This window comes from Gilvimarinus xylanilyticus, from assembly GCF_024195295.1.
In the GTDB taxonomy this organism is placed as follows: Bacteria; Pseudomonadota; Gammaproteobacteria; order Pseudomonadales; family Cellvibrionaceae; genus Gilvimarinus; species Gilvimarinus xylanilyticus.
On the sequence record NZ_JAMFTH010000004.1, the window covers coordinates 230,687 to 288,357 of the forward strand.

Annotated in this window: 43 protein-coding genes, 1 other RNA gene and 2 pseudogenes (2 of these 46 running past the window's edge); 12 read left to right on the forward strand and 34 right to left on the reverse strand. The window is 54.0% G+C overall.

The window, feature by feature from the left end; translation table 11 throughout:
• The 13 genes from murC to rsmI form a co-directional block, all read right to left on the reverse strand.
• Positions 1 to 1,284 carry the 5' portion of a UDP-N-acetylmuramate--L-alanine ligase gene (murC, locus tag M6D89_RS13120; RefSeq protein WP_253968535.1) on the reverse strand. 141 nt of this gene lie to the left of the window's left edge, so the window shows 1,284 of its 1,425 coding nt (coding positions 1-1,284); its start codon is at positions 1,282 to 1,284; its stop codon lies off the left edge, out of view.
• The gene (gene murG, locus M6D89_RS13125) at positions 1,277 to 2,347 is read right to left on the reverse strand and encodes an undecaprenyldiphospho-muramoylpentapeptide beta-N-acetylglucosaminyltransferase (protein WP_253968536.1); all 1,071 of its coding nucleotides are present in this window, start codon (positions 2,345 to 2,347) and stop codon (positions 1,277 to 1,279) included. Before murG ends, murC begins: the two co-directional genes overlap by 8 nt.
• The gene (gene ftsW / locus M6D89_RS13130) at positions 2,344 to 3,555 is read right to left on the reverse strand and encodes a putative lipid II flippase FtsW (protein WP_253968537.1); all 1,212 of its coding nucleotides are present in this window, start codon (positions 3,553 to 3,555) and stop codon (positions 2,344 to 2,346) included. The genes murG and ftsW overlap by 4 nt, the downstream gene beginning before the upstream one ends.
• Entirely contained in the window at positions 3,548 to 4,897 is a 1,350-nt protein-coding gene (gene murD, locus M6D89_RS13135) for a UDP-N-acetylmuramoyl-L-alanine--D-glutamate ligase (RefSeq protein WP_253968538.1), read from the reverse strand. The genes ftsW and murD overlap by 8 nt, the downstream gene beginning before the upstream one ends.
• 9 nt (positions 4,898 to 4,906) lie before the next feature.
• A complete protein-coding gene (gene mraY / locus M6D89_RS13140; RefSeq protein ID WP_253968539.1) occupies positions 4,907 to 5,989 on the reverse strand; it encodes a phospho-N-acetylmuramoyl-pentapeptide-transferase in 1,083 nt (360 codons plus the stop codon).
• Positions 5,989 to 7,368, reverse strand: coding sequence for a UDP-N-acetylmuramoyl-tripeptide--D-alanyl-D-alanine ligase (locus M6D89_RS13145; RefSeq protein ID WP_253968540.1), 1,380 nt, complete (start codon positions 7,366 to 7,368; stop codon positions 5,989 to 5,991). Before M6D89_RS13145 ends, mraY begins: the two co-directional genes overlap by 1 nt.
• Entirely contained in the window at positions 7,365 to 8,870 is a 1,506-nt protein-coding gene (locus M6D89_RS13150; RefSeq protein ID WP_253968541.1) for a UDP-N-acetylmuramoyl-L-alanyl-D-glutamate--2,6-diaminopimelate ligase, read from the reverse strand. The genes M6D89_RS13145 and M6D89_RS13150 overlap by 4 nt, the downstream gene beginning before the upstream one ends.
• The gene (locus tag M6D89_RS13155; protein ID WP_253968542.1) at positions 8,867 to 10,558 is read right to left on the reverse strand and encodes a peptidoglycan D,D-transpeptidase FtsI family protein; all 1,692 of its coding nucleotides are present in this window, start codon (positions 10,556 to 10,558) and stop codon (positions 8,867 to 8,869) included. The genes M6D89_RS13150 and M6D89_RS13155 overlap by 4 nt, the downstream gene beginning before the upstream one ends.
• A 67-nt stretch (positions 10,559 to 10,625) precedes the next feature.
• Positions 10,626 to 10,907, reverse strand: a complete 282-nt coding sequence (ftsL, locus tag M6D89_RS13160; protein WP_253968543.1) for a cell division protein FtsL — start codon at positions 10,905 to 10,907, stop codon at positions 10,626 to 10,628.
• A gap of 9 nt (positions 10,908 to 10,916) precedes the next feature.
• The gene (gene rsmH, locus M6D89_RS13165; RefSeq protein WP_253968544.1) at positions 10,917 to 11,852 is read right to left on the reverse strand and encodes a 16S rRNA (cytosine(1402)-N(4))-methyltransferase RsmH; all 936 of its coding nucleotides are present in this window, start codon (positions 11,850 to 11,852) and stop codon (positions 10,917 to 10,919) included.
• Between the two features lie 2 nt (positions 11,853 to 11,854).
• Entirely contained in the window at positions 11,855 to 12,295 is a 441-nt protein-coding gene (mraZ, locus tag M6D89_RS13170; protein ID WP_253968545.1) for a division/cell wall cluster transcriptional repressor MraZ, read from the reverse strand.
• A gap of 337 nt (positions 12,296 to 12,632) precedes the next feature.
• Positions 12,633 to 12,979: RNase P RNA component class A (gene rnpB / locus M6D89_RS13175), an RNA gene on the reverse strand.
• Between the two features lie 322 nt (positions 12,980 to 13,301).
• Positions 13,302 to 14,141 carry a 16S rRNA (cytidine(1402)-2'-O)-methyltransferase gene (rsmI, locus tag M6D89_RS13180; RefSeq protein ID WP_253968546.1) on the reverse strand — a complete coding sequence of 280 codons (840 nt, stop codon included), beginning with the start codon at positions 14,139 to 14,141 and terminating at the stop codon, positions 13,302 to 13,304.
• 66 nt (positions 14,142 to 14,207) lie between these two features.
• Between rsmI and M6D89_RS13185 the strand changes: the two genes are divergently transcribed.
• The 7 genes from M6D89_RS13185 (at position 14,208) to M6D89_RS13215 (ending at position 21,749) form a co-directional block, all read left to right on the forward strand.
• Positions 14,208 to 16,139 carry a penicillin-binding protein activator gene (locus M6D89_RS13185; RefSeq protein WP_253968547.1) on the forward strand — a complete coding sequence of 644 codons (1,932 nt, stop codon included), beginning with the start codon at positions 14,208 to 14,210 and terminating at the stop codon, positions 16,137 to 16,139.
• Positions 16,136 to 16,519: a YraN family protein gene (locus M6D89_RS13190; RefSeq protein ID WP_253968548.1), complete on the forward strand. Its 384-nt coding sequence runs from the start codon at positions 16,136 to 16,138 to the stop codon at positions 16,517 to 16,519. The genes M6D89_RS13185 and M6D89_RS13190 overlap by 4 nt, the downstream gene beginning before the upstream one ends.
• A gap of 13 nt (positions 16,520 to 16,532) precedes the next feature.
• A complete protein-coding gene (locus M6D89_RS13195; RefSeq protein ID WP_253968549.1) occupies positions 16,533 to 17,120 on the forward strand; it encodes an SIS domain-containing protein in 588 nt (195 codons plus the stop codon).
• Positions 17,120 to 17,698 carry a BON domain-containing protein gene (locus tag M6D89_RS13200; protein ID WP_253968550.1) on the forward strand — a complete coding sequence of 193 codons (579 nt, stop codon included), beginning with the start codon at positions 17,120 to 17,122 and terminating at the stop codon, positions 17,696 to 17,698. Before M6D89_RS13195 ends, M6D89_RS13200 begins: the two co-directional genes overlap by 1 nt.
• A gap of 22 nt (positions 17,699 to 17,720) precedes the next feature.
• Complete coding sequence (locus M6D89_RS13205; protein WP_253968551.1) at positions 17,721 to 18,317, forward strand: LemA family protein; 597 nt, start codon at positions 17,721 to 17,723, stop codon at positions 18,315 to 18,317.
• 14 nt (positions 18,318 to 18,331) lie between these two features.
• Entirely contained in the window at positions 18,332 to 20,263 is a 1,932-nt protein-coding gene (locus M6D89_RS13210) for a M48 family metallopeptidase (protein ID WP_253968552.1), read from the forward strand.
• Between the two features lie 208 nt (positions 20,264 to 20,471).
• Positions 20,472 to 21,749, forward strand: coding sequence for an aspartate aminotransferase type Ic (locus M6D89_RS13215; RefSeq protein WP_253968553.1), 1,278 nt, complete (start codon positions 20,472 to 20,474; stop codon positions 21,747 to 21,749).
• Positions 21,750 to 21,870: 121 nt separating this feature from the next.
• Here M6D89_RS13215 and M6D89_RS13220 read toward each other — a convergent pair whose 3' ends face one another.
• Both M6D89_RS13220 and dinB read right to left on the reverse strand, forming a co-directional pair.
• Positions 21,871 to 22,296, reverse strand: coding sequence for an ExbD/TolR family protein (locus M6D89_RS13220; protein ID WP_253968554.1), 426 nt, complete (start codon positions 22,294 to 22,296; stop codon positions 21,871 to 21,873).
• Positions 22,297 to 22,512: 216 nt separating this feature from the next.
• A complete protein-coding gene (dinB, locus tag M6D89_RS13225; protein WP_253968555.1) occupies positions 22,513 to 23,577 on the reverse strand; it encodes a DNA polymerase IV in 1,065 nt (354 codons plus the stop codon).
• Positions 23,578 to 23,959: 382 nt separating this feature from the next.
• Here dinB and M6D89_RS13230 point away from each other — a divergent pair, with 382 nt between their 5' ends.
• Positions 23,960 to 24,733 (forward strand): hypothetical protein, encoded by a 774-nt coding sequence (locus tag M6D89_RS13230; RefSeq protein ID WP_253968556.1) that lies wholly within the window; start codon positions 23,960 to 23,962, stop codon positions 24,731 to 24,733.
• Positions 24,734 to 25,080: 347 nt separating this feature from the next.
• On the opposite strand, the gene M6D89_RS13235 is transcribed toward M6D89_RS13230, so the two are convergent.
• The 3 genes from M6D89_RS13235 to M6D89_RS13245 form a co-directional block, all read right to left on the reverse strand.
• Positions 25,081 to 25,872 (reverse strand): hypothetical protein, encoded by a 792-nt coding sequence (locus M6D89_RS13235; RefSeq protein WP_253968557.1) that lies wholly within the window; start codon positions 25,870 to 25,872, stop codon positions 25,081 to 25,083.
• Between the two features lies 1 nt (position 25,873).
• Positions 25,874 to 26,551: a flagellar brake protein gene (locus M6D89_RS13240; protein WP_253968558.1), complete on the reverse strand. Its 678-nt coding sequence runs from the start codon at positions 26,549 to 26,551 to the stop codon at positions 25,874 to 25,876.
• 135 nt (positions 26,552 to 26,686) lie between these two features.
• A complete protein-coding gene (locus M6D89_RS13245; protein WP_253968559.1) occupies positions 26,687 to 27,367 on the reverse strand; it encodes a cyclic nucleotide-binding domain-containing protein in 681 nt (226 codons plus the stop codon).
• A 337-nt stretch (positions 27,368 to 27,704) separates the two neighbouring features.
• On the opposite strand from M6D89_RS13245, the gene M6D89_RS13250 reads away from it, so the two are divergent.
• Positions 27,705 to 28,844 carry a TonB family protein gene (locus M6D89_RS13250; protein WP_254722370.1) on the forward strand — a complete coding sequence of 380 codons (1,140 nt, stop codon included), beginning with the start codon at positions 27,705 to 27,707 and terminating at the stop codon, positions 28,842 to 28,844.
• A 79-nt stretch (positions 28,845 to 28,923) separates the two neighbouring features.
• Here the strand turns inward: M6D89_RS13250 and prfC are convergent, their stop codons facing one another.
• Positions 28,924 to 30,510 carry a peptide chain release factor 3 gene (gene prfC, locus M6D89_RS13255; RefSeq protein WP_253968561.1) on the reverse strand — a complete coding sequence of 529 codons (1,587 nt, stop codon included), beginning with the start codon at positions 30,508 to 30,510 and terminating at the stop codon, positions 28,924 to 28,926.
• Positions 30,511 to 30,724: 214 nt separating this feature from the next.
• On the opposite strand from prfC, the gene M6D89_RS13260 reads away from it, so the two are divergent.
• On the forward strand, positions 30,725 to 31,759 hold the full coding sequence (locus tag M6D89_RS13260; RefSeq protein WP_253968562.1) for a glycosyltransferase family 2 protein: 1,035 nt from the start codon (positions 30,725 to 30,727) through the stop codon (positions 31,757 to 31,759).
• A gap of 9 nt (positions 31,760 to 31,768) precedes the next feature.
• Positions 31,769 to 32,710 (forward strand): glycosyltransferase family 2 protein, encoded by a 942-nt coding sequence (locus M6D89_RS13265; RefSeq protein WP_253968563.1) that lies wholly within the window; start codon positions 31,769 to 31,771, stop codon positions 32,708 to 32,710.
• Positions 32,711 to 33,002: 292 nt separating this feature from the next.
• On the opposite strand, the gene M6D89_RS17410 is transcribed toward M6D89_RS13265, so the two are convergent.
• The 12 genes from M6D89_RS17410 to M6D89_RS13325 all read right to left on the reverse strand — a co-directional run bounded on the left by M6D89_RS17410 (position 33,003) and on the right by M6D89_RS13325 (position 55,071).
• On the reverse strand, positions 33,003 to 34,415 hold the full coding sequence (locus tag M6D89_RS17410; protein WP_253968564.1) for a glycosyltransferase family 4 protein: 1,413 nt from the start codon (positions 34,413 to 34,415) through the stop codon (positions 33,003 to 33,005).
• The gene (locus M6D89_RS17415; RefSeq protein ID WP_253968565.1) at positions 34,405 to 36,357 is read right to left on the reverse strand and encodes a glycosyltransferase family 2 protein; all 1,953 of its coding nucleotides are present in this window, start codon (positions 36,355 to 36,357) and stop codon (positions 34,405 to 34,407) included. The genes M6D89_RS17410 and M6D89_RS17415 overlap by 11 nt, the downstream gene beginning before the upstream one ends.
• 33 nt (positions 36,358 to 36,390) lie before the next feature.
• On the reverse strand, positions 36,391 to 37,350 hold the full coding sequence (locus M6D89_RS13280) for a sulfotransferase family protein (protein ID WP_253968566.1): 960 nt from the start codon (positions 37,348 to 37,350) through the stop codon (positions 36,391 to 36,393).
• Positions 37,350 to 37,952, reverse strand: coding sequence for a hypothetical protein (locus tag M6D89_RS13285; protein ID WP_253968567.1), 603 nt, complete (start codon positions 37,950 to 37,952; stop codon positions 37,350 to 37,352). The genes M6D89_RS13280 and M6D89_RS13285 overlap by 1 nt, the downstream gene beginning before the upstream one ends.
• Positions 37,953 to 38,383: 431 nt before the next feature.
• Positions 38,384 to 39,838 (reverse strand): asparagine synthetase B family protein, encoded by a 1,455-nt coding sequence (locus M6D89_RS13290; RefSeq protein WP_253968568.1) that lies wholly within the window; start codon positions 39,836 to 39,838, stop codon positions 38,384 to 38,386.
• Positions 39,822 to 42,209, reverse strand: a complete 2,388-nt coding sequence (locus M6D89_RS13295; RefSeq protein WP_253968569.1) for a glycosyltransferase — start codon at positions 42,207 to 42,209, stop codon at positions 39,822 to 39,824. Before M6D89_RS13295 ends, M6D89_RS13290 begins: the two co-directional genes overlap by 17 nt.
• Before the next feature lie 527 nt (positions 42,210 to 42,736).
• Complete coding sequence (locus tag M6D89_RS13300; RefSeq protein ID WP_253968570.1) at positions 42,737 to 44,209, reverse strand: hypothetical protein; 1,473 nt, start codon at positions 44,207 to 44,209, stop codon at positions 42,737 to 42,739.
• Between the two features lie 596 nt (positions 44,210 to 44,805).
• The gene (locus M6D89_RS13305) at positions 44,806 to 48,087 is read right to left on the reverse strand and encodes a glycosyltransferase (RefSeq protein ID WP_253968571.1); all 3,282 of its coding nucleotides are present in this window, start codon (positions 48,085 to 48,087) and stop codon (positions 44,806 to 44,808) included.
• Complete coding sequence (locus M6D89_RS13310; protein WP_253968572.1) at positions 48,080 to 49,426, reverse strand: tetratricopeptide repeat protein; 1,347 nt, start codon at positions 49,424 to 49,426, stop codon at positions 48,080 to 48,082. The genes M6D89_RS13305 and M6D89_RS13310 overlap by 8 nt, the downstream gene beginning before the upstream one ends.
• A gap of 106 nt (positions 49,427 to 49,532) precedes the next feature.
• Positions 49,533 to 51,266: a hypothetical protein gene (locus M6D89_RS13315; RefSeq protein WP_253968573.1), complete on the reverse strand. Its 1,734-nt coding sequence runs from the start codon at positions 51,264 to 51,266 to the stop codon at positions 49,533 to 49,535.
• A gap of 1,367 nt (positions 51,267 to 52,633) precedes the next feature.
• Entirely contained in the window at positions 52,634 to 53,641 is a 1,008-nt protein-coding gene (locus M6D89_RS13320) for an NAD-dependent epimerase (protein WP_253968574.1), read from the reverse strand.
• A 342-nt stretch (positions 53,642 to 53,983) separates the two neighbouring features.
• Positions 53,984 to 55,071 (reverse strand): IS3 family transposase gene (locus M6D89_RS13325; RefSeq protein WP_253968575.1). Its coding sequence is split into 2 segments (ribosomal slippage): positions 53,984 to 54,819 and positions 54,819 to 55,071, totalling 1,089 coding nucleotides; the frame shifts between segments, so codons are not numbered across the junction.
• 71 nt (positions 55,072 to 55,142) lie between these two features.
• Between M6D89_RS13325 and M6D89_RS13330 the strand changes: the two are divergent.
• Positions 55,143 to 55,727: pseudogene (locus tag M6D89_RS13330) on the forward strand (IS30 family transposase); the annotation flags it as partial.
• A 39-nt stretch (positions 55,728 to 55,766) separates the two neighbouring features.
• On the opposite strand, the pseudogene M6D89_RS13335 reads toward M6D89_RS13330, so the two are convergent.
• From M6D89_RS13335 to M6D89_RS13345, 3 genes and pseudogenes are all read right to left on the reverse strand, one after another.
• A pseudogene (locus M6D89_RS13335) lies at positions 55,767 to 56,012 on the reverse strand (transposase); the annotation flags it as partial.
• Between the two features lie 288 nt (positions 56,013 to 56,300).
• Positions 56,301 to 57,068 (reverse strand): sulfotransferase domain-containing protein, encoded by a 768-nt coding sequence (locus M6D89_RS13340; RefSeq protein WP_253968576.1) that lies wholly within the window; start codon positions 57,066 to 57,068, stop codon positions 56,301 to 56,303.
• 22 nt (positions 57,069 to 57,090) lie between these two features.
• Positions 57,091 to 57,671, reverse strand: the 3' end of a protein-coding gene (locus tag M6D89_RS13345; protein WP_253968577.1) for a glycosyltransferase. The gene runs 988 nt beyond the window's last position; the window shows 581 of its 1,569 coding nt (coding positions 989-1,569); its start codon lies off the right edge, out of view — the gene reads right to left on this strand; it ends in the stop codon at positions 57,091 to 57,093.

Below are 57,671 nucleotides of genomic sequence, written 5' to 3' on the forward strand. Positions count from 1 at the left end.
ATCAACCTGGCCACGGGTGCGAATGGTGCGGCACAAGTGGCGACCATCGGCGCCGGGAATGGGGTCTTCTCCGGCGCTGTACACTTCTAGCAATACCAAGGCATCCACCGCCGACAAAACGTCCACAAAGTCTTCGTATAAATCCCGGGTACGGGTATAGCGATGCGGCTGGTACACCATCACCAAACGGCGCTCGGGCCAGCCGTCGCGAATCGCTTTAATGGTGGCCGCCACTTCGCGAGGGTGATGGCCGTAGTCATCCACCAGCATGGCTTCCCCACTACCCACCGGATAGTTGCCGTACACCTGAAAGCGGCGCCCAACTCCGGCAAAATTAGCCAGACCACTCACGATGGCATCATCACTAATGCCTTCATCGCGCGCCACGGCTATCACCGCCAAGGCGTTTAAAATGTTGTGCTTGCCGGGAATATTCAAACGCACCGTGAGCGGCTCGGCATCGCCCTGTAAAACATCAAACTGCGAGAACATTTTGTCTTGCTGAATATTGACGGCGCGTACATCGCTGTCTTCAGAAAAACCGTAGGTGGTTACCGCGCGCGACAGTTCGGGGATAATTTCCTGCACGATAGGGTCATCGCCACACACCACCGCCAAACCGTAAAACGGCAAATTGTGCATAAACTCGACAAAGGTTTGCTTAAGACGGGAAAAGTCGCCGCCGTAGGTATCCATATGGTCGGCATCAATGTTGGTAACAATCGCGACCATGGGTTGCAAATGCAAAAACGAGGCATCACTCTCGTCGGCCTCGGCCACCAAATAGCGACTTTGTCCCAGCTGGGCATTGCTGCCTGCACTGTTGACCAAGCCGCCGATAATAAACGTAGGATCGCGATCGGCTGCCGCCAGTACCGATGCCATTAAGCTGGTGGTGGTGGTCTTACCGTGAGTACCGGCCACCGCAATGCCATGGCGATAGCGCATTAACTCGGCCAGCATTTCCGCACGGCGCACCACCGGCACACGATTGTCCCGCGCGGCGATCATTTCGGGGTTGCTCTCGCCCACAGCGCTGGAGTTAACCACCACATCCACACCGGCAATATTTTCAGCGCTATGGCCAATACAAATACGCGCCCCTAACTCTTTCAAGCGCATAGTGACACTCGACTCTTTTAAGTCAGAGCCCGAAATTTCATAGCCCTGATTTAACAGCACTTCGGCAATACCACTCATTCCCGCGCCGCCAATACCGATAAAGTGAATACGGCGAATGCGGCGCATTTCGGGGACTTCGTAATAGCTAATTGATTTATCCATTCAGTAACTCCCCTGCGACATCGGCGACTTTGGCGGCGGCATCACCTCGGTGAACCCGCCTGGCCTGTTGCGCCAACGCCAATAATTGCTCGCGCTGCGAAAACTTTTGTTGCAGCAGCTGGGCCAGATGCTCTGGCGTTAAATCTCGTTGCGGCACACTAATGCCGGCCCCGGCGCTCGCCAGTACCGCTGCATTGTGGGTTTGATGATCGTCAATGGCCGAGGGTAAAGGTACAAGCAGCGCCCCCACCCCGGCCGCGGCCAGCTCGGCCACGGTTAGTGCACCGGCACGGCAAATGACAAAGTCGGCCCATTGATAGGCGCCCGCCATATCGCCGATAAAAGGCTCTACCTTCGCCTGAACCTGATTCCCCACATAGGCCGATGCGGTAAGTTGCTGATGTTTTTCACCGCACTGGTGGCGCACCTGGGGGCGCGATTGCTCGGGAATTAACGCCAGCGCCCGAGGAAGCATTTCGTTAATCGCCAGCGCCCCTAAACTTCCGCCCAACACCAACAAACGAATGGGCTCATCGCCGCGCGCGTTAAAACGCTCTGCGGGCTCGGGTAATTCGCGAATAGTTTCGCGCACCGGGTTACCCACCCATTCGCCCTGGGGAAACACTCGGTCAAAACCTGTCAGTACCCGGCGGGCCATTTTGGCGAGAATTTTGTTGGTGCTGCCGGCCACCGCATTTTGTTCGTGAATAAGTAGCGGAATACCCAACAGCTTGGCCGCCAAACCACCGGGGCCGGAAGCAAAACCGCCAAACCCAATGACTAAATCGGGTTTACTGCGACGCAGTACGCCCAGCGCCTGAACCACCGCCTGGGTAATCAGAAACGGCGCTTTGAGTTTGCCCAGCGCGCCCTTGCCGCGCACGCCTTCGACATTGATATAGTCAATTGCAATACCGGCCTCGGGGACTAAACGCGCCTCAATGCCACGCCGGGTACCCAACCAGGTGATCTCATGGCCGCGCTGTTGCAATTCACTGGCGACCGCCAGAGCCGGAAATACATGGCCACCGGTTCCCCCCGCCATAATAAGGAGCTTGCTCATGCAGCACCTCCGGCAGTTACCGCTTCGCCGCTGCCACGCACACGCGAGGGATTAGTAACCGGCACGCGCGCTTTGGGTACGGTGCGTACTTCCATATCCGCGCGCAACACAGCCGCCATAAGGGCACAGCTGACCAATAAGCTGTTACCGCCATAACTGATAAACGGCAGGGTTAAACCTTTGGTGGGCAGTAAACCGCAAGCCACACCGATATTGATAAACACCTGCAAGCTAAACAGTACAGCGGTGGCAAAAACGAAATAACACAAGTAGTGATTACCGCGAATACGACAGGCGCGGGAAATTTTCAACAACTTAACGATAAGCGCGGCAAACAACAGCAATACCAACAGACAACCCAGCAGGCCCCACTCCTCGGCAATAATCGAGAAAATAAAATCCGTATGCGCCTCGGGCAGGTAAAAAAGTTTTTGCACACTATTGCCCAGGCCCATCCCCAGCCATTCACCGCGCCCGAATGCAATCAGCGACTGGGTTAACTGATAGCCGGCATTAAACTGATCCGCCCAGGGGTCCATAAAGGTGGCCAGACGTTTCATTCGGTAAGGAGTAAACACCGCCAGCGACGCCAGTATGCCCCCCGCAGCCACCACCAGTGGCAACAGGTAACGAAGCTTTAACCCGGCAATAAACATAATCGCGATAGCGGTTGCTCCAATAACTACGGTGCCACCAAAATCCGGCTCTAGCACTAACAGCATTAGCACCACACCCAATAAACCGATTAAGCGGCCAAACTCTTTCCAGCTGCCGACATTGTTTGGGTAGCGCTGGGCAAAGTAATTGGCGAAATACACAATCACGGCAAACTTAGCCACCTCCGATATCTGCAAGGTAAAACCGCCCAAATTAATCCAGCGCTGAGCACCGTTAACCCGGTGGCCCACGCCCGGCAGCAAAACTGCCACCAGTAACACCAGTGCTATCAGCAGCATATACAGACTAAAGCGCTGCAAATAAAACGAAGGGAAAATAAAGATCACTGCCGAAACTGCAAGACTCAATCCCAAAAAAATCACGTGACGCTCGAGAAAGAACCAAGGGTCATCATAGGTAACGCCGGCAAATGCCACCGAGGCCGAGGCAACCATAATCAAACCCACAGACAGCAGTGCCGCCCACAGACAAATTAGCGTCCAGTCTGGGTCAACACCGCGAATCAGTTGCGGCCGGGGCAGCTTAAACATTCGCCACCTCCTCCGCATATCGGGCAAAGGTACGACCGCGCTCGATATAGTTTTCAAACTCGTCAAAGCTGGCGCAGGCGGGACTTAGTAAAATTGCGTCACCCGGCTCAGCAAGACGCGAGGCTTTATCCACCGCCTGCTGCAAATTTTGCGCACGCTCAATAAAGCTGAACGCCTGCAGCGATTCGGCGAGCACCTGGGCATCCTGCCCGTAAAGCACAATGGCCCGGGCGTTAGCCTGCAGAGCGGGCACAAGTGACGAAAAATCGCGATCTTTAGCGACGCCGCCCAACAGAACCACTAACCTGCCAGACTCGGGGGCCATGCCTTCAATCGCCGCCAGGGTGGCCCCTACGTTGGTACCTTTGGAATCGTCGATATAATCTACGCCATGGCGCTCGGCGACCCACTGACAGCGATGAGGTAAACCGGGAAATTCGCGTAAAGTTTGCAACACCGCTTCCATGGGCAAGTCGGCGGCGCGGGCAATGGCCACCGCCGCCTGGGCATTGGCAATATTGTGCTTACCTTTAATTTTTAACTCGCTCACCGGCAACAGGGGTATTAAATCCATACTGAGCTGCAACTCCCCGCCGCGTGTAAACGTACCGATGTTTTTAAAATCGGCACTGCCACCAAAAGTGCTCATGGCAACATCATCGGCCAGAGGCGGACGGGTAAGAGGATCTTCGCGGTTAACCACCACATGCCGGGCGCCGTAATAAATTCGTTGCTTGGCGGCATGGTAGGCGGGCATACCCGAATAGCGATCCATATGATCGGGACTAATATTAAGAATACAGGCCACTTGAGCGCCCAGCTTACTGACCGACTCCAACTGAAAACTGGAAAGCTCTAGCACGTACAGTTCGATGGCATCGTCCAACAAATCCAGCGCCGGGGTCCCCAGGTTCCCCCCTACCGCTACTTTTTTGCCAGCGGCTTTTGCCATTTCGCCTACCAGCGTGGTCACGGTGCTTTTACCATTGGAACCGGTAATAGCCACAATCGGAGCGCGTGCGTGGCGAACAAAAACCTCAATATCGCCCACCAGTGGCACGCCAGCATCGCGCGCCGGCTTAAGCTCGTCGCACGACAGGGCAATACCGGGGCTGACAATAATTTCTTCGGCACCGGTTAACAGATCGGTATCCCAGGTGCCAAACTCACAGTGCACGTCGGGAAACTCCCGCACGATTTGTTCGCGGCTTGGCGGCGCTTCGCGGGTATCCAGCAAAACAAACTTTTCTTGCTTGCGCTGCAAAAAGCGCGCAGCAGACAAGCCGGAAACTCCGGTGCCTACAATCGCGGTCAATTTGCTGGTCGCAATCAAGTTACTCACGCTCTACCTCTAACGCAGCTTTAATGTCGCCAGCCCGAATAGCACGAGCATGACGGTGATAATCCAAAAACGCACAATAACCCGAGGTTCGGGCCAGCCTTTTAATTCAAAATGATGATGCAGCGGCGCCATGCGAAATATGCGCTTGCCGGTCAATTTGTAAGACCCTACCTGCAAAATCACCGATAGGGTTTCCATCACAAAGACCCCACCCATAATGAAAAACACCACTTCGTGGCGCACGATCACGGCGATAATGCCCAGCGCCGCCCCCAGCGCCAGCGCGCCGACATCGCCCATAAAGACTTGCGCGGGGTAGGTGTTAAACCACAAAAATCCCAAGCCTGCGCCACACAGCGCCGCGCAAAAAACCACCAGCTCGCCACTGCCGGGCACATGGGCAATATGCAGGTATTGCGCAAACTCATAGTGACCCACCACATAGGCAATAGCGCCCAGCGCCCCGGCCACCATCACCGATGGCATAATCGCCAGGCCATCCAGGCCATCGGTTAAATTGACCGCGTTGCTCGAGCCCACCACCACAAAGTAAGTAAGCACGATATAAAACAGCCCCAACTCCAGGGCGAAGCTTTTAATAAACGGCAAGAACAATTGGGTCTCTACCGCTTCGGTGGCGGTCATATACAAAAACACAGCGGCGCCAATACCGGCCACGGATTGCCAGAAGTATTTCCAGCGCGCGGGCAAACCACGGGAGTTTTTCTGCACCACTTTGCGATAGTCATCCACCCAGCCTACTGCGCCGAAAATGGCGGTCACGATCATCACCACCCATACGTAGCGGTTGCCTAAATCAGACCAGAGCAAACTGCTGATAAAAATGGCCGCGAGAATCAAAGTACCGCCCATGGTGGGCGTACCCGATTTACTCAAATGCGACTGCGGGCCATCGTCGCGTACCGATTGACCGATTTGCAGCTGATTGAGCTTGCGAATCATCCAGGGGCCCAGCAATAGCGAAATCCCCAGGGCTGTCATCACACCCAAAATGGCGCGCAGGGTAAGGTACTGAAAGACATAGAAGCCACTGTGGTATCCCTGTAATTGTTCTGCCAGCCAAAGCAGCATCAGGATGCCTCCTCGTTGTAGGTTAAGGCACTGACAACTCGGTCCATCCGGGCGCTGCGTGAACCTTTAATCAATAAGGTACAGTTGCTGTCCGTAATAACTGCTTGCAAATAATCGATCAGCGCCTGCTGATCCTCAAAGTGGCGTGTGCACGCGGTAAAATTATCGCTGACCGAGCGCGCCAAAGCGCCTACGGTGTAAACCGCGTGCAGATTTTTCTGGGCCGCGTAGCGACCGATATCACCGTGTAGAAATTCAGCCTCTTCGCCCAGCTCGCCCATATCGCCCATAACCAAAATGGTTTTACCCGGCTCGCCGCTCAACACATCGATGGCCGCGCGCACCGAGCCTGGGTTGGCGTTATAAGCGTCGTCGATTAAGGTGCTGCCAGCGGGGCCCGGGTAACGTTTCATGCGCCCCGCTACGGGTGCAAAATCAGCCAAACCCTCGACAATGCTGGTATCGCTCGCCCCCACCGCATAGGCGCAACAGGCAGCGGCCATAGCGTTGCGAATATTGTGTTCGCCCGCCACATTTAATTGAATGGGCAACCGACGACCGGCCAAATTCATGACAAAGCTCTGCGTCTGATGACCAACCGCACGCTCACTGACATAACAATCGGCGCTGGTATTATTGAGTGCGAAGGTCAGTTTTTTGTGGCGATGAATTTCGTGCAGCCATTTAGCGGAAAACTTATCGTCTAGGTTCACCACACAGCAGCCGCCGTCTTTAACGCCCTGATAAATTTCACCCTTGGCTTCGGCTATACCCTCCAGCGAGCCGAAGCCCTCCAGGTGCGCTGCCATCACATTGTTAACCAGCACCACATCGGGCAGCGCCAACTCGCACAAATACGCAATTTCGCCGATACCACTGGCGCCCATTTCAATCACCGCGTGACGCTCGGCACCGGTGAGCTTTAACAGCGTAAGAGGCACGCCAATATGATTGTTTAAATTACCCTGGGTGGTCAGCACGTCACCTTCGCGGCGCAAAATAGCATCCACCATAGTACGCACCGAGGTTTTACCACTGGAGCCGGTAATGCCAATAACCGGACCGGAAAACTGCAGGCGATTTAACCGCGCTATTTCCCCCAGCCCCAGAATAGTGTCATCCACTTGCAGCTGTGGCAGCGAGCAGCTGACATCCACGCTATCGACTAAAGCGCCAACTGCACCGGCTTGCTGGGCAGTGGCTAGAAACTGATGGCCGTCAAAATTGGGGCCGCGCAGAGCGACAAAAAAATCACCCTCTTGCAGTGCCCGCGTGTCGGTACACACGCGGGTAAAGGGCGCGCAGTCGTCGCTGGCCGAGGCCCCCAGGCGTGGCGCCAATTGCTGAGTGAGCGCCTGAATGGTCATGGGAGTAATCACGCCGCTCCCCCTTTACGCAAACGCGTGTTAAGCGCCAATTGCGCCTGTTCTATATCACTAAACGGCTGTTCGCGACCGGCAAAAATCTGCGTTTGCTCGTGGCCTTTACCTGCGATTAAAACCGCGTCGCCTGCGGCGGCCTGCTGCACGGCAAGCTCAATGGCTTTGTCGCGCTCGGGGATGACCAGACAGCGTTCGGGGTTGTGCATGCCCCGCATAATTTGCTGGATAATGACAGCCGGATCTTCACCGCGCGGATTGTCATTGGTTACCAGCACATAATCGGCCGATTTTTCCGCCGCCCGTCCCATAATCGGACGCTTGTCGGCATCGCGGTCACCGCCACAGCCGAACACGCACCAAATGCTGCCCTCAGTGTGGCGACGCAGCGCACGCAGCGATTGCACCAGGGCGTCAGGAGTGTGAGCGTAATCCACCAGTACTTGAACATCCCGATCGTATTCGCCGTAAATTTGCTCCATGCGCCCGGGCGCCGAGACCAAGTTGTCGGCGCAGGCCGCGATCTGGGCCGGAGTAAAACCGCGCACATAGGCCACGGCAATGGCCGCGAGTAAGTTGCTGACATTAAAGTCGCCCATCAACTGGGAGCGCACCGCCACGACCTCCCCATCGACATTTACCTGGGCGGCAAACCCCTCGGCGTCGTAGTCGATGGACTCACAGTAGATATCGGCTTTGGGCGAGCTAAGGGAATAGCTAACAACATAATCCAGAGTCTCTAGATTGCGAGCTTTTTTACCCAGCGCTTTGCACCAATCGTCGTCGCGATTAATCACCACCTGCTTTAAATCGCGCGCTTTTAACAGCTTGGCCTTAGCCTTGCCATAGGCTTTTAAATCACCGTGATAATCCAGGTGATCGTGCGATAAGTTGGTAAACACGGCGGTATCAATAGCCAAATGGCGGGCGCGGTGCTGCACTAGCGCGTGCGAAGAAACCTCCACCGCCAGAGTATCCGCACCGCGCTGCTTGAGTTCGGCCACTGCCTGTTGCGCGGCAATAGCATCGGGCGTGGTTAGCCCGGTAGCGGTGATCTCGCCCGCGACCATGCCATAGCCCAAGGTACCCACCACCCCGGCGCGACGCCCCAGAGCTTGCAGCAGTTGCGCTACCAAAAACGCCGTCGTGGTTTTTCCGTTCGTGCCAGTAATCCCGATCACATCCAGCGAGGCGCTGGGATCAGAGTAAAAGCGCGCGGCAATGGCGCTTAGCTGTTTGGCTAAATCCTTCACCCTTATTAGGGGCAAGGGGCCGTCGTACTCGACTTTTGCCGCTTCATCGATAAGGGCCGCGCGGGCATCGGCCTCGGTCACCATGGGCAAAAAATCGGCGCCATCGACCCGCTCGCCACGCAGCGCGACAAAAAGGTCACCAGAGCGCACCCGGCGACTGTCCGAGGTTATACCTGTTACGGCAATCTCAGCCCACTTGGCTCCGCGCTCGTTCAGCAATTGCCCCAAAGTCATGCACTGCTTGCTCATGGTGTCACCCCCATGGCCAGCTGCTCGGGAGTCTCGCGCGGGCTAACCGTAATTTTTGCCGGGGCGGTACGCGGCGGCTCTTGCAGTAGGCGCAAGGCGCCCTCGGTAATACTGGAAAATACCGGCGCAGCCACTTGGCCGCCGTGGTATTTACTGTCGTTGGGCTCGTCAATCATCACCGCTACAACGATGTCGGGGCTGTCCGCCGGGGCCACGCCCGCAAATGAGCCAATGTAGCGATTCTCGGCATAGCCGCCGGCGGCGGCCTTGTGCGCGGTGCCGGTTTTACCCGCAACCGGATAGGCCTCGACCATGGCGCGGCTACCTGTACCCTCCATGGTCACCACTTTGCGCAGCATTTTCATCACCTGATCGGTGTATTCTGGGGCAACGACAGGCTCACCCGGGGCGGGCTCATCACTGCGCAATAGCGTTATAGGACGTTTTACACCATCCGCAGCCAGCACCCCATAGGCCTGCGCCAGCTGCATAATGGTCAAATTCATGCCGTAGCCAAAAGCGTAGGTGGCGCGCTGAATAGCCTTCCACTTCGTAAAAGACGGCAGCACCCCCACCGCCTCACCGGGAAAGCCGGTGCCGGTCCCCTGCCCCAGGCCCACGCGATGGTACATATTGCGAATCAAATTGGGGTCTTCCAGCGCCAGGGCGAGCTTGGTCATCCCCACCTGACTGGATTTGGCGATAATACGGGTCAGATCCAGCTCGCCATAATTAACCGGATCCAACAGAGTTTTACGCCCCACCTGGACATACCCCGGAGTGGTATCAATAACCGAGTAGGGTTTGAATTCGCCGCTTTCAAGCGCCGCCATTACCGCCAGAGGCTTCATGGTCGAGCCCGGCTCAAAAACGTCGGTCAGAGCGCGGTTGCGCAAGCTGGCCGGATGAATATTGTTGCGATCGTTGGGGTTGTACGAAGGCTGATTCACCATCGCCAGGACCTCGCCGGTGCGCACATCCAGCACCACCACCGAACCGGCTTTAGCACCGAACTCACGCACCGCCTCTTTTAACTCGCGATGAGCCAGATACTGCAAACGCAAATCGATGCTGAGCGCCAGCGGGCGACCGCTGCGCGCCGATTGAATTAAGCCCAACTCTTTTACGGTGCGACCGCGCAAATCTTTTAGCACCTGTTTAGCGCCACTCTCACCGCTTAACCAGGCATCGTAAGCCAGCTCCATTCCCTCCTGGCCACGGTCGTCGATGTCGGTCATCCCCACCAGATGGGCCGCCACTTCTCCGGCGGGGTAATAGCGGCGGTATTCGCGCTGACTGTAAACACCATCAATGCCCAAATCGAGAATCACCGCCGCCTCCTGCGGTGGTAGATGGCGCTCAAGGTAGACAAACTCTTTGCCCGCGTAGCGACCCAGGCGGCTTTCCAGGTGGGCTTTATCCCATCCCAACGCCTGGGCCAAACGGCCCCAATCTTTGGGGTTTTGCAGCAGGATTTGCGGGTTGGCCCAAATAGACTCCACCGGGGTACTGACCGCTAATGGCTCGCCATTGCGGTCGGTAATCACACCCCGATAGGCGCTGATGGGCTCGGTACGAATGGTGCGGGCATCACCTTGTCCCTGCAAAAAGCGAAAACCGCGATCGGCGTCGGGCACCACTTGGATAAAGGCAATTCGACCAATCAGGCAGGCAGCGAGCAGCAGCATAGCAATCACTACGCTGTAAAATCGCCATGACTTAAAACTCAGTCGCTGCACCTAATTTACCTTTTTATTACTCAACCAAAATGATTTGATCCGCTTGCGGCACGTGCATGTTCAGCTCGTCCCGCGCCTTTTTTTCCACCCGGGCGTAAGACGCCCAGGTACTTTGCTCTAACAAGTACTGCCCCCACTGCACCTGCAGTTCGGCCGACTCGCGCCTGAGCGATTCCAGCTGGTCGGTATCGCGGCGCACCTGGTGGGTAATGTCGACCACCCCCAGCGCCGAAACCAGGCAAGCGCACCACAACAGCACGATTGCCACCGCCAAACCCGAGACCTTTTTGCCTCTCACCACCTGACCTCAGGCGATTTTTTCAGCAATGCGCATCACTGCACTGCGCGAGCGAACATTGCGACCCAGCTCAGCGGCGTCTGCCTTCACCGCCTTGGAGCGGCTCTTTAAGCGTTTATTAAGCTGACTTTCCATCAGCGGCACACCGCGCGGCACCGGATCGCCTTTTTCGTGGCGACGGATAAAACGCTTTACCAAACGATCCTCCAGCGAGTGAAAACTGATCACCACCAATCGCCCGCCTACCTGCAAAGCCTCTAGCGCTTGGTCCAACACTGCCTCCAGGTCGGCCAACTCGCTATTAATATGTATTCGGATTCCCTGAAACGCCCGGGTTGCCGGATGCTTGCCCTTTTCCCAGGCCGGGTTGGCCTCTTTTAAAATGTGGGCGAGGCGTCCAGTGCGCTCGATGGGCGCTTTGCTGCGCTCCTCAACCAGTGCCCGCGCCATGCGCTTGGCAAAGCGCTCTTCGCCATACTCTTTCATAACACGCGCCAGCTCGGCCTCGGGGGCGGTATTGACCCACTCGGCGGCACTGATGCCCCGGGTCTGATCCATACGCATATCCAGCGGGCCGTCGTGCAAGAAGCTGAATCCGCGCTCGGGCTCGTCCAACTGGGGCGAAGAAACCCCCAAATCCAGCAGCACGCCGCTGACCTTGCCGGTCATACCCAATTGCTCCACCTGCTCGGCCAGGGTGGCAAAGCTGTCGTGAACAATAGAAAAGCGCTGGTCACCGCCAAAGCGCTCACCCGCCACATCAATGGCGGCGGTATCTTTATCAAACGCTAATAGCCGCCCGGCCGGGGACAGCTTTTGCAGAATCTGAGCACTGTGGCCACCGCGACCAAAGGTGCCATCCACATACAAACCGGCGGCGTCCACCACTAGGGCGTCCACCGCCTCTTGTTCGAGTACGGTAATGTGGGGCTGCGAGTCCTGCATGCTTAAAAGTCCAGAGTTTCTAGCTGTTCGGGAATTTCGTCATCCGGCGCCTCATCCATCAGGGCGTTCCAGGTTTGCTCATCCCACAGCTCTAACTTGTCGCCCACACCGGTGAGCATTAGTTTTTTATCTAAACTCGCGCGCGCCCTCAAAGTCGGTGGCACCAAAATCCGGCCATTGCCATCCATCTCTGTGGGCGTGGCGTGGCCAATTAACAGGCGCTGCACCCGGCGGGCGGCTTTTTTCATACTGGGTAGCGCTTGAATACCGGGAAGCACTTCCTCCCAGCGAGGCTCGGGGTAGATCAATACGCAGGGGTCTTCGGTGTGGGCCGTTACCACCAAACGCCCGGCACACAGCGCCACCAACTCTTCGCGTACGCGAGTCGGTATGGCCATGCGCCCTTTGGCATCCATATTGATGGCGTAGTTACCCGTTAACACAATTCACCACTTGAAGGTTTGGTTATTCCACAAAAAACCACTTATATCCACTTTCCACCACATTGGCACACTATAAATCGGAGTGAGGCAAAGTCAAGCAAGCGGTAGGGAAAATGCCGGTAAAATTCACAAAAGCGAAAGAATGTGAAGCCAACGAGCAGTAAATTGTATTTTTTACAAAAGAGGAAAACAGACAAAAGAGTTTGTTTTCAAGAGGCTAGAAGCAACTCTTAACAAATTACTTTAAGTGTGGGATTTTTTCGATTTAACCAAGGAAGGGTAATAGACTTTTACGGTATAAATTGGCGGGCCAGAGCCCGTCAACGCAGATGAAATAAATCGGAGTCGGCCTGTAAGCCGGGTTCTGTCGGGGACAGTCATTCATCTGGGATGCCCGTCACCGGACACCTCATGCAACCTACCCGAATCCAGTGCGGGCCACACCAATGGATTCCTATTTGGTCTTGCTCCGAGCGGGGTTTACCATGCCGCGAGCTGTTACCAGTCGCGCGGTGCGCTCTTACCGCACCCTTTCACCCTTACCGGCGCTTACGCGCTTAGGCGGTCTACTCTCTGCTGCACTTTCCGTAAGCTCACACTTCCCAGGCGTTACCTGGCGCTCTGCCCTATGGAGCCCGGACTTTCCTCCACCCCCTAAAGGGCAGCGACTGCCGAGCCGACTCCGACCGCCAAGATAACCGGTACAGCGCAGAAGTCAAGGAATGGTTTGATGGGTGCGACAAGTCGCGCTATTTAGCTGGATCGCCGATCAGGGTCGGGGATAAAAGGGGACAAACTAAAAAGACATGACCTATGCCTCTATACCACCCAGGATCGGGACTGGCAGAGGCCGGAAACTCTGAAAGTTACACCACATACTCGATGCCGGCCGGGGATGGGAATTACGGAGAGTTAATTCAGTAAAATGCGCGGCGCACATTTTCACTACCACCGCAGGGTAAACTCTAGCATCGTACACAGCTCAGTTTGCGCGCGGCAGAAACCTCTACTGTTGCGACAACGCCCACTGATAGAGCTCGTTTTTGCGCATACCGGTCAGCTTGGCGCCGATAGCCGCCGCCTGTTTGACCGGCAGCTCCGCCAAGAGTACTCGCATTGTTTCTGTCACCTTCGCGTCCAGTTCGGATTCGGCAGCCTCGGCACCTTTTACCAGCAGCACAAATTCACCGCGCTGTTGGTTTGAATCCGCCTCCATCCACGGGATCAGATCAACCAAAGGCGCACCGTATATGGTTTCAAAGGTTTTACTCAGTTCGCGCGCCACCACGACTTCGCGCTCGGCGCCCCAAACAGCGGCCATATCCTGTAGGCAATCCAGCACCCGGTGGGGCGCCTCGTAAAAGATGAGCGTGCGGGTTTCAGCCGCGAGCGATTGTAAGTGTTTCTGCCGCGCCCCAGTCTTGGGGGGTAAAAAACCCTCAAAGATAAACCGATCAGAGGGCAAGCCCGCGGCGCTCAGGGCCGCCACAAAGGCGCAGGCGCCGGGAACCGGCACGACCTGCACGCCGTCTTCGCGGGCGCGGCGCACCAGACGAAACCCCGGATCGGACACCAGAGGGGTGCCCGCATCGGAAATTAGGGCGACATCGTCCCCCTCTTGCAGGCGCGCCAGGATCTTTTCCAGGCGCTGCTCGTTACTGTGGTCGTGATAGGCTACACAGGGCGTATCGATGGAAAATTGCTGCAATAACCGCGCACTATGGCGCGTATCTTCGCAAGCAATCAGACTAACCTTCTGGAGCACAGTGACCGCACGCGGTACCATATCGGCCAAATTACCAATTGGGGTCGCAACCACGTAAAGAATTCCCGGCGGGTTTTGCATATCTTGCTCCAGCGTAAAAACCGCAGTTTATCATTACCAGGCCGCCCCACCGAGACGAGACGATTCATGGGCACGACTATTTTTCGCATTATTGCCGCTTTTGCACTGAGCTTGCTTGTGGCCTGCTCCGGCCCGGCCCCCAAAACCGATTCTGACTCAGGTGGCAGCGCCCAGGGTAGCCTGGAAAATCGTGTGGGCGCCCTGCTAACTCAAGCGCGCCAGGCGCCCGCGCCCGAACGCCCCGGATACGTGCTCGAGGCCGCCGAATTGTTGCTGAGCGAACAACAACCTGACTGGGCCTATAACCTGCTGCAAAGCCTGGACCCCAGCCGCCTGCCCGATCCCAGCTATTTGCGCTATGTCGACGCCATGAGTCTGGCGGCCCTCTCTAGCAGCCATTACGCTCGGGCTCACGATACCGTCTTCGCTAAGCGCCTTGACGCCCTGTGGAGCCAATTAAGCTTTGACCAGCAGAGCGCACTTTTAGAGCGGCGGGCACAAATTGAGTCGCTACAGGGCGATTATCAGCAGAGCCTCGCCACCCGTATGCAGCTGGGGCAATACCTCAGCCGCGACCAGCTGCAGCTAAACAACGAAGCCATTTGGCAAGATCTGGTGAGCTTGGACAGCGAAGACCTGCAGACCCTCGCCGAGCAAAGCGATGATAAAGACCTGCAAGGCTGGGCGCAGCTGGCGCAAATCAGCCGCGATAACACCACCAATTTAAAGCGCCAGTTAGAACGCGTAGAGCTGTGGCAAATGCAGTGGCCGGGCCACCCGGCGAGCCTGGAGCTACCCAGCGATTTACAGCTGCTGAATCAGCTGGTGCGCCAACAGCCGCGCAAAATCGCCCTACTGCTCCCCCAAACCGGGCGCCTCGCGGGCGCCGCATCTGCGGTACGTGACGGCTTTTTGGCCTCTTATTTCGAGCTTCCCGAAGAGGACTTTCGGCCCGAAATCGTTCAGTATGACACTGCCAGCACCGAGATTAATACAGTTTACGACCAGGCCGTACAAGACGGCGCGCAAATAGTAATCGGCCCCCTGAGCAAGGACAATGTAGAAGCCCTGGCCCAGCGCCCCATGCTAAGCGTGCCAGTTCTTGCGCTGAACTATATTGAGGTGCGAGCCGAAACTGAGGAGCGTCCCGCGACCCCAGCCAATACCGCAGCCCAGCTGAGCGTGTCACTGCCGCTGCGCGAGCAGCCACTATCGGAGCAGAGCGGTGCCTTTGCCCCCCAACTTTACCAATTTGGCTTATCCCCCGAGGATGAGGCCCGCAGCATTGCCCGCTACGCCCATCTGCAGGGCTATCGCCGCGCCATGATCATCGCCCCGGATGTAGATTGGGCCGAACGCAGCATCAACGCTTTTGCCGAACAGTGGGACGAGCTAGGGGGCAGTATTGTCGCCGACAGCCGCTATATTGGCGCGGGCGACTATTCTGATGTGATTAAACAAGCGCTGCTGATTGGCCAGAGCGAAGATCGCCACCGCCAGCTGCGTCAGATTATTTACACCAACTGTGAATTCGAGCCGCGCCGACGCAAAGATGTCGAAGTCATTTTAATGATCGCCAACCCCAGCCAGGCGCGCCAAATTAAACCCACCCTGGCGTTTCACTATGCCGGTGACCTTCCCGTATTGGCCACCAGCCAAATTTACGATGGCCATACCGAAGGCAGTGAGAACCGCGACTTAAGTGGTATTCGTTTTAATACCCTGCCCTGGTTTTTCGCCGCCACCGGCGATGCCCAAGCGGTGCGCCAGCACAGCCAGGCGCCCGCCAGCTACAGCCGCCTGCACGCCATGGGCGCCGACGCCTTTCACCTGTATGCCCGCCTGCCCCAGCTGCAACAACTGCCGCAAACCCGCCTGCTGGGCGCCACCGGTTCATTAACTTTAAGCCCTGAAGGCAAAATTGTGCGCGACCCCATCTGGGCCGAGTTTGACGATGGCCAAGCAGTGCCACTGCGCGCGCGCAATACGCAACTGTGAAACTGCTTGGCTCTAAAAAGCGCACCCCCAACCAGGGCGCCGCCGCCGAGCGCCTGGCGCGGGAATTTTTAGAGCGCGAAGGGCTTACATTTATCGCCGCCAATGTAAAAGGTCCTGGCGGCGAGATTGATTTAATTATGCGCGCCGGGCGGACCCTGGTGTTTATCGAGGTGCGCCTGCGCAGCAACAGCCGCTTTAGCAGCGCGGTAGAAAGTGTGAACCCGGCCAAGCAGCAACGACTGATACAAACCGCCAGCTGGTACTTACAACAACAAAAACTGACCGACGAGCTACCCTGCCGCTTCGATGTGGTAGCATTGAGCTCGCTCGACACCACTCAACCGCCGCAGTGGATCGTCGACGCCTTTGGTACAGCATAGACACAGGGCATTTATGGAACAGCGGGTCATTACCTTATTTCACGAGAGTATCGAAGCCAAAATGCAAGCCGGCGAGCAGCTGGCTCCGCTGATTGCCCACAGCAGCGAACTGATGGTGGAAAGCCTGCTCCACGACGGCAAAATTCTCACCTGTGGCAATGGCGCCAGCGCGGCCATGGCGCAGACTTTTACCTCGATTTTGCTGAACCGCTTTGAGCACGAACGCCCCAGCCTGCCGGCGCTGAATATCGGCGCCGATAACATCACGCAAACCGCCATCGCTCAAGATCATACCTACAACGAGATTTATGCAAAGCAAATTCGCGCCCTGGGCCAACCCGGTGACGTGCTGGTGCTACTAAGCGCCGCCGGCAGTGCCAGCAACCTGTTACAGGCCATCAGCGCCGCCCACGATCGCGACATTCCGGTCATCGCTTTAACCGGGCGCGACAGTCACGATATTGTCTCGCTGCTGGACAATCGCGATGTCGAGCTGCGCGCACCCGACGCGCCCTATGCCCGTATTCACGAGGTGCACCTGCTCACGCTCTTTTGTCTTTGCGATTTAATTGAACAACAACTGTTTGGGAGTCACGAATAATGCCGGGCAAGTGGATGCAATGGTGCGGACTGATCGCGTTGTTCGTCGTGTTTAGCGGCTGCACCAGTATTATCAGCGCCACCACTGATGAACCTATCGAAATCGATCCGGGTAAACGTACCCTAGGGGTCAAAATCGACGACTCGCAGATTGAAACCATTGTCTCGGTCAATATCGATAAAGCCCATCCCATGCTCGACGACGCCCCAGTCAGCGCACACAGTTTTAACGCGGTGGTGCTGCTGGTGGGCCAGGTACCCACCAATGAGTTGCGCGATCTGGCCGGTGAGACCGCCCGCCAACTGCCCAATGTGCGCCAGGTACATAACGAGCTGATGGTGCAAGCGCCTATTTCTTTGCTGGCCGGCGCCAACGACAGCTGGCTAAGCACCAAGATTCGCTCGAAGCTGCTCACCAACCGCGATATCGACAGTGGACGCGTACAGATCATTACTGAAAACAACACGGTTTATTTAATGGGCCTAGTCAGTCACGACGAAGCCGCAACGATTACCGATGTGGCGCGCCACACCGGCGGAGTGCAAAAAGTTGTCAGAGTGTTTGAATACATCGATTAACCCATAACGGCAGGGATAGAACATGGACATCAGTACAATCGTTTTTCTGGTTATTATCGCCGCGCTGGTGATTTACGCCATCAGCATTTACAACCAACTGGTCAGCTTAAAAAACCGCTTTAAGAATGCCTTTGCGCAAATCGAGGTCCAACTAAAGCGACGCTACGACTTAATCCCCAACCTAGTGGAAACCGCCAAAGCCTATCTGTCCCACGAGCGCGAAACCCTAGAGGCCGTCACCCAGGCTCGCAACCAGGCTATGGCCGGATTGCAAGCGGCCTCTAACGCGCCCGGCGATGCTGCCGCCATGCAGCAATTAGCCGGTGGCGAGAACGCTTTAGCCGGCGCCCTGGGCCGTTTAAATATGGTGATGGAAGCCTACCCCGACCTAAAAGCCTCAGCCAATATGCAACAGGTGTCCGAAGAGCTTACCAGCACCGAAAACCGGATCGCTTTTGCCCGCCAGGCCTTCAACGATTCGGTGATGACCTATAACACCTACAAACAGAGCTTTCCCCAAGTGGTACTGGCTGGAATGTTCGGCCACAAAGAAGACGCCAGCTTGCTCGAGTTTGATGACAGCGAGCAAATCAAAGAAGCACCCAAAGTTCAATTTTAAGCGCGTATAACAAGATGGACTTTTTTCAGCAGCAAGACCTGGCCCGCCGCAATACTCGTAAGCTGGTGGGTCTGCTGCTACTGGCAATCCTATCGCTGGTTGCCGTCACCACCGCGCTGTTTATTTTTGTCACCTACTATTTGCAAACCGGCAACAGCCAATTTCAAATGCAGGCAGCAGGCTTAAGCCTGTGGCAAAAGATTGGCATGCTGATCGATTGGCAAACCATGAGCGGTATCGCCCTGGTGGTCATGACCGTGGTGTTTTTAGGTGGCGTATACAAGTATCTGCAGCTTAAACGCGGCGGTCGCGCCGTAGCGGAGGCGCTGGGTGGGCGCTTGATCAACACCGAAACCCGCGATTTTCACGAGCGTCAGCTACTTAATGTGGTCGAAGAAATGGCCATTGCCTCGGGCACTCAGGTGCCGCCGGTATACGTTATGGAAGAGTCTGCCATTAACGCCTTTGCCGCCGGCCACACACCACAAGATGCGGTTATTGGCGTCACCCGTGGCTGCATTGAAAGCCTTAACCGCGACGAGCTGCAGGGGGTAATCGCCCACGAGTTCAGCCATATCTTTCACGGCGACATGCGGCTAAACATGCGCCTGGTCGCGCTGCTTAACGGCATATTATTGCTGGGGCTGATTGGCCACTTTATGATGCGCGGCGCCGCCTACCGCAGCATTGGCCGCTCCAGCCGCGATAACTCTCAGGCCGCGATTGTGGGCATTGGCCTCGCGCTGATGATTATCGGCTACGCCGGGACTTTTTTTGGCAATATCATCAAGGCCGCCGTCAGCCGTCAGCGCGAGTTTTTGGCCGATGCCTCGGCGGTGCAGTTTACCCGCGACAATAACGGCATTGCCGGAGCGCTTAAAAAAATTGGCGCCTCCAGCGCCGGCAGCAAACTCGAGGCTGAGCACAGTGCCGAATTCAGCCATATGTATTTTGGTCAGGGGGTAAAAACTGCCTTTAGCGGGCTGATGGCAACCCACCCACCCCTGGGCGAGCGCATCACGCGCATCCAGCCCGACTGGGACGGCAGCTATGAGACGGTTACCCGCGATGAAACACCCCAAGAACAAGAAACCGCCAGCGAGCAAAGCGACCCACCCGACCACCTAATGAAAGCCGCCATTTTAGCGGGGGCTTTCGGCCATATAGGTCAGCCCACTACCGGCCACCTAAATGCCGCGCAGAAAATTCTCGCGCAAATTCCCGAGGCGCTGCGCGCGGCGGCCCACGAATCCTACGGCGCCCGGGCAATTATTTTTGGCCTGCTGCTGGATAACGATGCGGGCATCCGCGAGCAACAGTGGGACCTACTGCAACAACACTACGCAGCCGCCGAGCTAACGCAATTAAAAGCCACCGCCCTGGCCAGCGCCAAGCTCGACACAGACTTGCGCCTGCCCTTAATCGAGCTGGCCACCCCGGCGCTTAAAGAGCTAAGCGACTCCCAGCAAGCCACCTTTTTGGCCGCCATCGACGCCCTGATTGAAGCGGACCGCAAAACCAGTCTAAGCGAGTGGATTATCCGCCGCCTGATCAGTCATCCGCTAAGCGACAACCAGGATTTTTCCCGAAACTTAAATCTGCGTCAGCAGCGCAACGAATGCGCGACCCTTTTAAGCCTATTGGCCCTGGCGGGCAATACCGCTCAAACCGCCCGAGAACAGGCGTTTAGCGCCGCCGCCCAAGCTCTGCGCCTAGGCGAGCTAACCCTGTTAACCGGTAAAGAGCTGTCCATTACTCAGCTTGATACCGCCATCGACAAGCTGCAAAAAGTAAAACCTTTGCAAAAACCCGCACTATTAAAAGCGATGAGCCTGTGTATCGAGCAAGACGGCGTTGTCACCTCCCGCGAGGCCGAGCTGCTGCGCACCATAGCCACCTGCCTGGACTGCCCGGTACCGCCGCTGAGTGGTGAGTATCAGGGTTAACGGTAAAACTGAGATCGTCCTTTCACATCCTTGTGCCCGTGTCGCCGAGCAACCAGCCCGACTTCGCAAAGCCACCTTGATCTCGGAAAGTCCTAAAAACCAGAGGCAATTCTGGATTAATAGAGATGCCCTTAAATCTTACCGCTCAGGGCGCTATAATATCGCCACCTGCGCCTGCGTGCGCTTAATCAACATTTGAGGTGACCCCTTGCGAATCGATCAAGCCACCCCCGAACAATTACGTGAATGGGAAGCACAGCTGAGCAAAGACTATGACGCCATCGTCGGTAAAAAACTCAGTCTGGATGTGACCCGCGGTAAACCTTCGGCCGATCAACTGTCTCTGTCCGACGAACTGGACGGCATTCTGGCGGGCAATTACATTGCCGAGAGTGGAGTAGACACTCGCAACTACGGCGGCATCGACGGTATTCCCGAGGCCAAGCGCTTGGGCTCCGATTTAATGGGTGTGCCTGCCGACAACATTTTGGTGGGCGGCAACGCCAGTCTGACACTGATGCACCAAACCATGTTGGCGGCCTACCAGTTCGGCCTCACCGGTACGTCCAGTGCCTGGAAAAATGTCGACTCACCTAAGGTCATCTGCCCCGTGCCCGGATACGATCGCCACTTTACCGTGTGCGAACAATTGGGCATTGAAATGATTACCGCGCCTATGACCGCCGACGGCCCGGATATGGACGCCGTCGAAGCGCTGATTAAAGCCGACCCCAATATTCGCGGCATGTGGTGTGTGCCCAAATACTCCAACCCCACCGGAGTGGTTTACAGCGACGCCACCGTCGAGCGTATCGCCAAGCTTGGGCTAATCGCCCACGAGGATTTCCGGGTATTTTGGGACAACGCCTACGCGGTGCACGATTTGAACGACAACCCGCAGCAACTAGCCTCAGTGTTTGACTTGTGCGCCAAGCACGGCACTGATAACACCGTGATTCAGTTTGCCTCTACCTCAAAGATCACCCACGCCGGGGCCGGCGTCGCCTTTACCGCTGCCAGCAGCGCCAACCTGACCGGCTTAAAAGCCTTTTTGGGTGCCTGCACTATTGGTCCGGACAAGGTTAATCAATTGCGCCATGCGCGCTTTCTGCCCAACCGCGACGCCCTGATGAGCCACATGAAAAAGCATGCCGAACTGCTGCAACCGCGCTTCGATGCCGTGCTGAGCGCCCTGCAAGAGGCCTTTGGCGACTCTGATTTGGGCAGCTGGGAAGAGCCCGCCGGTGGTTACTTTGTCTCATTTGATACGCGCCCCGGCTGTGCCCGCGAAACCGTGCGCCTGGCGGCCGAGGCCGGGGTAAAGCTGACCCCCGCCGGGGCCACCTTCCCCTACGGCAAAGACCCCGAAGACCGCAATATTCGTATTGCGCCCTCGGTACCGGCCGTGGAGGAAGTAGTCGGTGCAATGGAAGTGTTTGTGGTGTGCGTTAAGCTCGCCTCGGTTAGACAAGCTCTGGCCGCGTAAAAGCGACATCGGCCCATAAAAAGCCCCCGCAGGCACAGCTTGCGGGGGCTTTTTATTCGCACCCAAAAGTCAGACATAAAAAAACCACCCGAAGGTGGTTTTTTTGAGCCAAGCCGAGCGATTAATTCTCGGTGGGTACCAGCACAACACTGGGGGCTTTTGCAGCGCGGGCGGCATCGGCCACGGCAACGTAAACACCGGCATCGGCTTGCTCATCCGCCTGGATGATAACCGCAGCCTTGGGCAGCTCGGCGCGCATTTGCGCAATGTTAGAACGCACAGAGGCTTCATCGATACGACGCAGACCGCTTTCACCGAACATCCAAATCTGGTTATCAGCGCTGATTTGCACCAGAATGTTCGGATCCGCGTTGGGCGGTGGTGGCTCGTCGTTCTCTTCGGGAACATTCACATCAAGACCAATCTCTTTAACAAACGACGCGGTTACAATAAAGAAGATCAGCATGATAAACACGACGTCCAACATGGGCGTCAGATCGATATCGTTACTTTCCTCAGAGTTACGGTTTCTCTTTCTACGACTCACCGTACACACTCCCATTATTATGCTAGTGGATGTTCAGTAAACCTGTGATCAATGGGCCCAAGCCACAGATTGTTGGCCCTCTGCACCCCGGATTCACAGATCCACTCATATTTGAGCCGCCAATACTACCAGCTTGTTATGGCGCTGACTAACCCATTTAGTGACTTTTTTAGGGCAAATATTCGTAAAGTGACCCTTTCTGGCACCGCCTCCTGCTCAATTATCGAACAACCCCGCCTGGCGCGGCTCTGGGGCCTGGTGCCGGGGTGTCACCCGCAACCCAACCCCCAGCAGGCGAACTTTCTGCTGGCCACGCCCCAAAGCCTCGGCCAGCAACGGCTGCAGAGCGCGGGCATCCCATTCGGTGCCGACGCGCTCAACCGTGGTTTGCGCAAAGTCGGCAAACTTTACCTTTACAAAGCCTTTGCTCACACGGTAATTCCCTTCCAGGCGCGCCAATCTTGGCTGCAATCGCTGCCACAACTCGGGCAGCTGATCGTAGCACGACTGCTGGCCCACCAAATCCTGAGCAAAGGTGCGCTCCACACTAACGGATTTACGCTCGCGCTCAACCTTAACCGGGCGATGGTCAATGCCCCGCGAGCAATCGTAAAGGCGCTCACCGAAACGCCCGAAGTGCTCCGCCAGCTCTTCGCGACTAAAACCCTGCAACTGTCCACAGGTACTTACCCCTAAAAACTGGAGCTGCTGATGAGTGACCCGCCCCACTCCAGGTATAACCTTGACCGGCAAGTCATGCATAAACCGGCTGACCTCTGACTCGCGAACCTGAAATAAACCATCGGGCTTGCGCCAGTCGCTGGCGACCTTAGCGAGAAATTTGTTGGGCGCTACACCGGCCGACACAGTAATGCCCAGCTCGGCCTGCACGCGGGCGCGAATGCTCTGGGCAATGTCGCGCGCCCGATTTTCATCTTGCGCTACAGCGCTCACATCCAAAAAAGCTTCATCCACCGACAGGGGTTCAATCAACTCGCTGTAGTCTTTAAAAATGGCCATCATGCTCGCCGACACATCGCGGTATAAATCCATCTGATGCGGCAAGAGAATCAGCCCCGGACATAACCTTAGCGCCTGACCTGTTGCCATGGCCGAGCGCACCCCAAATTTGCGCGCAGGATAATTACAGGTAGAGATAACCCCCCGTGCCTGAGTACTGCCGCCAATCGCAATCGGTCGCTCGCGCAAATCGGGGCGCTCGCGCATTTCAATCGCGGCAAAAAAACAATCGGCATCTAAATGTATGATTCGCGCGCTCACGACACACCCACACCACTGTACATAAAGTCAGTATAAACGCTCGATTTTATAAAAGGCACCCCTGGCTGGTTTCTCATGAGATCGGGGCATTTTTAATTCTCGCGGGCAAAAATTTAACAACCATCACCACTAAACCCAAAAAAGATAAGTGACGAAAAAACTGATGGCATACTCAGCATTTTTACGTTTCAGAAAGATTTTTTAACTTTTTTGCCCAAATTTGTTTAAAAAATCCAGGAAAAAGACGTTTTAATTGCGTAAATCAACACCTTTAAGTAAAAAATGTCGTAAAATAACGGTAGTTCGTCGGCTACAGGCAAAGTCTTACCGCCGAATCTCATTTTGTTTACTTTTTTGTTCACAACAATAAAGGAAGCTCACCATGGCTGCTCGTAAAACTAAAGCTGTAAATACAGTTGATCAATTGGAAAAACAACTGGCTCAGCTGCAAGACCAACTGAGTAAAGCTCGCGCTGCAGAGGAAAAAACTGCGGCAAAAGCTGTTGAAACCCAACAAAAAGCTGTAACCAAAGCCAGCAAAGCTTTGCAGACAGCCAAAAACAAATTGGCCACCGCCAAGAAAAAGAAAACCCCTGCAGCGGCTAAGCAAGTTGCCACTGCCAATGCCGCGGTTAAAAAAGCCCAGGCCGATGCTACCACAGCGCGCCAGCAATTAGCCGCCGCCAAGCAAGAGTTGGCCAGCGTTAAAGCGGCAAACAAAGCGGCTAAGCAACAAGACGCCGCCCTGGCTAAAGCGCAGCGCGAGCTGGCTAAAAAGCAGAAAGCTGCCGATCGCAAAGCCGCCGCCAAAGCTAAAGCCGCTGCCAAAAAAGCCGCTGTACGTCAGAAAGCCGCTGACCGTAAGGCCGCCGCTAAAGCCAAATTAGCCGCTAAAAAAGCTGCTGCTAAAGCTAAAGCCGCTGCCAAAAAAGCCGCTGCCAAGCAAAAAGCGGCCGAGAAGAAGGCTGCTGCCAAAGCTAAGGCCGCGGCTAAAAAAGCCGCCGCCAAAAGCAAAGCGGCTGCTAAGAAAAGCACTGCCCGCAAAGCCAAGGCACCCGCTAAGCGCACCACCGCAGCGAAAAAAGCGCCCGCCAAACGCGCAACCACTGCTAAAAAAGCGCCAGCTAAGCGCGGCCGTAAGCCTAAGGCTCAGTAATAGCCCAGGGTTTAACAACCGGCACAAAAAGGCCAGCGCAATGAATTGCGCTGGCCTTTTTATTAAAGGGCACCTCTATTAATCCAGAGTTGCCTCTGGCTTTCAGGCCTTTCCGAGATCAAGGCGGCTTTGCGACGTCGGGCTGCTTGCCCGCCGAGTGAAGCCAACACAGAGATCGGGAAGCCCTGAAAGCCCCGAAGGGCGCGGCCAAAACGCCCATCCGCTGTGTTGCTCTTCTTGCTAAGGGCTACGGCCATTAGCGGCGAAGAGCGCCGTGCGGTGTGAACGTTTTGGACTCGCGCAGAGACAATTCTGGATTAATAGAGGTGCCCTTTAGAGCACCTCTATTAATCGGAAGGTACCGCTCTTTGTTGCTCTAGTTTGCGCGGATGAATATCGACCGTGGCCGGCTCGGGCGGCGTAAACCGGCAGTATGCCCGGTATGCCAAAGGCTGATGGTGAATATCTTCGGCATCAAAATCCATCACAAAATACATTTGCCGGGCATCTTCCCGCCCCTTGCTATCAGAGGATGCGGCAAGCTGCTTTTCACCATCGGGTTCTTTCTTAGCGCCGTCGCCCCCCTGCGCGTCACTGACAGCGGGTTGACCACTAAAAGTAAAATCGACCGCGTCCATATTGCGCGTTGAGGTACGCAGTAACTGTTGACACTGCTGCCAATACTCCCGCAGCTGCTTTTCCAACTCAAGCGCCTCGCGTTCGGCGGCCAGGGCTTCGCGCTCTTGCGCCAATCGGTCTAACTCAGCCTGTTTAGCGCGCTCTCTTTCTCGAGCCTGTTCCCGCAAACGCTCCTGCTCGGCCTGTAGTTCGGCGAAACTGATGCGCCCAGCGGGACGGGTATCATCCAACACATCAAGACTTAAACCATCCACTAACCAGCGATAGGTTTGTCCCTGGTTATCGCGACAGGTATAGCTGAACACGGGGTGATCAGGTTCGCTGGCATCGACCTTAACACTGCCGCGCACAAGCGCCGCACACCTCTCTGACGACTCCATTAAATTGGCGCCATCGTATAACTGAGGCAAATATTTAAGATAAGTACGCGGTACTTCCAGCTGCTCCAGCTCAACCGCCACACCGGTGAGCGGAAGCGTGCTAAGCAGCCCCAGTGTCAACTTAGCTCTGAGGCGACTGCTGCGCGACAATATGCGAGAAAACATAAGCTTGTAAGGTAAGGAGCGCCTGTTTATCGCGCTCGGTAAATTCGACGCCGTATACCGCGGGCAGGCCCTGGGTTTGCTCTTGGGTACTGCGCTCAACCCGCGAACGCACCACGCAATCAATAGCGAGTGGCCAGGTCTGCCCCTCGATAGATACTTGGGCCTCAAGCTTGAGGCCATCACCTATTTCGGCAATCGGCTCGCTCAACTCTAGGCGCGCGCCGGTTATGCTGATATCGGCAATATGACCACTCGCCTGGGTATCGCTTAATGCGCTGGTGTTGGTCGCATCGGTGGCTTGATTGACGGTGACACGGGTGGCGCCACGAATACCTTTAAAGCTTACCGTGTCAGGATAACTGACACACAGCAAAGCATAGGGCTCGCTGATCACGGATTCGACCGTAGCGGCAAACAGCCCAAAGCCATTTTCTACAATCAACCGCACCGCCAAGCGCTGTCCGGGGCGAAAGCGCACCAATTTACCGCCGCTGCGGGGGACGGTAAACAACAAACTTCGGTTAGCGACAGCCCCCACATAGCGGCAAGAGTAGCGCTCGGGCTGGCCGTTGCTATTACTAAGCTGCAATTGCAATGCAGCGCCGGCGGGCAACCGCAATTCCTCGAATATCATTTATTTTCCCACTCAAAGCACTCGTGCACAGCCATAGGCCGCAAGGCACTGTCTGCATCTATTATATGGCTGAAGTATCGCAAGAGCACTGGTGAGTCCGCAAGTGAATGTGCGCAATTGGCTGCGGTAAAGGCGCTAAGAGGTTTTCTGGCTACTTTGCTGAACTGCAGCGGGCGATTCCAGTGAACCAAAGCGGTCATTCCAGGCCAACAATAAATCGGCCAGAGCGCGCGCTTGCTCGTGCAGCGCCTCAAGTTCGCGCAGCGAATCCTTCTCACCCACATACAATTTAATATGGCGATGGCTGTTGGCCAGCTCGCTGCGCGGGAACTGGGCGCGGTAGACTTCAAGCTTCCAGCGCAAATTGTGCACCGCATTGCGGTAATAAAGTAACTTCGTGTGCAGATTGATGGGGCGAGTCGAGGCCAGATCGCCGAAAATACTAAAGTCTGAGGCAAATACCATGGTCTCGCGATAGCTGCTGTCGGCTACCACCGTTGCCGATCGCGGTCTGTGAGTAAGGCGGGCCAAATCTCCGAACACCTCGCCCGGGGTAATGATATTAACCGGCTCACCGGTTAGGGCCTCGTCGGCATACACCGCCAGACGCCCCTTAAGCAAAAAATACAGCCCCTGGTCGCCATCGCCACGGCGCAGCACCATCTCACCCGGGCGATAAACAATCACTCGCGAATAGCGCAACAAGGTTTCGAACTGCTCCTCGCTAGAGCTTTTAACCGCTTTAAAAAAAGGAATGGCAAATAACAACTGCTCCAGGCTTTGACGCTCGATAGACTCGATTCTTTTTATCTGCATATACTGCGGCTTCGCTAATACCCTGTGGTCAATTCAACTGTTTATAGCCTCTACTACAGCGGTGCGCAAATGCACCGGCAAGCAGGATTTGTCTGATAAATAATCACCAATCACGCTTTTCTGTCGCACTATTTTTCGGTAGAGTTAATGCTACCTTCAAAAAAGTGCCAAAGCGGTCGGGTAATTGCCGCGGCGGCGAAGATTGCCCAATAACTCTAATACTAAGTGAAGCCACTATATGCGAACCCTTAGCTTAATTCGATATTCGTTGGCGTTGTTTTCTACGCTATTGTTGAGCCTGTCACACTTTGCCCACGCCGCGCCCCTCCTTAACGGCATGGCCGTGCACCAAGAACTCGGCAATGACCAATTTATTGGAGCGATATACAGCGAACGCCTGACCGAAAGTGCCGATGTACTACTCGCCGCCGACATTCCCATGCGCATGGAAATGAAGATTACCGCCGACAGAGGCATTGCCGCGCGACGCTTTAGCCGCCTGTGGATTGAGGGTATGGCGATCAACAACCGCTCCGACGCGCTAACCCAGCAGGCCGACAACATGGTGGCTTTTACCAATATGTTCACCTCGCGTCTGCGTGAGGGCGACCATATTATCTTCAGCCTGGCGCCAGGCAATGGCGTTACCGTTAGTGTCGACTCCATTGAGCTGGGGCGCATCGACAACGATCAATTCTTCTCCATGCTGGTCAGCACCTGGGTGGGACGGGTTCCCCTGTCGTCCACCTTTCGCGAACAGCTTTTGGTGGGTGGCGATGTTAGCGACAGCCTGCAAGACCGCTACGCCAGCCTGAACCCCTCAGCAGAGCGTATTGACCAAGTCGCCGCCTGGATTGCACCGCCCGAACCAGAACCGACCCCTGAGCCGGAACCTGAACCCGAGCCAGAAGCGGCTACAGTAGCCGCGGCAACGGCGGCCGCCACCCAGGCTGAAAACGAAGTGGCCGCTGTAGCGACACCAGAACCCCCTAAATTGGAAATACCACAGCAAGAGGCTGAGCCCGAACCAGAGCCAGAACCGCAACCCCGACAAACCGCAGCGGTTAGCGCGCCCGAGCCCACGGTACGCAGCTCATCAAGCGCTGCGCCCGCACCGACTCCCGAGCCGCAAGTGGACGAGTCGGACGAAGATTACGTACCCACTTTTACCGCCGAGTCGCTGCTGGCCAGCCAGCGCTACTTCTCGCAAATGGTACGCAAGGTTCAACTGGAAATTGAATACCCCCGCCGCGCCCTGCAACGAGGCTACGAAGGTTTTGTGCGTATCGCCGTCGCCGTGGATCGCAGTGGCAACTTGCTGAACGCCGAACTGCTGGAAGAGACTGACCACTCTGTTCTCAATAACGAAGCCATGGAGGCTGTCGAAGACGCCGCTCCTTTCGCTAACATTCCCGATGTCATTAGCGGCCGCACCCACGAGTTCACTATTCCGATTACCTTTGCGTTAAGCAACTAAAAGTAATTTAGTCTCAATAAAAAACGCCGGCATTTGCCGGCGTTTTTTATTAATAATGCTGTAATTCAATTCACTATAGTTAGTGCTCGCGCGTCGCGCGGAAGCGCACCTCGGGATAACGCTCTTCGGCAAGCGACAGATTCACCCGAGTGGGTGCCAGGTAAGTCAGATGGCCGCCGCCATCAATGCACAGGTTCTCGGCGCACTTGCGCTTAAACTCTTCAAATTTCTTGGCATCGTCACACTCTACCCAGCGGGCAGTAGCGATGTTGATGGGCTCGTAAACCGCTTCTACCTTGTACTCATCCTTAAGACGGTAAGCCACTACCTCAAACTGCAGCACCCCCACAGCGCCCACCACAATGTCATTATTGTTCAGCGGAAAGAACACCTGGGTGGACCCCTCTTCCGATAATTGCTGCAAGCCTTTTTGCAACGCCTTGGTTTTAAGCGGGTCTTTTAAGCGAATACGGCGGAACAGCTCGGGGGCGAAGTGCGGAATACCGGTAAACTTGAGCGCCTCGCCATCGGTAAAGGTATCGCCAATTTGAATGGTGCCGTGGTTATGCAGGCCGATAATATCGCCCGCTACCGCCTCTTCAACGGATTCCCGATCACCGGCCATAAAGGTTACTGCATCAGAAACTTTAACGTCTTTACCCAGGCGCACATGCCTCATTTTCATGCCCTTGGAATACACCCCCGAGCACACCCGCATAAAGGCAATACGGTCGCGGTGCTTAGGGTCCATATTGGCCTGAATCTTAAACACAAAACCCGAAAAGGCCTCATCGGACGACTCCACAAAGCGATCATTAGTCTCGCGGCCGATGGGCCTCGGCGCCCATTCCACAAACCCATCCAGCATTTCGCGCACGCCAAAATTGCCCAGGGCAGTCCCAAAGAAAACCGGCGTCATGCGACCGGCCAGATACTCTTCTAAATCAAACTCGTGGGTCGCGCCGCGAACCAGCTCAATCTCTTCCAGAATATCGTCCAGCTCGTCCCCCAACAACGCCGCTGCATCGGGGCTATCCAGCCCTTTAATCTGCTCATCTTCGGGAATCACCGCGCCCTGCCCTTGGCGATACACATGAATGGTATCGGTATACAGGTTATAAACACCCTTAAAATGCGAGCCGTTCCCCAAAGGCCAATTGATCGGGGCCGCCGAGATTTTCAGCACCTCTTCAATCTCGTCCATCACCTCAATGGGGTCACGGGTATCGCGGTCCATTTTGTTAATGAAAGACAAAATGGGCGTATCGCGCAGGCGGCACACATCCATCAACTTAATGGTTCGATCTTCCACACCCTTGGCGCCATCAATCACCATCAACACCGAGTCGACCGCCGTCAAGGTGCGGTAGGTATCTTCCGAGAAGTCTTCGTGCCCCGGGGTATCCAGCAGGTTGACGATGCGCTCTTTATAGGGGAATTGCATTACCGACGAGGTCACCGAAATGCCCCGCTCCTGCTCCATGGTCATCCAGTCGGATTTGGCGTGTGGGCCTTTTTTGCCTTTAACCGAGCCCCCCACCTGAATGGCGTTGCCGAATAACAGCAGTTTTTCGGTAATGGTGGTCTTACCCGCATCCGGGTGAGAAATAATGGCGAAAGTACGTCGCTTTTGAATATTCTTTTGCAGAGCGGAAGATTGAGTCATGAAATTGGCACTTAATCACTAAAAGAGGGTGCAAGGGGGCGGTATTGTGGCGGAAAATAGAGCATTGAACAATCCATTGAATGGCCGGGGGCACCGGCTAGCCGGCTCAGACAACCACACAAGACGGAAAGTTCCTCTGCAGCTTTAGTTAAAAGCACTCTTAGCCTATACTAACGCGAAGGAATGTTATTCGGTATCAGCAAGCAGGCGATTGATGGACGCAAGACGGGCCTACACCCCAGACACTTCGGGAGCTCCCTATCACAAGCCCTATCCGCGGCGGGACAGCTGGACTGTACCTGTAGGCTGTACCAGTCACCCTGAACCCAAAACGGCTGGTGACTCTGTTGCCATACTTCTGGGCACCTACAATGGCGAAGCCTACCTATCCGACCAAATTGACTCTATCGCTGCACAAAAACACCAAAATTGGTCACTTTGGGCATCAGATGACGACAGCAGCGATCAAACCCCTCAGATTTTACAGCGATATCAACAGAATCTGGATAACCCCGTCCATTGTTTGCGAGGGCCAGCACAGGGCTTCGCCACTAACTTTCTAAGCCTAGTCAACCACCCCTCCATCGAGGCTGACTACTACAGCTACTGTGATCAGGACGACATCTGGGAAGCCAATAAAGTTGAGCGCGCGGTTAGAGCTTTAAAAGAGATTCCGGCACACAAGCCAGCCATCTATTTTTCGCGCACCATGCTGATTACCGCCGACAATACGGTCATCGGGCCCTCGACTCAGTTTCAGCGCCCGCCCACTTTCGCCAATGCTCTGGTGCAAAATATAGGTGCGGGCAACACCATGGTTTTCAACCGCGCCGCCCGCGAGCTTTTGTGCGAAGCAGGCATTCCCAAAGTCATCTGTCACGACTGGTGGAGTTACATGCTGGTTACTGGGGCTGGTGGCGAAGTGATTTACGATAAGGCCACCCCAGTTCGCTACCGCCAACATGTCTCCAACAACATCGGGGCGAACTTCAGCAGCTTTGACAAAATGCGCCGTTTTAAAAAGATGATGCTGGGCCACTACCGCAAGTGGAATGCGGCGAACACCCAGGCGCTGACAGAAAACAAACATTTGTTAACCCAGCGCAATCGCCAGACCCTTGAGCATTTTTGTCACGCGCGCAATAACCGCATTACCTCACTAATGCATTTGAAAAAATCCGGGGTTTACCGCCAAACCACCGCCAGCAACCTTGCCCTCAACCTGGGCCTGCTTATCGGCCGGGTATAGTTTCACTCCATGCCAGCTACGTACGAGGTCGTTGTCTGTACCTACAATGGCGCCCCCTATTTGCAGCAACAACTCGACAGCATTGCACAACAGTCGCCCCCGCCTGAGCGCATTATCATCAGCGACGACGGCTCTACCGATAGCACCCTAAACCTTGCCCACCAGTGGCAAAGCAAGGCCTCTGTCGCGGTCACAATCCTCCGGGGGCCCGGGCAAGGCATTGTCGCCAATACTTTTTATGCCCTGCAACAAAGTCGTGCCGACTATGTCTTTTTGGCCGATCAAGATGACGTTTGGCTGACCAACAAAGCCGAGTTATTCTGCCGCCAAATGCATAGGCAAAACACCCCGCATCTGATTTTTTCAGACGCTCTGGTTTGGCACCCAGACACCAACCGGCGTACATCCTTTTGGGCCACCGACCGACTGGACCCAGAGCGTGCCCGCCGAGTGGATCGATTGGCCTTCCATAACACGGTACAAGGCGCTTCAGCCTGTATTAATCGAAGCCTTATCGACCGGTTGGTTACCGACGAACCGCGCATCATGATTCACGACTGGTGGATGGCATTGGTCGCCTCGGGTCTGGGAGACGTCAGTATTATTTCCGAACCAACGCTTTTGTACCGCCAACACACAAGCAATCAGCTGGGCAGCCGACATACCCAGGGCAGTACCCGCCGCCCCCGCGCGCTTCGCCGCCACCTTACCCTGCAAATACTAGAGCAGGCTTGGGCGTTTGCCGACCATTACGCTGCCCACCTGAACAACTCCCCACAAGAGTTTCTTATCGCCTACGCCCGCGCCTGCCGGGGCCATTTTTTCCAGCGTCTGGGGTACGTTATTCGCTACCGCCCGCAACACAAAAGCCCCGCGCATACCCTGCGCTTGTGGTTAGCGATTTTACAGTTAGGCTATTTGCGCAAACTAAAACAGCAGGGAAGGATATAACCCAGAATGGAAAGTGGCGTCTTGATTGATTCTCGCCTGCGCGGGAATGACGTGAAGACGGGCTTGCACTGATGGGGAATGACCGCGCTACACACTTTTATATCACTTCCGCAAAAGCAATTGCGCGCCAAACTTTTCTGTCATCGACGCGAAGGAACGTCATTCCCGCCCCCACGTCATTCCGTGCCCCGACACGGAATCCAGTTAAAAAATGCGACTTGTCGCAGCATAGGTGGAACCCAGACAAAAAGCCCGTTTACTGCTCCTGAAAACCATCCATAGTCGCAGTACATTACATCAGGCGCTTTAACGCCACCTCCAGCGCTGGCCCCAAGTCCCCATACTCAGTCCACGCCCGTTCACACCCTGCGCGCGCGGTTTGGGTTAACACGGTAACGTCTTCCAGCCAGTGAGCCAACTGCGCGAATAACGCCTGAACATCACCCAAAGGTACCAGCGAACCACAAGTGTCATTACCAATTAACTCTGGCAGCGCGCCGTGGCTGTACGCCATTACCGCGCGTCCGGCAGCCATGGCCTCCAGTATGGTACGGCCAAACGACTCCTCGAAATGAGACAGGTTCAACACTATATCCAATGGCCTGTATAGCTCAATCACAGAATCGATATAACCACGCCGATGCAGGTTATCCGGGCACCCCTGCTCAGCCATGACACGCTCTAAGTCTGGTGAGTCGGGCCCCACTAAATAAAACTCTAGCGGCAATTCTGATTGTTTCGCTAAGTGCGCCAAGGCAAAGAAATCGGCAACCCCCTTTTTTGCCAAGTTGCTGCTGATTAACCCCACTGCCAACGGGCGACGACTAAAATCGGGAGCGGGCATCGAGCGCAAACGAGGAAAGTCGGCGGTGTTGGGTACCACAACGGCGTCCTCCAACCCTAAGGTTTGGGCCGCGTAAAAAGAGTTTACAATTAGCGTATCCGCTAGCTGTTGCACATGCTGAACAATGTCAATGGCACTCGCGTGCATAGCGCCTCGCAGGGCACTATCGGCCTCCGGTAGTTCGCGAATATGCACGGCCGTCGGTAAGTTTAACGCCCGCGCTGCCCGCAATGGCTCATCCAAAGTCAGCGTATTGACATACACACCAGCCACTCGGTGCTCCGACATTATGGTTGTAAAACTCTCGACGATTTCTTTATTTGGCGGACAGTCAGCGCGCCACCACGGATAGGGAGTCACTAGCAAGCAATCGCACCAAAGCTGGAGCTGCTCAAGATACGTACGGCTATGGATTTCCGGCAAGAGCAACAGAATATTCACCGGCTGCCCCGATAGTACCCGCAACACATCAAGCAAACTGCGCTCGGCGCCGTATAACTGTGCGGCGCCTTGATGTCCACACACCATTAGCACAGGCCAAGTCTCAGGGCTTTTGCGCTTGCCATTAAAGATTACCGGGCGGCCAAACTCTGAGGCCGAGAGCTCGGTTTCCAAGTGTTTGGCAGCATCCGCCACCGATAAATCATATTTAAGCGCGCTGGCCGATGCACTAAAAGTGGCGCAGGGGTCGCGCCGCTCAATACAGCCAAAACGCCTATAATGACTAGCCGGATCCATTCCAGCGGCGGCCACATCGGGGTAGCGACGCCGATACCAGACCGCATCAAAACATTTGGGCAGCGGTCGCCAGTACCCCCTTAATGTTTGCCACAGCTTGTGCAACACGTTATCACTCGGCACGAGCCGCCCCCGCATACTCCACTCCACCGCACTGGAAATAATTGCGAATGCTTTCGGCCGCTTGACAGTCTCGACCGTCGGCAGTAATGACCTGAACTAATGCGGGCAAATGCACACTCTCGGTCAGAGGATACTCCCACAGGGATTCATCCATCAGGACCAATATCTGGGCATTCAACGTTAAACGACTATGAGCCCAGTGAATACCGTGCTGCTGACACAGACGAAACACCCCATCGGCAATGGGGGCCGATGACCACTGATGAAAATCGGGCCAGTGAAAAAAACACAAAGTCTTCCCGCGGTAGCTTTGCGTTAGCGCTTCTAGTTGCATTGCAAACGGCGCGTCAAACTGAGAAAAATCCGCCGCCACAACCACATCGGGGCTATGATAATCGCGCAGTAACCCCAAGGGACAGGGAAAGGGGCGCGGCTGATTTAACACAGGTTTAAATTGACTGTGGCGATGCCACCAGCGCGCCGCCTCGCGATAAAGGCGACGAGCCCCAAACAAAACCGTCTGGGCATGTGTGGCTTTGGCCTGAGTCAGCGAATCAGCGCTGGTTAAAGCCAGCGCCAAAGGCACCGCCAAGTGCACGTGAATAATGGCGCGGTGACCATAGTGATGTTCCAGTCGCCATAAAAACTCAGTATCCGCTGCCGCATTTACCTCATCCCACATGCCCGTGGTTGCCAACGCTTTGCGCTTAATGAGCAGCGATGACAAATTGGCTTCGGTCATGGCCTCGCCAAGCCCCCAGGGACCTATGGGACAAACTGACTCATCCACTCGCACCCAACTGCTAATACTGGCGACCCGACCCGGTTCGGTTAACACTGGCTCCAGCTGCCGCTCCAGCTTTTGCGGGTGCGAAATATCGTCACCATCATGCACCGTGACCCACTCGCCGTGCGCTTGTTCCATAGCACGGTTGCGCGCCGCATAGGCACCACTATTAGCCTGTGTAAGAAAGCGCACCCGGCTGTCTTGCTGAACTATCTCGCGCGCTTTAGCTGCAGAGGCATCAGTACTACCGTCATCGACAATAATCAGTTCCAGGTTTTGCCAAGTTTGCTCTAACACGCTGCGCGCGGCGGCTGGCAAGGTGGCCGCATTGTTATACACAGGCATAATAACGCTTACCAACGGACCGTTCGTCACCCCCTGGCAAGGGCCGGCAGCCAGGTTGGTCAAGCGCAGGGGTTCGCTCGCATCAGCCAGAGACCAGCCGCTTAAACCGTGGGAAGCCATCAATTGGTTTAAGTGCTCCAGGCGCTGACTATTACGTGCCGCACTAACGCCCAACAAGGCGCGACTACGCTTCACCTGAGCACGCAGATTTTTTTCTTCAACCAGACTTTGCAGCTCATCCCAGCGCCTTAAGCGTATAAAACACTTGGCCAGGCTCACCGCATGAGCCTCGCCAATAATCGTAAACGGCTCTAGCAACTGCAGCGCGGCGGCGTAGTCCCCTCGCGCGTAAAGCCAGCCGGCACGAGCATAACAGGCGCGAAAGTCTTTGGGGGCTTGCGCCAGCTCAGCCAGCGCCAAATGGGCGAAGCCGCCCCACAACTGTTGCACCCGATGCTGGGTAGGGCTAATTGCTAAGGGTTTCGTGGGCACTGCCCCATGACGGGGTAAACGCCCCTCAGCGGCGCCATGCGCCACAAAATGCAACAGCGGGTTGGTGCCACTGGCAGCTACGTCGGCGTAAGTTGCCAGGTACCAATCGGAATCGAAATCTGCGCAAGGGTCCAACCCCTGAAAGCCGCCCTCTCGCAAGTAGTGATGAGCAAGAGCACGTGGGCTTAAACGACGGCGCTCAGCCATCAACTGACTGGCGTAGTATTCGCAATCAAACCAACCGCTATGCAGCAACCGGCGTGGCTCTACCCCCAGGGCTTTGCGATACAGACGTTTAAAGGAGTAACCGAATGACACCCGCACTATCCTTTATTGTGATTGATGCGATGTTTAATTCCCGGCTGGCACCGTCATCGGCCGTGACGAAAGGCTCTGGCCAGTGTCCGCCACTACGCACTCAACAGTGTCGCCCGCCTTGGCCTCAATGGGTATTTTAAATTCTACATAGCCATCGCGCGGCACTTTTAGGCGACACATATGGGGGCGTAAAATCCGTGCGGTATCCTCGGCTACCACCCGGCCATTCAGCTTAACCTGAATCGGCACCGGCTGGCGATTATCTCCCGCCCACCAGGCCCAGCCCACCACACGGTTAGCACGCAAGGCCACAATGCGCCCGTGCGCATAAGGCCGCCCGGCGGCGAGCAACGCCCGGCGCTGTTCAAACAAGGTCTTTACCTGTTGATACAAGGCAATATCTTTACGATTCAGCTGCTCCAGCTCGGCCAACTCTTCGGGGATAATATGGTAGGGCTTAGCAATATTGCTACGCCCGACATTATCGCGTAACGGTTTGAGCTTTAAATCGTAGCGGTCGTTAATAATATCCAGTGATTGTTCATAGGCTTCAGTTAAACCAATCACCCCCACGGCCTCTATCGGCACATTTTCAAACAACCGACTCTGTAAATTAATACGGCCCTTGGCGGTGTAAAACTCCCGAAAGTCACCCTCAAAAGCTTTATGGCGCACATAGTGCGAATAGGCCGAGGCAATACGCTGAATGGGGTCGCGGAAAAACGAGACGGTGTGCGTCACCCCCAGCCCCGCCACATAACGCAGCGCAGGGACGTGGCCACCTAGCATACGGGCACCATCGCGCTCCATAGCTTGGTACAGCGAATAATAATCCCGCTCGTGATGGGTATATTGCACCACTTTCTTAGAGGTTTCTATTTTGTGTTTGCCGTAATCGGACCACACCCGCTTAGCCCCAAAGCGCTTTTCGGCGGCGCGGCGGAAGCTAGTGCCCGCGGTTTTGGGAATATGAACAAAAAATAGAGGTTGCATTAAAGTCCTAAATGAGTGGTATCGGCGCTCTGCCCAGCAGCGCGGATTTTGCGTCCTTCATCTTCACCGTGCAGCAAATAGTGCAGCAGCGGATTGACTCCACTGTCGCGCACATCGGCGTACTGACACAGGTACCAATAACTATCAAAATGGGGGCCAGGGTTTAAGCGCTCAAACCCGCCCACTTTTAAATAGTGCATAGCCGGATTTACTTTGGCCAGTGAATCGTCTTGCAGCTGGGGATAGCTCTGTAAATACCAATCGCCGTCAAACAAGCTGGAGCGCTTAATAAGATTAATCGCCCGCTGGGGGATACGTTTTTTACTGCGCCGCCACAGTTTCGCCAGCGCGCTTCGCTCACTCACGCCGTCCCACTCACGACTTTGCACAAACCAACGCAACGGACGAATGGTTACCCGCAGCTTGCGCAACTCGGCCCGCTGCTCATCCACCAGCCGCTGCATATGCTCCAATTCGCGCTCGCGTTTTGACAGTTGCACCTGACTTTTTTCCAGCTGCTCCAGCGCTTCGTTTAGTTCAAACGCCTGGCCGGCCTGCTCGCGGGCCTTGGGGTCATGGTTGAATTTGTTGTCTACAATCATTGCTCTTTACGTTGTGGCGACAAGGTCGCACTTTTGTCTGCGATTCCATCAATGCCGTGGCTAAGCCACACTTTCTGCCTGGGTTCCACCTATGCTGCGACAAGTCGCGTTTTTTAACTGGATTCCGTGTCGGGGCACGGAATGACGTGAGGTCGGGAATGACGTACCTTCGCGGGAACCACGGCATATTAAGGCACATCTATATATATTTACATTCCCCCAGCTCCCCCAAAAAAGAACATCATTCACACTTCGGCACTTCATTCCCGCCCTCGGACGTCATTCCCACGGAGGCACGTCATTCCCACGGAGGCACGTCATTCCCACGGAGGCACGTCATTCCCACGGAGGTGGGAATCCAGCTAGAGAGTGTAGCTATGCCACCACGCAGATGGAATCCAGCAAAAAAGCGCGGCTTTACCGCAACGTTTTTATACCTCTTTCGGGTTAACCGGCACATCCAACAACTTGGGCCAGTTTTTACTGATACTGTGCAGCATTAACTGCTTGGTCTGGCGCTGTTTAAAATCGGGCATTAGCATTAACTGTAAAATTCGATCACAGTTGTACACCGATAGCGACTCAAACGCCGGGCTAGATTCGGCCACCACTTGCGAATGCCAGACGCCCATGCGGTGCTCCCAATAAAAAATATCCCGGTAATCGTAATTTGGGTGAATATCTGGCAGCTGTGAACTAACCGCGTAATCATCAAAAGCACTCTGGTAGGCCTGCTCTACCTTGGGGCCAAACTGTTTGCTGTTGCGCATTTTATCGCTTAAATAACAGCCCAGTGCGGTTTCGGCATTGGCTGGACGCGGGTCGGGGCCGGGCATACGGTAACTGTAAAAGGCGCGGCCAATTTCCGACAGGTTCGAGCGCACATGGAACACGTCCTGCTCGCCCCAGCGTAAAAAATAATGGTACGAAGCCACTGGTATATGCGAGTAGTGCGAATTCAGTTTACACAGCTTTTTATAGGCTTCGGGGCTGGCTTGCTCGCGAAGCATTAACAAGCTGTGCTCCAACTTGTGTTCGCGGGCGATGCGCTCGGCAATCACCTTGTCTACTTTGTCGGTGTCGACGCTGTCAGAGCGGTAATAGGTGAAATACTCAATCCCTTTTAAACCCCGTGCCGCTGCCAGGGCGGTGCGCGAATCACTGCCAGCGGTTAAGCTAAGCACCAACTTTTTGCGCAGAGCAAAAGCCTGCATAGAGTTTTGCAGCAACTGCGAAAACTCCTCCAACACTGCTTCGTAGGGAATATCAGGCGGCGCCTGTAAAAAGCGCACCCGCTCTAGCCCGCGGCTGAGGTGCAGGGTTAAACCAGGGTTAAGGGAGTAAACATCCCGGTACGGGGTTAGCCGGCCGGGCGAGCCAAACTTGGCGTACAGAGGCAAGGTCGCTATGGTATCACTGCCTGCAGCGCTTGCGGCCACCAGGGCCGAATGGCTGCCCGCCACCTGTAATCCGCTATGGTAAAACACCGGCGCCATGGCAGTGGCATCGCAATAAATGCTCACAGCACCCTCACGTTCGGCCAGCACCGTAAAACTGCCGTTGCAATGGGCCAGCTGAGCCATGAATGCCGTGGCGGAATCCCCCCAGGCTTCAGCCAGGTTTTCTGCCACCTGACGATTACTAAGCTTGGGATCACGGACATCAAACACCCAACCCAGTACCCACACATTAGCGCACTGCTCGGCGTTAATTGCAGGTGACAACCACAGCCGGTTAATGCCCAGGGTTTGTTGTTGCCAGTTATCCGGCAAACATGGGGGCGCCGATTCGCGGCTTAACAACCAGCCCCGATGAAAGGCGTAAGCTTGATACTCGCCCAGCGCTTGGGGATTGAGAGTAACGGTCGGTTTAGGCGCTGACGCCATAGGGTACATCCTTCATTAACGTCTCTAAGCGGCCCGGCAGTACCGAGTAATCCGCGTATTGCTTTACAAACGCCAGGGCTTTATCGCTGGCAGCGGTGTAAGCTTGCCGATTGTGCCACAACCACTCCACTTGCGCCCAAACCTGGTCGGCCGGAGCGTAGATGGCGGCATCGCCAAATGTGGCTTTAAAAACAGGCGGCAAAATGGGCACCACACCCAAGCCCATAGCTTCTAATACAGCGCGGCCAAACTCTTCTATGTATTCTTCGTGGGGGTAGTGAATAAAAAAATCCAGCTGAGCAATGAAATCACGTACGTCATCTGTGAACGGCATCACCCGCCAATTGTCGGGCAGCCCACCCAATACACCCACGGCGTGGTCGGCGCCGCCCAGCAAACGCACCTGACAGGGCTTGCCCACCCCATAGGCCGCGGCCAGCGCCTCGGCCGTTTGCGGCCATTTGGTGTAGTGGTCGCGCGAATGGCGCCCCAGCACCGGCTGTTCGCGCTCGGCACCACGCCAATGCACCCGCTGATTGCACCAGTCGCTTACATCTAACAGAGGGTTCCAAATATTATCGCTGGGTAAAGGGTAGCGAACGTCCTCCCAAATTAATTTATGCACATAACCGGAAATGGGCAGCCACTGGGGGATAACGCCAAACAAGGTTTCCACATTGGCGATAATCGTACGCGGGTCGTATTGCGGGTCTTCGCCCGTGGTTAAACGGGCCGCCATCTGGTTCACGAGTATCGCAAAGCGCGAGCTTTGAATGCTGGGCACAGCATCCAGTGGGTGCTGTAATACCACCGGGTAAGTGGCCAACACTAACTCGGCGGTGACATTATCCCCCACGGTAAGCAAATCGAACCGGCCGGCGCGAGCCTGGTCGCGCAATTCGGGGCGCAGGCGGGCCTTTACGTCTAAGTCAAAGCGGCGATAGTGAAACAGCGCCACTTTTTTGCCCGCGCGTATAGCGGCATTCACATAATGCATGCTGGACACATAGGCGCCGCCGCCCAGATTAAAATCGCAAATAAATACGATGTCGTAATGCGCTGGCGCCTCGGGACGATTTACGCGCATGACTTGGGGAATCGGGAACGGCTGTCGGTTCTCGCCCAGGGGCACTTTTAAATCATTCGGCTCAGCGCTGGCGTGCCAGGCACTGGCGGATTCACGGTATTCGCGCCGGGGGCCATAAAACAGGGTTTTCGCGTGGGTGGCACTGGTGCGGGTCAGCGAGGTTTCTTGGTCTAGGGCAAAAGCTACAGGTACGCCCTTACCAATACGCGCTACCGCCTCTTTACCGTAATAGGCGCGCAAACGCATCACGTATTCGCTGTCGGCACTGGTGCGCGCCAAGTGCCAGCCGCCAATATCGTCAATAGCACGGCGGCGAAACAGCAGCGAGGACGTATTCTCGGAGACCAAGGACCCGTGCGCACGGAAAGTGCCGGTAAAGGTCATATCCTCGCGCACCCGGGCCCAATCGCTAATGGTGGCGATTAGCTCAGGGCGCTCTTGCATCGCCCGCAGCTGGCGCTCGGTTTTTTGCGGGTGGGACCAGTCATCGGCGTCGTGCACGGTAATAAAGTCGCCCACGGCCTGGGCCAGGCCCGCATTGCGCGCGGCATAGGCTCCCTGGTTACTGGGCTGCTCCAGCAGGCGCACCCGCCAATCCGCGCGCGCTAGATCGCGCACAATGGCAACGGTTTCATCGTCACTGCAATCGTCCACCACCAGTATTTCCAGGTTGCTCCAGGTTTGCGCTTGCAAGCTGTTAATAGCCAGCGCAATGGTGGAGGCCGCATTGTAGGCGGGCATAATAACGCTGACCTTGGTCCCGCCTTCAACCTTGCGCGCACCGGGGGCGGCCAGGTTGCTTAACGCCAGTGCGGCTTCAGGGTTTTGTTTTTGCAGGGGCGTCAACTCAGCGCGGGTTAGCACCTCGTTAATCGCAAAAAGCGCATCGGCCTCGGCATCGCCCAGTGCCAACAAGGCGTTACTGAAGGCCATAGCCAATGACGCGTTAAACTTTTTATGACTGCGGTAGCGCCGTAAAAACGCCACCGCTTCGTCGGGCCGCGCCAAACGGCTCAAACAATCGGCATATAACAGCGCCTGACTAAAGGGGACATCGGGCACTGCCTGGGCTTTAACAGCGGGCTCTAACACAGCCAAAGCGGCGGTGTAATTGCGCACAAAGTGGTAGTGGCGGGCGAGGTTAAACACCCCCAAACGCTTCAGCCCCCGGGTACGATCAAACTGATCGGCCGGTAGGTCTAAAAAGGGGAGAATATAACGAGTAAATCCTGCCCAGGATTTATCGTCGGTACGCGTACTCTGTTGTTTCGCCGGTTTTGCCACTCAATATCCGTTTTAACGCACGTCACCGAAGACGCCAATATTTCTATTCCCTACGCACTGCAGTTACAACAGCAACGCGGACTGACAGCTATCACGCCCCACTTGGTATGGCACGTGAATTGTCGTACAGAATACCATATTTGCACGCGCTGTTTAGGGTTGGTGGTTGGGATTGTGGAGGGTGCACTAAAAGTGCAACTCTTGCGCTAGATTCCATCAATGTAGTGGCATAGCCACACACTCTTTAGCTGGATTCCCACCTCCGTGGGAATGACGGGACTTCAGAGCAGAACTAGTCGCGTTGATCAGCATGGGAATGACGGAGCTTCGGAGCAAACTTGGCCGCGTTGATCAGGCGGATTCCCGCCCCTCTTACCTCCCACCGTCATTCCCACGAATGCGGGAATCCAGCTAAAGAGGGCGGCTTTCCGCAAGACGTCATTCCCGGCCACGACCGGGAAACCAGACAAAGAGCGCGGCTTGCCGCCACATCGATGGAACCCAGCAAAAAAGAGCAGCTTGCTGCATCAACCTAAACTGGATTCAGCACTGCTCGGCTGAGATGACTCCACTGAACTACTACTTTGCACCGGCTCGGATGAACTGCTAACACTGCTGCTCGCCTCGCTGGAGGCCTCACTGCTGGCCTCGGCCGACGAACTACTGGAAGATTCTACCGACGATGAACTTGCCTGCTCGCTGCTGGCAGCGCTCGATTGCGATGACGCCTGGCTACTGACGGCGCTGGACTCGGACGAAGCCGCTTCGCTAGAGCTGGATTCTACCGAGCTTGCCTGGCTAGACGACATGTCACTGGAACTAGATTCCGCTTGGCTGGAACTAGACTCTGCCTCACTACTATCACTGGAAGACGCCTCACTGGAACTACTGGCAGGCACTGACGAAGCGCTAGAGGAATTCTCACTACTTGCCGCGCTGCTCTCGCTAGAACTACTCACCACCGAGCTGGATTCGGACGAAGACGATTCGCTGGCACTGCTATCCGACGAGCTACTAACACTGGCGGAGGACTCACTAGAGCTAACCGACGATTCACTAGAGCTACTACTGGAAACGCTGGAATCGGACGATGACACCTCACTTGAGCTGCTAGAGACCGAGCTGCTCTGGCTGGATGAAGAATCGCTGGAATCGGAGCTGGAACTTACCACCGAACTGCTTGAACTGGAAACAGATGAACTGCTGGATGACGATTCAGACGAGCTGGATTGCACACTGCTAGAACTGGACGACAAGGGTACCGCGTCAGGAATAGCGGTGATATTACCCATGCTGATCAATTCAATCAGAGTGGGGTAATCGGTCACATTCACGCCTTGCTCTATAGACCACTGCAGCTGGTCCAGCACCTTGTCCCACGCATCGCCAATGGTAAAAGCCTGATCGAACGGCGAAAACTGCCCGGCGGGTAAATCATACCCGGCGCTTTGCAGCTGGGTGTAAATTTCATCGGTAGAGGTTTGCAGGTAAACGTTCACGTTTTGCCAGTCGTTTGAGGCAAACCAATCGCTGGGCAGCTGGTTACCCGCATTGGCGATAATCATATCGGTAAAGGGGGTGATATTGACGCGACCACCCACCTCGGTATAGCTGTGCAGGGTGACATTGGGGTTGCCGCCCGACACCTTCAGTGCGCAGGGCAAACCGCCGGTGGCAACAAAACCGCTAAACGCGCCCTGGGCATCAGTCGTCACCTGAGTGGTAAATTCGCCACCATCGGCACACTTGGCTAACACTACCGCATTGCGAACCGCCGCGCCCACCGCCGCCAAACCATTAACCTGGGTAAGCGCCACACTGCTGACCGCGGATGACGAAAGACTAGATGCCACGCTAGAGCTGGACACCACCGGCACCGAGCTAGAGCTTTCCGTCACCGCGCTGGACGAGACCTCGTCCTCCTCAATCGGCCCGCCCTCGCAAGCCGCCAATAATCCACCGGCTAAAAACAGCCCCACTAAGCGCCCCAGTTGCCACATACCGCTTCCCTCAAAACCGTTCAAATAGGCGCTATTTTCTAGGATTTAGCCGGGTAATACCAGTGTAATAGGCCAGGAATGCGACGGTGATTTTCCCGATTCAACCGATGTAGCTCCGAGTCGCTCTCTCTAGCTGGGTTCCACCTATGCTGCGACAAGTCGTGTTTTTTAACTGGATTCCGTGTCGGGGCACGGAATGACGTGAGGTCGGGAATGACGCTCCCTCGCGGAAATGCCGTTGATTAGCGGAATGGCTCTCTTTGGCTTGAATAACGTTCCTGCGCGAGAATGACAAAAAAATAAGCATTCCTGTATGGCAAAACATACCAGTCTACCCGTCATTCCCGCCCTCCACACTTACGTCGTCATTCCCGCGAATGCGGGAATCCAGACAAAAAGCGCAGTTTACTGCAAGACGTCATTCCCACGCAGGAACGTCATTCCCGCGGAGGCGGGAATCCAGCTAAAAAGTGCGGCTTAGCCACGATATCGCTGGAATCCAGATAAAGAGTATATAGCTATGCCACTACATAGCTGAAAACCAGACAAAGAGTGCGGCTCGCCGCAACGACGACTAACCATTAGAAAACTACCAATCACTCCCCAAACCCCAACGGCAGACCCTTTTTATCAAATATTTGCTCTATCTGGCCATGCCACTTACGTTTGGAAGCAGTTAATTTCATATCCAAATTCAAGCAATCTTGAATAACCGGTGCAACAGAATCCGTCGTCAGCTGCCGCTCGAAAATCAAGCGGCCTTTTGCACCCTGCTCTGCGTAGTGTCCAGCCATAAACTTTTTAAGCTCAACCAAAAGCGTTTGCCTGGTTACTGGAATAACCGCGCCGTTATCCACCCACTCTTGCATTCCTGGGGTTGGCTGGGCAAAAACCGTTACTCCCATAGCCAGGGCATCGGTTAACTTTGCCGGCGTCTGATACTGAGCAATTGCGGAGTCTGCATCTTGTAACAAAATAGTGATATCGCCCGCTGCTACCACACTGGCTACGGAATCATAGGCTTGGTTTCCGGCAAACACGCAATTAAGCGAAGGCAATTGCTTTAGCTCTTTATACAAAGACTGCTCAACTTCCCCGCCCACAATTAAATAATAAACGTTTTCCTGCTTTAATGCCGACAAAGCTTTTGCCGCCTCAAAAATACCTTTATGACGTCGCGGGGTTCCCACAAAAATGGCCACTAAAGCATTTTCCGGAATTCCAAAACGCTGCCTGGCCTCCTCTTTTAGCTTGGCTGATGGCTGGTAGCGACTGGCAGGTCTAACATGGGGAACGATTGCGCCGCCATACTTGGTCTGTAGAGCACCATTCGCCACCGTAATACCATCAAAATCATCCACCATAGCTGCCGCTAATTGAGTCCAAACGCGCTTGTGCAAGTTTTTTAAGGGTGGCAGCTGACCATGCTCGGCAATATAATCTGTAGGCTTAATGGGAGCATCCGCTTTAACAATAGCCAGCTCTTCGTCATCCACATCCACAATAACTTTTGCCCCCCACATCAGTTGGTATAACCAACCGATGATAATATTGTGGATGCGAGGCTTAGATAAGTGTAAAAGATCAACGGGGTGCCGCGCCACGAACGACAAAGCCTGAAGCACAAACTCAGCTTCATTGATCACTGTAAAACTATGACAGCTTATGCGGCTATCGTTTACCGGAGGCCAAACCTCGCTACCAAAGGAAGGTAAAATGCAGCCAAGAATCTCAACCTCGGCATTATTCGGATAACTTTCGGCTAATGTTAAAGCTCTTCCTGCCGGATTATGCGAGAGCTCCCAACTGCAAACACCAACCGTAAAAGTGCGCGACGAACGTTTTTCTAACCATGTTTCGCGCAGCCGTTCGAAGATAAGAGAAAACCCAGCTAACTGTCCCTGGGAAAGCTTTACGGCGTTGATATAACACGCGGCTGCCGTCCGAGCATCCTCCCCCAATGCTTCGTTGCCCCGCTGTAAATACTTAGGGAGATTACCACTATGCTTAGGCTTCAACGAGTCCAGCATGGGACGATAAACTCTTAGCGACTGTTCTCGCTCGGGGTTATCGGGCTGCCAGTCCAGCACGCTAAATCCATCTTCTAGGTAATATTGCTGATCATCCGCTTTTACCTTACCGCCCCACTTATGTACAAATACTCGGCGGTTCTGCTCTATATATCGGCCACGCCCTTTGCTTTTAGACTCATAATGAATAACCCGACTATCCGGAACATAAGCCGCCTTTAATCCCGTTTTATTCCCAAGACGTAAACAAAGGTCTATATCTTCCTGCCCATTAATATAAAGCGGATCAAACCCCTCTAACTCTGCAAAATCAGTAGCTTTAACGCAAACACAGGCTGCCGTTACTGCCTGAAATTGACGCGGTTTATAGGCGTGACACTCTTCAGGTTTTAATCCAGCGTAAATGGGATACCCTAGCGAGCTTCCAGTGGAAAATACAACCCCCATACATTGGACTGTACCATCTGGGTACAGCAAAAGTGGCTGCGAAGCGAAAGCCTCACCAGCTTCTACCGGGCCCAGCAATGCAGAAAGCCAACCGGGGGTTACTTTCGTGTCATTGTTAAGAAAAACAGCATACTCACCGCTGCTTTCACAAAAGCCAATATTGCAACCCAAAGCAAAGTTTAGGTTTTTCTTGTTTTTTACAATTTTTAAAAGCGGGTACTCGCGAGCCAAAGACTTTAAAGTGCTCTGGGTTTTGTCGTCGCTACCATTGTCTACAACGGTAACTGTAAAAGAACGATCACTAAGCTCTTGGTAAAGGGACCTTATACAAGCAGCTGTAAGATCAGGTTGGTTAAAGACCGGAACAATCACAGAAACTGAACCAGGTTCCCGGCTCTTTGTAACAGCACGCTCCCAGGTTAAGTGTTTTCGGTTGTGGGTTTTTAGCGACCACGCCTCAGACGCGGCTACCCGCTTATCAAACTGACCAACAAGTAAGTAGTGTCGATACAAATCAACCTTACCCTTCACCACACCTTGAAACGGGTAGTTTTTCTCCTCTAATAATTGACTCTCCATAAGCAATCGAGAGTTTTCTTTATAGTTAGACAACTCACGAGATAACTGTCGGCTCAAGGCTTGATTTACCCCTTGAGTAACTGACACCGTTTCTATTGCGTAAACACCTGCATTATGTATTAAGCCGATAGAAGGCAGGGAGCGCCGACAAAACAGCGCAAGAATACCCTCAACAGCATGAACCAGCTGCCCATCTGAATGGTAACTAGCATTAAATAACGCACGATTATTTGTCGCCCAGCGAGCCAAGGGGAGCAACCGTTCTATACGCGCTGCGAACATAGTCCCGATAAAAAAGCCCCAATCATTGGGCAATGGTTTCAGATGCGGAAATTCCGTCAACAAAAAATCAAATGCGGTTTCATTCTCTAGCATCAGGCGCCTGCCAGAGCAAAAATAGGGTCCAACACCGACCATATCAAGGCTTCGGTTCAGGTTAAGCTGAGCATAAGCATAATCAGACCACCTCAAGTCAGTTACAGTATCACTTAGTGCCCTACCCCAAATAGCACTTGCTTTACCTGAACCTCGCTTGGTATGCAATTTAATAACTGTGGTAAAGCCTCTTTCCGCCAATTCCGGTAGAACTTGCAGAAAGGGCACTATATCCATGCCAATGTTCGGGCAATCCCGCACGTGGGCAACTAGGCCATGTCGAGCTAATAGGGTCTGTACATCTGTACGTTTTTCCGCGGAGACCGTCACCCAAAGCTCAAATCGGTCGTCGGAAGCCAACCAACGTAGCTGTCCCAGTAAACGTTCGGCAATATCCAGGTAAAAAATGTGCAACACAATGGCCAGGCGGCCGCCTGAGTCATGCATAGCGATTCCAGATTTGAGTCACCCGTAGGGCTAAGTCTTCTCGCATGGCCTGGTGTTCCGTACCCGCCAAAGCCCGACTGACCGCTTGCCAGGCGGACAGTTCGTTTACCTGATGACGGGCCCACACCTTGAACGCCGCCCGGCCCTCTTCCTGCCCACTTTTAAGTAGATAGGCAATCCGGTGCCGCTCCAGAATGTCCGATAAAGCCGAAGCAGAACCCAATAATGTAATAGCCTCATCGGTACGTCCAAGTAAATCCAGTATTGTGGCCCGGTAATGTATTAAAATAGGCACCTCACCCAGCCGTTCAATCGTTTTGGCGAGTGATGCTTCAGCTACCTCGGCCTGGCCTGCCACCAGTAAAATACAGGCTAAGCGAACATAGCCAGGACTATCATCGGGTCGCATGGCTATCGCTTCTCGGGTAAAGTGCTCTGCTTCAGTCAACTGAAGTAGCCGATAGGCTTTTTGCGCACGAGTGGACAGCGTTTTATGTGAGCGTTCATCCGTTTCCTCAGCATTCAGCGAAGCACTTCGCGGCTTCGCCGCTGGCGCTGAAGGCACTCCCTCAAATGGCGAGGCAGACAATAAACTGTGGGCTAACCAGCGGTCCTGCAATTTATAGTTGTCCGGCACCCAGCGGGGCGATTCCTGCTCCGCTCGGTGATCCGCAAAGGCTAACAAACGTTCCCACAGGACACTCATCCGGTCCTGGTCAGCCTGGCTCAAGTGCGTGCGAACGGATTCTGCCACCTCATCGTGTACCAACGAGGGGTTAATGGGGCTAGGCATGTCCGTAGCCAATGGAATACCAAATTGCTCATTAACCAGCCCAGGTAAGGCCAAGCCTTGCATCAGCGACTGTTGTGTGACCACTAGGCGCTGCGCCGAAGGGCACGCTTCCAAAAAATCCAACACTTTTTGGTTATAGGCCATCCAGATCCGGGCCGCATGACCGGGCTCCTGCCAAAAACGACCATCAAGAGTAGTATTGCCGACGCCCAAAGCCATATCCCGCGTGGAGCGCTTCAGCAGTGATTGAATGCTCGCGCTCCAGTGGCGCAACACCACTAGGTACCGCCCTCGTTCACCCATCACCTGTTGCCACTGAGGCAACAATAAGCACTGGCGCGGGTCTTTCATCCCCCAGAACTCGCCATGTAATTGATCCCGTAGCACCTTGTAGCGCTTTATTACGTCCAACCCAATGTTCGCGGCTATATCCACCTCGCCGGAAAACTGCCAGTCAGTTCCCAGCGTCTTTAGTAGGTCATCGTGCAAGGCGACTAAGGGCATATCCTCGTAATGCCCCTCTGGATTCGACGGCGAAGGGGGCATCAGATACCCCCCCATGCACAAGCCAGATTTGTGTAGCCATTGGGCTACGACTGAGGTTAAGCTACGGTGAAATCCGATAACCGCTAACATTTTAATCCTTAGTAATTTACAACCGCTGCGGCCACGCCAACAATCGGACTTCAAGCACGCCGCCAGCGGACAACGCAGGCTCCGGCATATCTAATACAAACTGAGGGTCATTGCCTCGACTGAGTACACATGTGCGACCGGCGACATGATCCACCACCAGTGTCGCTCCTTTTTCGCCCGACAGCGCCGCACGCTTATGATCCCAGCGCCAAAGAATGTCACCGTTAGCTTGCAAAACCGCCATGTTTTCAATTTCAAAGCAACCTGGGCGATTCGCTACATCGAAGCGCAATTTGGTGATCGCCTGTTCCGGGGCACCGATAGGTAAGCGCAGTACCTGGGGGCTGCCATGCAATGCCAGCGGAGCGGTACTAGCTTTAGTCTCCGAGAAACCTTCCGACTCCGTCGCCCAGTATAGTTTGGCCTCGTCCGTAAGCGAACGAGGCTTCTCCCGCACAATAAAGTGTTCGGGAGAAGGGAAAGCGGTACGGGTCACATGCCGCCAATGAGCCGCCAGCGCTTTGTGGTCCGCCTCACCCAGTACATACCCAAGCCGACTAACAAGCGTGGCTGCCAGCGCCACCGGGTCTAACCAGCTCGTGTCCGCAGGCTCCGCTACCGAACGCAGCGCTGCAAAGGCTCTCAGTAATCCGACGTAGAGCACCGTCGCCAAAGGTGCTGTTGCTTCAGAGCCAGTTGTTTGCCGAAGGCATTCGAAAGTGCTGTCCGGGCGCCGAATCCAGCGGGCCGGTGTTGCCAAAAATAGCCTGTCCGGAACCCACAGATCATAATCCCCATCGTAAGCCGCTGCATATGCACCCTTGCACTTTAATTCACTACCAGCTCCCAATGAGGCCAATAGACACCGAAGCCACACGGCACTCCACTGCATTACCTGTTCAAAGGTCCAGCCAGGAGTCTGCAGCAGGTCATCCAACCGGTCTAGGTGAACCGTGCCGTTAATATATGGCGCTACTGAATCAGGCTCGATATTGTTCTGGCTATAGGATTCAACTCGGATATGATGGTTTTCGAAATCATTCCCTGGCTCTACCACAAACCGAGTTTCGTCAACTCCATAGCCGGAATCGGCCTGTGAAAAGGAGCTTGCCAGCCAGCGCCCAAGCGAAAACAGAGAATCCGCCGACTTCCGGCCCAAAAACAAATAACCATCGCTCCAGTCCACCAGAGCGCCGCCCCGCACTATTTCGCCCAGCACGCGACTTTCAGAAAACCGCGCCAAGCGATCAGGGTCGTTACCTACCAGAGCGCGGCGCACCAACGTTTCGAGGTTCCAGTATTCACCCTGTAGACCACACCCTCGCGGCGACACAAGTAGTCGTGGCTGTTTCACAGAACCCATCAATGCACAAGGTTCTATAGTTTGAAATCCAGAATTGGCTAACGCCTGGCTTATCGCCGCTGTTGACCAAAGCTTGGGCGAACCATTGGGAAAAGCTCCTTCGACTAAGGCGACTCCTTCGCGTCCATAGGCATCGCACTGACCATTAAAATGCCGCAAGGCCAGAGCATTGTGTCCTGCAACAACCACACAGCCATCGGGCGCCAAAATCGAGTAGGCCCGGCGCAATAGGTGCTCAAGAGGATTTGCCTCGCCTATATTGCCGGCAATCGTCTCGTGATAGCCCGCGATGACCACTAAATCATACCGCCCAGACAACGGCAAAATATCGGGCGTATCAATCTCAATAATCCGTAAATCGCCCCTCCAGCCAAACGGTTGCAGCAACGTCTCCGCAATCGGTGACAATGAGTGATATGCAACACAAGCTGAACGCTCTGTGTCCGATAGCCTCGCGAGAGAATGCCGAACATTGGCTGCTAATATATGAGCCGCTTTTCTACGAGAAAGAGTGCCTTCCGCCAACGCTCTCCGAATTTGTTCCGCAGATAGGTCACCGGATGTTATACCGCTTAGGTCAACCATGACTCAGAGCTCCAATCCAGCATTTTTCCAGCTGCTTAACGTCATAATAAAAAACTCCTCTCAGCAGTGTCGCTCAGGCGCGCAGACGCAGGATAGGAAAGGGAGATATTGCAACTTTCTGAGCTGATCCGCAGGAATGTAGGAGGCGCCCAGAAAGTAGATCACATTATGCAAAACCACCCGGAGAGCCGCCATAGCTATTCGAACTTTATTATCACAATTTTTCCGTAGGTAAATAACCACAATCGCCTAAGCAACTCTGATTAAAGGTCTCAATTTACATATGAATAATCCGCTGCTGCAGCCAGTGTTCCTCGGCAGCTTCCCGCTTTGAAATGGACTGCAGCCATGAACAAAAAATGCTTCAACACCACGATTCCTCTCCATAGTTCAATGCAAATAGGTTCGCCCTAGAAGATTACGCCTGAATGGCAATCAGCCTAGCTTGGGAATTATACTCCCAAATTCGCATCTCAACCCTGCCCCAATAGAGATCAATGGGTTTTGATCCTCCTCTGATCTGTACGCTCAGGGAGAAGTAAAGTTCTTGTGGTAGTGTGAATAACCGACATCATAATCTGGAAGAGTAGACCCCGGCCAAAGAAATGAATTTCTTAAATCGACCCATTTCAACGGAAGAACGTGAGCGCAAGAGCTGACCAAAAGCTGTGCCCCCCCCTAAAACTATAAACACTAACGCCACTTACTCACTCACAATCCCAGCAAACTGGTCGAAAATAAAGGGGTGGGAAATCTAAATCGCAGCACCATAGGCCAGCATGGCTGCGGGCTTCCAATACACCTCTAACTAACTATACTCTCTTCACTTCGAAAACACTGCCTACAAGTTAACAAATACGCCATACTTCGAGTGTAACTCTTGCCCTCGCCCGACCTAGCGCTCGAACGAAAAGCGCCACGCGATTCTAGCCTAATCAGTAGGCCCCAAACGCTACTTAACTACTATACAAACAGCTGAACGAGACTCATTGACCTAAGATGAAAAGTCAGAGCTACCTGTCAAGACCTCCGAAACCTATATAACTCAAAGGTACCTGCTGAGGCACGTTGCACGCCACTCAAGTAGCTCGTAGCAGTTTAAGCCACCTGGCTCGACTTAGACCGAAAACAGTAAAACTCATTTATCAATCACATCTGAACACATATTTTTATAGTTTGATTTTATAATAATCGACATACCAATCCGCGAACTTTTGCAAACCTTCCGACAGCCTAGTATCCGGAGCAAACCCAACAGCATCGCGTAAATCTTCAATATCTGCAAATGTTGTTGGAACATCGCCCTTTTGCATCGGCAAAAATTCTTTAATTGCTTCCTTGCCAACCGCGCTCTCCAGCGCCGAAATAAATGTCATGAGTTCGACAGGCTCATTATTGCCTATATTGTATACTTTGTAAGGTGCAAAACTCTCTGAAGACGGTGCGTTTGACCACTTGGGATTTGTTCTAGGAGGCTTATCAAGCAACCTAATAACTCCCTCAACAATATCATCGATGTAGGTAAAATCGCGCTTCATCTGGCCGTTATTGAATACTTTTATCGGGCGCCCTTCAATAATTGCTTTCAGGAAAAGAAAGGGAGCCATGTCCGGTCTTCCCCAAGGGCCATAAACCGTAAAAAACCTGAGTCCTGTTGTGGGTAAACCATACAGGTGGCTGTAGCTATGGGCCATCAACTCATTAGATTTTTTGGTTGCGGCATAAAGGGACACAGGGTGATCCACACGGTCCTCAGTGCTGAAGGGCATTTTACCGTTCATGCCATAAACAGAACTGGATGATGCGTAAATCAAATGTGAAACTTGGAAATGCCTACAGGACTCCAAAACATTCAACATTCCCACTAAGTTACTTTGTGCGTATACAGAGGGGTTGTCAATTGAGTAGCGCACCCCCGCCTGCGCACCAAGGTGAACTACGCGATCAATATCATACTGTTCAAAAAGTGAGGTCAAAGTAGAAGCGTCAGAGAAGTCCCCTCGCACATGCTTATAGCCCGAAAATTCAGCCAGCCTGTTGAGGCGGTCTTCTTTAAGCTGTGTATCGTAATAATCATTGTGGTTGTCTAGCCCAACCACATCATGTCCGGATTTTAAAAGTGACAGCGCCAAACTATATCCAATGAAACCGGCCGATCCTGTAACTAGTATACCCATTTTCTAAAAACCTCAATAAATAGCGTCGAATAACAATGTGATCAACCTAGCAAAGTAAATGTTTTTGATGTTTCGCTAACTCTATATGGGAGGTTACTCCCATTCAAATGATAAGGCATAAAAGGTTGTTTGAGATTTTTATGAGATATGGCATGTATTATAACAACCAAATCGCACTTGAAGTAACTCCATTTCTGGACGCCTTTTGCAATCTTGAGTGTAGAAAAATTCACTTTTTAGTGGTTGTCGATCTCCGCCCCATCACTCAATATTTCTATTTTATCCACGTAAGAATCCATAAAGGTAATCCCCCCATTTTCAACCGAAGCTAAAAGTAGAAGGCTATGCGGCTAACGCCAGTTTTTGTATTGGCGTTATGCCACCCAAGGCCATGTTCGGCCTTTCGTTGTTATAAGTCCACAACCAGTTGGTAGCGTGTTGCTGAACCTCTTCGATGCAACTGAAGAGGTATTGCCCCAGCCAGTCATAGCGAACTGTGCGGTTGTAGCGTTCGATATAAGCATTCTGCTGTGGGTTGCCGGGCTGGATAAACTCCAACTTAACACCACGGTTTTCCGCCCAAGTCGCCAATAGATCGCTAATGTACTCGGGACCGTTGTCACAACGTAGCTGCTTGGGCTTGCCGCGCCATTCAATGATCTGATCCAAGGCGCGTATTACCCGCGCTGCTGGTAAGGAAAAGTCCACTTCGATCGCCAAGCCTTCACGATTAAAGTCATCAATCACATTGAATAGCCGGTAACTTCGACCATCTTCAAGCTGGTCGTGCATAAAGTCCATTGACCAGCAGTCGTTCACAGCCTCGGGCACCGATAACGCTTCCGGTTTCTCTCTCACAAGCCGCTTCTTCGGCTTGATGCGCAGATTAAGTTCCAACGCCTTGTATATCCGGTAAACACGCTTGTGGTTCCAGCCATAGCCTTTGACGTTCCTCAGGTAAAGATAACAGAGCCCAAAACCCCAGTTGCGTTGATTATGGGTTAACCGGATCAACCAATCGGCAATCTCGGCGTTTTCGCTGCTGAGTTTGGGCTGATAGCGGTAGCAGGTCTCACTGATACCAACGGCCGCACAAGCCACACGTATACTGGCATCTTTGTGCTTAACCGCATCCTGCGCCACCTCCTTGAGTCGAGATGGCTTTACCACTTTTTTTGAAGCGCTTCCTGAACAATCTCGGCCTTCAAGCGCTCTTCGGCGTACATCTTCTTTAAACGCCGGTTCTCCTCCTCAAGCTCCTTGAGCCTCGCCATCATAGAAGCGTCCATTCCACCGTACTTGCTGCGCCACTTGTAGAAGGTGGCAGAGCTCATGCCGTGCTCGCGACACAGCTCTGGGACCGGGGTTCCAGCCTCAGCTTGCTTAAGAATGGCCATGATCTGGCTATCTGAGTACTTCGATTTTTTCATGCAGAATCTCCTGCGCAAATGATACGAGAAAACTCTACTTTTGGCTCCTGTTAATTTCCGGGGGGATTACCCTTCGGATCGCCTCAAAGCCTTACCGTAAGCGTTACGGCAAAAATGATCGGCGAGGAACGATTAAAAACCGCGTGAGTATTGAACAGCGCCCAAGCGTCGTCGATCGGGGAAACCGTGTGGGTGACTGGGAAGGCGACACCATCATCGGCAAGAATCGCAAAGGCGCCTTATTGACGATGGTTGAGCGCAAGACGCTGTATACGGTCATTGTTCTTCTAACAGGCAAAAGAGCCGATCTTCTCGCCGAGGCGGCCATTGAGCATATGGCGCACCTCAAAGATCACGTCAAGACGATCACGTTTGACAATGGGCTTGAGTTTGCAGAACACGAGGCTATCTCAAAGGGGCTGGAGGCAAGCGTCTATTTTGCACATCCCTATGCGTCGTGGGAGCGTGCCATTAACGAGAACACCAATGGGCTCATCCGCCAGTATTTCCCAAAGGGAACAGACTTTACAGAAGTGACGGACGAGCAGGTTCAGTTTGTGATGGATCGTCTGAACAACAGGCCAAGGGAGACGCGTGGCGGCTGTTCGCCGAACGAGCTATTTATGGGGCGGCGATATGACTTGCTCGCCGCGTAACTAAATTGCAGTTATTACTTGAAACCACGTATCTTTTTATTCCTCTATGCGCTGAATTTGACGTTCAAGTTCTCGTATCCGGCGCTGATCTGGCGTCAAGGGTGTGGCAGCAGGCTTGACGCCTTCACGCTCCAGGCGCAGCTGTCTCAACCATTTGTCCATTGTAGATAGCCCGACTCCCATCGCTTCAGCAGCTTCTTTAACTGTCCGACCTTGATCGACTACCAGCTGGGCCGATTCCAGTATAAACTCGGGGCTAAAAGTTGGTCTTGTTCGTTTACTCATTGGTCACCTATGTGTCTAAGAAGTGATCATATCACCTCTAATTAGGTGGCCAAATTAACTATGCCACTACAATTAGCACCTTTAGCATCAAGAGCATCTTCAATCTCTCTCGCAAGACAAGATCCTATGCAAAAAACACCTGATACGTCATTAAAGTCCTGCAATGTTACCTCAGGATTTATTTGAGCCGCCTTATTGTAGATTCGATTCCTTGCCGCTCCAGTCCCTATATACATTGCTTTTTCTTACTTTTAATGCATCTTCAATTTTCATCTCCCCCCCCCCGTGTCATGCATGGTTCATATCTGACTCAGACACCAACCTCTGATACATTGAATCCAAATCTTCTTTGATCGACTGTCTAATCCTGTTTTTGACTTGCTCCCCTTTTCCAAAAGAGTTTGAATTAAAGTTTTCGCTAACAAAGCCTTCACGAATTTTTATACCAACATTTTTGAGCAAGCGTTCGGAAACAGGGGGCTGGCTAATAAACTGGTCATACCCTACCAAAAACACCCGCTTACGCTCTGAAAGTCTCTGTTTAAAATAAAGACTATTTCTCGCGTACCAGAACATACCACAGACTTCTTCTTTAGTAGGGTTAGACTCGTAAAGAATTTCTGCCTTTTCAACAACTTCGGCGGGGTATGCATCCCGAAACCCCATATTACTAGTTTTATTATTCTTAAAAAGCGGGAGCAAGTGGCTATTTTTATCAATGCCTGGCCACTTAACCAACATTGAGGCAACCACATCAGCGTAGTTGCGAAACATCCAGATGGCAGACGATGAGCCAGCAAAAAAGTCCATTATGTCGGCGGCATAATGACTCTGAACTAGAGGTTTTATGATAACAGTGTCCTCAGAAACACTCCGTACTTTATCTTCAACCTCATCTAAAGGGTTCAGCTTTAAGCCTTGACGTACATCTTTTGAACAAAGAGTAGATCGAGCTTCTGGAAACGCTTTAACAGAACCCAAGCCACCAAGAGATTTAAGTAGAGCCGTAGTTCCCGATCTCTGACAGCCAAATATAAAAACAATTTTCTTATCCAAGACTAAAGCCTCTTCTAGTGAATCAACAATTTCTCGTTAAAAGGTGTTTAAACAGCATTACGTGCTGATTGGCCCATGTACTCCAGTTATGACTCATCATGTAGCTGGACAAACGTCCTTTCTGGGCTAAATAATTATCTCTCGTTGAAATAATCGCTTTTTTCAGAGACTCATAGTCACCCGTTCTATATTCTATATGAGGAAACTCAGGAATAACCCCTATAGGTGGAGCAATTGCCATCGTTCCCGAAGCCAGAGCCTCCATAAAGGGGACGGGACCACCCTCAATTAGCGAGGGGACAAGGAGATAGTCAACCGCTTGATAGAAATCCGAAAAATCATCAAAGTCCCATACGGGGACGCCCCATGAATCATTAGTGGCGACGATTTTAACACCCTTCATCACCTCGGGGTCGTTATTCAATTGATGCACTAAGTGCTCGCCTTTCCTTCCCCCTTTATACACTCTTCCGACTATCCCTAAGGTCATTCGTGGTTTGAAGGATGCGTCGGCTCCCACTTTAATAACGGTTATTTTCTCTTCGGGTATATCAAACCTTCTAAGGTTCTCCGCAGCCTCTTCTGAAACGGCGATACAGTGAT

Bases quoted from the DNA above. Each gene is read 5' to 3' on its own strand.
- murG (WP_253968536.1), bottom strand. From the start codon at position 2,347: ATGAGCAAGCTCCTTATTATGGCGGGGGGAACCGGTGGCCATGTATTT.
- ftsW (WP_253968537.1), bottom strand. From the start codon at position 3,555: ATGTTTAAGCTGCCCCGGCCGCAACTGATTCGCGGTGTTGACCCAGAC.
- mraY (WP_253968539.1), bottom strand. From the start codon at position 5,989: ATGCTGCTTTGGCTGGCAGAACAATTACAGGGATACCACAGTGGCTTC.
- M6D89_RS13150 (WP_253968541.1), bottom strand. From the start codon at position 8,870: ATGAGCAAGCAGTGCATGACTTTGGGGCAATTGCTGAACGAGCGCGGA.
- M6D89_RS13155 (WP_253968542.1), bottom strand. From the start codon at position 10,558: ATGCTGCTGCTCGCTGCCTGCCTGATTGGTCGAATTGCCTTTATCCAA.
- rsmH (WP_253968544.1), bottom strand. From the start codon at position 11,852: ATGCAGGACTCGCAGCCCCACATTACCGTACTCGAACAAGAGGCGGTG.
- rsmI (WP_253968546.1), bottom strand. From the start codon at position 14,141: ATGCAAAACCCGCCGGGAATTCTTTACGTGGTTGCGACCCCAATTGGT.
- M6D89_RS13185 (WP_253968547.1), top strand. From the start codon at position 14,208: ATGGGCACGACTATTTTTCGCATTATTGCCGCTTTTGCACTGAGCTTG.
- M6D89_RS13195 (WP_253968549.1), top strand. From the start codon at position 16,533: ATGGAACAGCGGGTCATTACCTTATTTCACGAGAGTATCGAAGCCAAA.
- M6D89_RS13200 (WP_253968550.1), top strand. From the start codon at position 17,120: ATGCCGGGCAAGTGGATGCAATGGTGCGGACTGATCGCGTTGTTCGTC.
- M6D89_RS13205 (WP_253968551.1), top strand. From the start codon at position 17,721: ATGGACATCAGTACAATCGTTTTTCTGGTTATTATCGCCGCGCTGGTG.
- M6D89_RS13210 (WP_253968552.1), top strand. From the start codon at position 18,332: ATGGACTTTTTTCAGCAGCAAGACCTGGCCCGCCGCAATACTCGTAAG.
- M6D89_RS13230 (WP_253968556.1), top strand. From the start codon at position 23,960: ATGGCTGCTCGTAAAACTAAAGCTGTAAATACAGTTGATCAATTGGAA.
- M6D89_RS13240 (WP_253968558.1), bottom strand. From the start codon at position 26,551: ATGATATTCGAGGAATTGCGGTTGCCCGCCGGCGCTGCATTGCAATTG.
- M6D89_RS13245 (WP_253968559.1), bottom strand. From the start codon at position 27,367: ATGCAGATAAAAAGAATCGAGTCTATCGAGCGTCAAAGCCTGGAGCAG.
- M6D89_RS13250 (WP_254722370.1), top strand. From the start codon at position 27,705: ATGGCCGTGCACCAAGAACTCGGCAATGACCAATTTATTGGAGCGATA.
- prfC (WP_253968561.1), bottom strand. From the start codon at position 30,510: ATGACTCAATCTTCCGCTCTGCAAAAGAATATTCAAAAGCGACGTACT.
- M6D89_RS13260 (WP_253968562.1), top strand. From the start codon at position 30,725: ATGGACGCAAGACGGGCCTACACCCCAGACACTTCGGGAGCTCCCTAT.
- M6D89_RS13265 (WP_253968563.1), top strand. From the start codon at position 31,769: ATGCCAGCTACGTACGAGGTCGTTGTCTGTACCTACAATGGCGCCCCC.
- M6D89_RS13280 (WP_253968566.1), bottom strand. From the start codon at position 37,350: ATGCAACCTCTATTTTTTGTTCATATTCCCAAAACCGCGGGCACTAGC.
- M6D89_RS13285 (WP_253968567.1), bottom strand. From the start codon at position 37,952: ATGATTGTAGACAACAAATTCAACCATGACCCCAAGGCCCGCGAGCAG.
- M6D89_RS13290 (WP_253968568.1), bottom strand. From the start codon at position 39,838: ATGGCGTCAGCGCCTAAACCGACCGTTACTCTCAATCCCCAAGCGCTG.
- M6D89_RS13300 (WP_253968570.1), bottom strand. From the start codon at position 44,209: ATGTGGCAACTGGGGCGCTTAGTGGGGCTGTTTTTAGCCGGTGGATTA.
- M6D89_RS13305 (WP_253968571.1), bottom strand. From the start codon at position 48,087: ATGCATGACTCAGGCGGCCGCCTGGCCATTGTGTTGCACATTTTTTAC.
- M6D89_RS13310 (WP_253968572.1), bottom strand. From the start codon at position 49,426: ATGCCCCCTTCGCCGTCGAATCCAGAGGGGCATTACGAGGATATGCCC.
- M6D89_RS13320 (WP_253968574.1), bottom strand. From the start codon at position 53,641: ATGGGTATACTAGTTACAGGATCGGCCGGTTTCATTGGATATAGTTTG.